The sequence below is a fragment of the Amycolatopsis sp. NPDC006125 genome, assembly GCF_040614195.1.
GTDB classification, from domain to species: Bacteria; Actinomycetota; Actinomycetes; order Mycobacteriales; family Pseudonocardiaceae; genus Amycolatopsis_E; species Amycolatopsis_E tucumanensis.
The window spans coordinates 1-49,223 of the sequence record NZ_JBEXTZ010000068.1 but is presented as its reverse complement, the minus strand read 5'-3'; the positions used below and the strand labels follow the sequence as shown (position 1 = coordinate 49,223).

The following is a 49,223-nucleotide window of genomic DNA, read 5'->3' as shown; positions in this document are numbered from 1 at the left end:
AGGTGAATAGGTATTCAGTTATCCTGCTGACGTGATCAACCGGCTCATCGCCCTCGCTGGCACCGCCGCCTCCCAGCGCGGGCGATGGCGCCACCTCTCCGCGCGGGCCGGTGAGGGCCGCATGAGCTCGTGGCAGTCCCGGCTGCTGGCGCAGGCCACGTCCCGCACCATCCGGCCCCTGATCGCCCGCGCGCCGATCACCCCGCTCACCCTCCGGGGCGCGCGCTGGGCCATCGACCGCGCGGTCGCGGGCACCGGCCGCCTCCCGGCCGGCACCACCTGGCGCCGAATCGAACTTCCCGCGTGCGGCGCCGAGTTCGTGTGCCCCGCCGAACCGGCCGCCGTCACCGTGCTCTACTTCCACGGCGGTGGCTTCATCGCCGGCTCCGCGCGCGCCTGGCGTCCCTTCGTGGCCGGTCTGCGGATGCCCGTCCTGTCCGTCGACTACCGCCTGGCCCCTGAACACCGCATCAGCGACGCGATCGGCGACGGCCTGTCCGCCTACCGCTGGCTGATCGAGCACACCAGCACCCCGGTCGTCTTCGCGGGTGACTCCGCCGGCGGTGGGCTCGCGATCTCCGTCGCGCTGCGCGCCCGCGACGAAGGTCTTCCCGTGCCGGACGGTCTCGCGGTGATCTCGCCGTGGGCCGAACTCGGGCCGGCTCGCCCGGGCCCCGCCGACGCGCTGCTGTCGACCGCCTGCGTCGACCGGGTCGTCCGGCTCTGCGGCACCGGGCCGGAACCGTCGGCGGCGCGGGCCGACCTGCGCGGGCTGCCACCCACGCTCGTCGTCGCCGGGGAGCGGGACCTGCTCGCCGCCGACAGCCACCTCGTCGCGCGGCGGTTGCGTGACGCCGGCGTGCGCTGCGAACTCCGCGTCTGGCCGGGACAGGGCCACGCGTTCCCGCTCGCCCGCGCCCTCCCCGAGTCCGCCGCCGCACTGGCAGCGATCACCAGTTTCCTCACTACCCGGAGCAGATCCCCATGCCCCACACCGCCGTCGAGTACGCCGTCCGCGACAAGGTCGCGACCATCACCCTGAACCGGCCCGCCGCGCGCAACGGCTACACCGTCACTATGGCGGGGGCAGCAGGATCGTGGCGCCCACGCCGACGGCCGCGCCCTGGACGGCGGCGATGACCGGCTTGTTCATTGCGCAAATCGCGATCATGCACCGGCTCAGGGGCTCCACGAAGGACTCGTCGACTACCGGCTCGCCACCGCCGACGCGCGGTTCGGGTTCGTCTTCACCCGCCGCGGCATCGTCCCGGAGGGCGCCTCGACCTGGTTCCTGCCGAGGCTGGTGGGCATGGCGAATTCGCGACCGGCTCGCCGGCCGCGCGCACGAGCTTGCGCGGGAACTGGCCGCCACGGTCGCCCCGGTGTCGGTCGCGCTCACCCGGCTCATCGCGGAGATCCTCACCAGCCCGGACGCCGACTTCCCCGGGCGCGTCAGCACCGACCTGCCGGACCACCTGACCTGGCCCTGAAGTTAGGGTTGCCCGGTGAGTGCGACCCTCCAGGCCAAGGACCTGACCGCGGGCCACGGGCACCGCACCCTCTTCTCCGGTCTCGACCTGGTGGTGGCGCCCGGTGACGTCGTCGGGCTGGTCGGCGTCAACGGCGCGGGCAAGTCCACGCTGCTGCGGATCCTCGCCGGGGTCGACAAGCCCGAGGCGGGCGAGGTCCGGCTCACCCCGCCCGCGGCGACCGTCGGGTACCTGCCGCAGGAACCGGAACGCAGGCCGGGCGAGTCGGTGCGCGAGTTCCTGGCTCGGCGCACCTCGGTCGCGGCGGCGCAGGCGGAGCTGGACGCGGCCACCGAGGCGCTGACCGCGGGCGCCGACGGAGCCGACGACCGCTACGCCGTCGCCCTCGACCGGTGGCTGGCGCTGGGCGGCGCGGACCTCGACCACCGCGCCGAGGAGGTCGCGGTCGAGCTGGGCCTGTCGGTGGACCTCGACCAGCCCATGACGTCGCTGTCCGGCGGGCAGGCCGCCCGCGCCGGGCTCGCGTCGCTGCTGCTCAGCCGCTACGACGTGTTCCTGCTCGACGAGCCGACCAACGACCTCGACCTGGACGGCCTGGCGCGGCTCGAGCGGTTCGTCACCGGGCTGCGCGCGGCGACCGTGCTGGTCAGCCACGACCGGGAGTTCCTCGCCCGCACCGTCGACCAGGTGCTGGAGCTGGACCTGCCGCAGCAGCAGGTGCGGCTCTACGGCGGCGGGTACGAGTCGTACCTGGAGGAGCGCGCCGTGGCGCGGCGGCACGCGCGCGAGAACTACGAGGAGTACGCGGCGACGCGCGCTTCGCTGGAGGAGCGGGCGCGCACGCAGCGCGCCTGGATGGAGAAGGGCGTCCGCAACGCCCGCCGCAAGGCCGCGGACAACGACAAGGCCGGCCGCAAGTTCCGCGCGGAGGCCACCGAGAAGCAGGCCGCGAAGGCCCGCCAGACCGACCGGATGATCGAACGGCTGGAGGCCGTCGAGGAGCCGCGCAAGGAGTGGGAGCTGCGGATGGAGATCGCCGCGGCTCCGCGGGCCGGCGCGGTCGTGGCGACGCTGCGGGGAGCCGTGGTGCGGCGGGACGCGTTCACCCTCGGGCCGGTGGACCTGCAGATCGACTGGGCCGACCGGGTGGCGATCACCGGTGCGAACGGGGCAGGCAAGTCGACGCTGCTGGCCGCGCTGCTCGGGCGGGTCCCGCTCGACGCCGGGTCGGCGTCGCTGGGGTCCGGGGTGGAGGTCGGCGAGGTCGACCAGGCGCGCCGGCTGTTCCTCGGCGACCTGCCGCTGGCCGAGGCGTTCGCGCGGGAGGTCCCGTCCCTCGCCGACGCCGACGTCCGGACGCTGCTCGCGAAGTTCGGCCTGGCGGCGGCGCACGTGCTCCGCCCCGCGGCGACGCTGTCCCCGGGCGAGCGCACCCGCGCGGCGCTCGCGCTGCTGCAGGCGCGCGGGGTGAACCTGCTGGTACTGGACGAGCCGACCAACCACCTCGACCTGCCCGCCATCGAGCAGCTGGAGTCCGCTTTGGACAGCTACCGGGGCACGCTGCTGCTGGTGACCCACGACCGGCGCATGCTGGAGGCGGTCCACGTGACCCGGCGGCTGGAGGTCGTGGACGGCAAGGTCACCGAGCTCTGAGCCGTGACTTTCTCCGCGCCCGCGACGAGGTGACGCGCCCGGGCAGGGGGCGCACGCTGCGGCGATATCGGTTCACGTATCGCCGCACGGGTGGCGTGGTCTTGGACAGGCGTACCACTTCGGTGCTGGGGTGGCGCCATGAGAACGAAGAAGTGGCTGCTGACCTGCGGCGTGGTCGCGGTGATCGCGATCGTCACGGCAGCGATCGTGGTTCTGCGTGGCCGCCCGGGCGGCGCACCCGCCGGGGACGGTGTCGCGGCGGCGGTCGGGCAGTACCTGCGCGCGTGGTCGGCAGGCGACGACCGGCAGGCCGGTGCGCTGACCGACGATCCCCGTGGCGCCGGCACGGTGCTCGCCGCGTCCCGGTCGGGTCTCGGGGCCTCCGCGGTGACGGCGACGCTCCAGGACGTCAGCGGCGATACCGCGCGCGTCCGTGTCGAGTGGACACTGAGTCAGGGCCGGGTGTGGACCTACGACACCGCGCTGACCGTCGTCCCGGGTGACGGCGCGCCACGCGTGCACTTCACCCCGGCGGCGATCCACCCCGAGCTCGGCGAGGGCGACCGGATGGTCACGCGCTCCGCGGCCACCGGGGTCGCCCTCGTGGACCGGGACGGCGCGCCGTGCTGAGGTGGGGCACGAGCGGCCCGGAGGCCGTCGAACCGTCGCTCGCGCCGTCGATCCTGCCCGGGCTCGGGCGACTGCTCGCGATCGACAGCACTGCCTGGACCGTGTCGCGGGTCGACCGGCAGGGCCGGGAAGAAGTGCTCCACCGCGCCGGGCAGCCGCCCGCAGCGCCGATGAGAACCACGCTGAGCCGCACCGTTCAGCGGGCGGCGCAGGCGGCGGTGGACGGTGCGCCGGGGCCCGCGATGCTGGTCGTGATCCAGCCGTCCACCGGGGACATCCTGGCCGTGGCGCAGAACGCGCAGGTCACCGACGGCAACCCGCTGACCGGCCTGTACGCCCCGGGATCCACGTTCAAGATCGCCACCGTGACCGCGGCGCTGGAACGGGGACTCGCGCGCGCGGACGAGCAACTGCCGTGCCCGGCGACTGTCCGGATCGGGCAGCGGACCATTCCCAACGAGGACCTGTTCGCCTTTCCCTCGCTGCCGTTGCACTCGGCGTTCGCGCACTCGTGCAACACGACCTTCGCGCAACTGGCTTCGCGACTGCCCGCGGACGGGCTGGCCGAGGCGGCCGGACGGCTGGGCCTGAACGCCGACTTCACCATCCCGGGCATCACCACCGAGGCGGGCAAGGTGGTTCCCGCGACCGGCTCGGCCGATCAGGTCGAGTCGGCGATCGGCCAGGGCTCGGTGCAGGCCAGCCCGTTCGGGCTGGCGTTGATGGCGGCGACCGTCGCGGCGGGCGAACCCGTGACGCCGCAACTGGTTCGCGACCGCCCCACGACGGTCAACGAGGGTTACACCGCGCCGTCCCGGAACGTGATCGCCGAGCTGCGGACGATGATGCGGGAGGTCGTCACCGGCGGCACCGCGACCGGCCTGCGGGCGAGCGGAACCGTGCACGGCAAGACGGGCACGGCGCAGTACGGCGACGGCAGCCAGGCGAACGGCTGGTTCGTGGGCTACCGGGGGGACGTCGCGTTCTCGGCGCTGACCCTCGCGACCAACTCGTCGAAGCCCGCCGTCGCGCTGTCCGCGGCCTTCCTGAACCGGCTGCCCTGACCGCCGTGCGGCCCGAAAGATCCGCTTCGCGCCCCGTTCACCCTGGCGACCGGCCCCATCCACCGGCGGTGGCTAGACAGTGTCGGTGCCGGAGAAGGGAAACCGATGAAACGACTGCTGTTGCTGATCTTCGCCGTGGTCGTGGCGGGCGGTGCGCTGCCTGCGACGGCGGCGCCGCGGGTGCAGCCGCTCGAACACGCCCACGCCCACAACGACTACGAGCACGACCGCCCGCTGGCGGATGCTCTCGACCACGGCTTCACCTCGGTCGAGGCCGACGTGTGGCTGGTGGACGACGAACTGCGGGTGGCGCACGACCTCGTCGACGCGCGGCCCGGGCGCACCCTGACCAGCCTGTACCTGAAGCCGCTCGCCCAGCGGGTGCACGCGGGCGGCGGCCGGGTCTACCCGCGGTGGCGCGGGTCGTTCCAGCTGCTGATCGACATCAAGAGCGACGGCCCGTCGACGTACCAGGCCGTGGACGCGGCGCTGCGCGAGTTCCGGTTCATGCTCACGCGGTGGACCAACGGGCACGAGCGCAGCGGCGCGGTCGAGGTGGTCATCAGCGGCAACCGGCCGCGCGCGGACATGCTGGCGCAGCGCAGCAGGCTGGCGGGCTACGACGGACGGCTGGCCGACCTGGGCACCGGCACGCCGGCCGGTTTCATGCCGCTGGTGAGTGACAACTGGAGCAACGCCTTCACGTGGCAGGGCGTGGGCCCGATGCCGGCGGCCGAGCGGGCGAAGCTGCAGGGGATCGTCGCGCAGGCGCACGAGGCCGGCTACCGGATCCGCTTCTGGGCGACGCCCGACACGCCGGGCGCCGCGCGGGAGGCGGTGTGGCGGGAGCTGCTGGCGGCCGGGGTGGACCACATCAACACGGACGACCTGACCGGGCTGCGGGAGTTCCTGCTGGCCAACGACCCGGCCGAGCGCCGGGCGGCTTGAGCCGTTTCACCACGGAAGGTGGTGGCTGGGCGCGGGCGGCGGCTTGGTTCCGGGGGACGGGCCGCCGCCGGTGCTGGTTTGAATAACCCACCCGGCCTCGGCGGGCCGGACGGTTGAACCCGAGGCGGCTGGGCTTCGGCCCGCCGCCAGCGGCGGGGTCGCACGGCCCGGCCGCGGGATTTCCTGCGGGCCAACGACCCGGCCGAGCGCCGGGCGGCTTGATCCGGTTGGTGAGGGCGGTGCGAGCCGCCCTCACCAACCGTCCGGAACTCGCTGTCCGTCAACCAGTCCTACGCAGCCGGATCGAACGGAATCCCCGCCGGCTTGGCCTTCGCCAGGTTGCTCGCGAACGCGCTGTCCTTGATCGCGAAGCTCGCGGATCCGAAGTCCGCACCCATCAACCGGTCGCGGATGCCCGCCGGGTAGTTGTCCCAGCTCACCAGGTCCGGGTACTGCCACGTGCCGTAGTGGTTTTCCGGCGTCTCGGTCATCCCCGCGAGGCGGAAGCAGTGCGTGCTCGCGCCGTCCTTGTGGTAGACGACCTTCGCGTGCGTGCCCTCCCAGCCGACCTGCGCACGAGGGTAGGTGGAGTACTCGCCGTGCGCGGACACCGACACGTACTCCGCCTGGCCGCCCTGCACCCAGACCACCACGTGCTCGATGTCGTGCCGGTGCCCGCAGCAGTCGATGCCCGGCACCGCCTGGTCCTTCTCGAAGTACAGGTCGTAGACGTAGGCGCACCAGCCGTTGTTGCACTTCGACCGCGAGTACGAGTTCGTGTTGTCCAAATCGGACTGGTCGTGGCAGTTGCCGTTCAGGGCGCCGGAGTTGTTGAGCCCCGGGTTGAGCGTGCCGTCCGGGCCGATGGCGGGCGTCGGGTAGCAGCCGTCGCCGTCGTAGTCGAACGCGGGCTGCCACTTGCCGTCCTCGGCGGCGTAGCTCGCGGGAAGCGCTTTCGGCGGCTCGGCCCACGCGGCGGCGGGCAGCAGGACGGTGAACAGGGTCGCGATCACGGTGACGACAGCGGCTCTTCTCGCGCGCATGACTGACCTTTCCCTCGGCGATCTCGTGGGAAAGTACCGGGATCGATCCACAGCCGGTGGTCCCGCGCGTGAACAAGTGCTTACGGACCGCTCCCGAGTTGCGCTACTCTCCAGTAGGTAGCCGCTTCCAACGGAGGAAGACCATGCGTGCTCGCGCGTTCCTGCTCGGTGCCCTCATGCTCGCCGCCGCGCCCACGGCCGCCACCGCCGAGCCGGCCCTGCAGGAGGTCCTGCTCGTCGGCAACAACTGGGAGGGCACGGCCGACGTCCTCGCCTCGACCGGGGACTTCCACCGCATCGGCCGGATCGACGTCGTCCCGGACAAGGACGAGCGGCTGCGCGAGATTTACCTCAACCCGGTCCGGCTCGCGTTCTTCCTGGGCATCCGCGAGACCGTGGGCGAGGGGCACGACCAGTTCGTCGACGACATGTACTCCACCCCCGACGGCTCCGCGATCGTGGTGTCCCGCCCCAGTTTCGCCGACGTGGTCTCGATCGACACCGGCACCGGCGCGATCAACTGGCGCTTCCCGGTCTCCGGTTTCCGCGCCGACCACATGGCCGTCTCGCCGGACGGGCTGCGGGTCGCGGTGTCGGCGTCCACCAGCAACCGGGTGCACGTGCTGGACATCCGCACCGGCGCGGAACTGGGCTCGTTCGCCACCGGCGACAAGCCGCACGAAAACGTTTTCTCCGCCGACGGCCGCTACCTGTGGAACATGTCCATCGGGGAGGTCAACAACGACCTCGACGCGCCGTTCCTGGACCCGCTGAAGGGCGATCGCCGCATCACCGTGGTCGACGCCACCACGTTCCGGCAGGTGCGGATCATCGACATGCGGCCGCGGCTGGACGCCTTCGGGGCCGACAACTCCGACGCCGTGCGCCCGGTCGCGTTCAGCCCGGACGAGTCGGTGCTCTACTTCCAGGTGTCGTTCTTCAACGGCTTCTTCGAGTACGACGTGCCCGGCGACCGGATCAGCCGCGTGAAGACGCTGCCGAAGAACCCGGCGACCAGCGACGACCGCACCACGTTCGTCAACGACTCGCGCCACCACGGCCTGTCGATGAACCCCGCGGGCACGAAGCTGTGCGTGGCGGGCACGATGGACGACTACGCGACGGTGGTCGACCGCGCCACCCTGCGGGAGGGCCCGCTGGTGACGGCGAGCAAGCCGTACTGGGCCACGGTCAGCGGCGACGGCGCCGCGTGCGTCATCTCCGAGAGCGGGACCGACCAGGTGACCGCGATCGACTTCGCGACCGGGCAGAAGATCACGTCCGTGCCGGTGGGCGACCACCCGCAGCGGGTGCGGCTGGCTCACCTCCCGGCTGGCTGGACCGGGGTCTGACCGGTCAGGTCTTCTTGCGGCGCGCGGTGGCCGAGCGCGGCGGAGCGGCGCGCATCCGCTCGCGCACCCCGCTCAGGATGCCGCTCAGGGTGGTGAGGTCCCGCCGGGACAGCCCCTCGAACAGCATCGTGCGCACCACGTCGACGTGGCCGGGCAGGACGCGGTTCACCATGTCCCGGCCGGCGTCGGTGATCGTCACCGTCACGCTGCGCTCGTCGTCCTCGGACTGGCGGCGCGTGACCAGCCCGGCCTTGTCCAGCAGCCCGGCCTGGTAGGTCAGGCCGCTGCGGCTGTAGACGACCCCGTCGGCCAGGTCGGTCATCCGCTGGCTGCCGCCGGGGGAGTTCGCGAGCCGGGCGAGGATCTGGAACTGCACCCAGCTCAGCGGCCCGCTCGCGCGCAGCTGCTGCTCCACCGCGTGCTGCAGGAGGCTGCTGACCTCCATCAGCGCGAAGTACGCGTCCAGCTGCTCCGAGTCGAGTGCGTCGTGGCTCACGCCCGGAATTCTACTTGCTTCGACTTCGAAGCGAGCTATGGTCGGGATGTGCTTCGAATTCGGAGCAAATGTCGAATCGAGGAGTGATCATGAGAGCAGTGCGGTACAGCGAGTACGGCGGCCCGGACGTCCTGCGCCACGAGGAGGCCGAGCGGCCCCAGCCAGGGCCGGGCCAGGTGCTGGTGCGGGTCGCGGGCACCAGCTTCAACGGTGTGGACGCCCTGGTCCGCGCCGGTGTGCTGCAGGAGGTCTTCCCGGTGCGCCTGCCCCACATCCCGGGCGTGGACGTGGCCGGGACCGTCGAGGAGACCGGCGACGGCGTGACCGGCTTCCGGCCCGGCGACGCGGTGATCGGGTTCCTGCCGATCGTCGACGGCGGCGCGGCGGCCGAGTACGTGCTGGCCCCAGCCGAGGTGCTGGCGGCCGCGCCGGAGTCCGTTCCGCTGGCCGACGCCGCGGCGCTTCCGGTGGTGGGCCTCACCGCGTGGCAGGGGCTGTTCGAGCTCGGCCAGGTGCGGCCGGGACAGCGCGTGCTGGTGCACGGCGCGGGCGGCGCCGTCGGCGGTTACGCGGTGCAGCTGGCGGCCCAGGCCGGGGCGACGGTCATCGCCACCGCCCGCGACGAGCACGCCGATCGGCTACGGTCCAACGGCGCGGCGCAGGTCGTCGGCCGCGAGGCGTTCGGCGAGGTGCGGGAGCCGGTCGACGTGGTGCTGAACCTGGCGCCGGAGACCCCGCCCGAGCTGACCGCGCTGGTGCGCGCGGGCGGGATCGTGGTGACCAGCGCGACGCCGCCGGAACCCGACGAGGCCCGCGGCGTGCGCGCCGAGCGTGTGTTCGTCCGCAGCGACGCCGCGCAGCTCCGGCACCTCGCGGAGGAGGTCGACGCCGGGCGGCTGCGCATCCACGTCGCCGACCGCCGCCCGCTCGCCGAACTGCCCGCGGTCCACGAGGCGGCCGGCGCCGGGAAGCTCGCCGGCAAGACGGTGCTCGTGCCCTGACCGGCGGTCAGGCGGTGGGCACCGGGTCGGCGGGCTCCTCCCGGGGAGCCCCCTTGCGGTTCCTGGTCCGGCGCCGGACCAGGAACACGACCACCACCAGTCCACACAGGACGATCACCAGCGGCACCCACGGCACTGCCCACCCGTTCCCGGTGGCCGCCACGGCGGGCAGCACCGCCGTCGAACCGGCCGCGTCGGTCAGCAGCGGGGTGAGCGTGACGCTCCCGGCCAACCACACCGCGGGCACCACCCCGTGCACCGGAACCGAGACCGGCCACTTCTCCCCGGGCAGCAGGGACGGCGTGTCGGCGACCGGATCCGCCGCGCGGGACCAGCTGCCGAACGGCCCCGACACCGAGGCCGACTGCCGCACCGCGACGATCGCGTTCCCGGTGTTGTGCACCGTGTACGTCAGCACCGCGTCGCCACCCGAGTAGTCCACGCGGACGTCCTCGGCCGAGACACCGGGCGCCAGCGCGCCCCCGACGCGCAGCCGGATCCGGATGCCCACCCGCCGCTCCACACCGTCCTGGACCAGCGACGTCACGATGCCGCCCATCCGGTCGCCCGGCGTCGCTCCGGCGGGCACCGCCAGCGTGAACGACACCTCGCTCGATTGTCCCGGTTGGACGGTCACGTTGCCGGTCGCCGGGGACACCCACGCGCCGACACCCGTCGACGCGGTGTCCCGGGTGAGGAGGTCCAGCTTGCCCTGCGCGGTGGTGAACGCGTCGGCGGCGTAGACGGCCAGTTCGAGCGGCGCACTGCCGTTGTTGGTGACGACCAGGCCGTCCGTGAGCTGTTCGCCCGGGTCCAGGGTGTAGTTGTAGTTCACCCGGTCCGAGCCGAACTCGCCGTCGGCCGTCGCCACCGACCAGGGCACGTCGTCCTGCGCGGCGGCGGGCACCGCGCCCGTCAGCACGGCGAACAACGCGGCCGCCGCCGCGGCGGCCGCTCGAAGAGTCAGCATGGGACAGTCCTAACCGGAGAGGGCGGGCGCCCCGGGGGGACGCCCGCCCGGTGGAAAACTCAGCTCAGCGCGGTGACGGTGGCCTTGCCGTCCCTCGGCTCCTGGCCGACCCAGTCGGGACGGCCGGGCTTACCGCCGTGGCCGTGACCCCGGTCGCCGGTGGTGTGGATGACCACCTTGTCGACGAGCGAGCCGACCGGCCGCGCGGGCGTCGCGCCGCTGTCCGGCCCGCACCACGACACCCGGCCCAGCTCCACCGCGGCGTTCGGCGCCGCACAGGTGCCGCTGCGCACGTTCTCGACCACGAGCTTGTCGTCGCGCACCTGGACCTTCACGTAGGTGCGGACGTGCTCCTGGTTCTCCACCGAGTTGGCCCAGTGGTGGTCCGGGTTCAGCGGGTCCGGACCGTAGTTCGGGTCCTTGCTGGTGTCCGGCGCGGTCAGGTCGTAGTACTTCGAGCCGGACGCCGAGTTCGCCGTCACGTAGATGACGCCGCCCGGGCCCTGGACCACCTGCGTGGCGCCGGGCTGCTCGGCCGGGTTCGCCTTCTGCCCGTTCTTGATCTCGTAGCTGCGCGAGTAGCTGTGGTCGTGGCCCTGCAGGACCAGGTCGACCCCGAGGTTGGAGAACGCGGTGGGGAAGTCCTTGCGGCGCTGCTGGTTGTCCGTGTCGTTGGCGTGGTCGGCGGGCGAGTAGATCGAGTGGTGGTAGACGAGCACGATGTGCTTGGCGTCCTTGCCGTGCTCGTGGATCACGTCGGTGACGTAGTCGATGTGCGCCTCGTCCGAACCGGCGGCGTAGGCGTTGCTGTTCAGGTCGACGAACAGCACGTCCTTGTAGATGTACCAGTAGTCGCCGCCGGAGCGCGCCGCGGCGTCACCGTTGTAGAACGGCGCGGAGCGGTCCGTGTTCGGGGTCCAGAAGTGCTGCTCGTAGGCCTTGCCGCCGACGTCGTGGTTGCCGATCGTGGCCGCCCACGGGTACTGGCGCAGCCTGTCGGAGGCGAGGAACGCGTCCCACTGCGTCTCGTTGTTCGCCGACTCGACCTGGTCGCCGCCGGAGACCAGCAGCTCGGCGTCCGGGTTCGCGGTCAGCGCCACGTTCAGCGTGTCCGCCCAGCCCGCGCCGTCGCGGGCGGTGTCGCCGGACGAGCCGATCTGCGGGTCGCCGAAGAACAGGAAGTCGAAGTCGCCCTTGAACTTCTGCGTGCGGAACGTGTAGACGGGCGACCAGCCGCCCTCGGTGCCCACGCGGTAGGCGTACTCGGTGTTCTGCTTCAGGCCGTTGATGGTGGCGTGCCCGTTGTAGCCGCCGTTGACCGTGTTCACGGCGACGGTGGCGGGGAACGTGGTGGCGTTCCGGGGGAATTGCCCGTTGCGCACCTTCGACGCCGGGGCGACCTGCACGACCTGGGCGGTGTTCGCCGAGGTGTACCAGCTCACCACGCGCTGCGACTCGGTGGCGCCGACGCCCAGGACGATCCCGGCCGGCTTGGCGGTTTCGGCGGCGCCGGCCGTGGTGACCAGACTGCTGCCGAACACCACCGTGACGCCGAGGACCGCCGCGGCGGCGCCGCGGGCCACACGACGCCGATCGCCCGATCTGGAGTTTTTCATCAGTTCCGTCCGTTTCGGATTCGACGGGGTTGGGAAGATCGACTGGAGCGTCGTCCGCGTCCGTGTGCCCTAGGTGAACGGAACCGGTCGCACCGGTGTCCGGTCCTCGAAGAACGTGAGGTCACAGACCGGAAATCCGCTCGCCGAACCACAAAAGCCCCATCACCGTCACGCCCGCGGCGATCGCGCCGGTGGCCCAGCGGCCGACGACCGGCGAGCGGCGGCGCAGCAGCGCCAGCAACGGGAAGGCGATCGCGATGATCGCCAGCTGCACCACCTCGATGCCGACGTTGAACACCAGCAGTGACCACAGCAGCGACCACGACCACGCCTGCTCGATGCCCAGCGCGCCGGCGAAACCGAGTCCGTGCACGAGTCCGAAGCAGAACGTCACCCCGAGGCGCGCCCACCCGGTGCGGTCCAGCGCGAAGCGGCCGGACGCCTCCAGATCGATCGCGTCCGCGCCGCGCCGCCACCACCGCCACAGCGGCCAGGCGGCGACGATCGCGATCGACAACGCGATCACCGGTTCGACGAACGCGTCCGGCACCCGGACTGCCCCGAGCGCGGCGAGGATGAAGGTGATCGAGTGGGCGAGCGTGAACGTGGTGGCCGCCAGCACGATCTCGCGCGGGCGGCGGGAACCGGCGATCAGCGCCAGCAGGAACAGGATGTGGTCGATCCCGGTGAGCAGGTGCTCGGCGCCCAGCCGGAAGAACTCCCAGAACCGCTGCGCTCCGGACTGTTCGGTGGAGAACGACGGGTGCGCCGCGTCCAGCGCGGCGCTGCCCGAGGTCAGGTCCAGGTCGTAGGTCACGATGGTCTTGGTGTCGCGGACGTAGCCTTCGGCGTCGGGGAACAGTCCACTGCGGACCTCGTGCACCGTCGACACCGGACACCGGACATCCAGGACGAGACGGGCGTACGGGACGCCTTCCCGTTCCTCCATGGTGAATCCGCCGTCCTGCACCGGGGTGCAGGCGCTGCCCTGCGCGGTCACGGCGAAGCGCTCCGCCACGTACTTCAGGACAGTGCCGGCGTGCGCGTCCAGCGCGGCGGCCTGCGCGACGGGATCACGGGCCTCGAACGCCGCGGTGCCCTGGCGGAACAGCGGATCGTCGTCCTCGTAGTCGGCGGCGGAGATGACCAGCAGGTCGTACTCCAGTCCCAGTTCGACGCGGACGTGCCCGGGGCCGGGCGAGGTGAGTCCGGCGTAGACGGTCGAGGTGAACCCGTGCGAGGCGGCCGGCGCGGCGGTCAGGACGAGAGCCACGGCCGCGGCGGCGACAGCGAAAGCGGCGCGTCTGAGGGGGCGGGACATGCCCGCACACTGCTCGCCGGAGGTGAACGGCCGACGGCTGCCGGGCGAACAGGCGGCGGACGGATCCCGACGACAGCCGCCGCGCCGCCGGTGATCGGGTAGGAATGGGACATCCCCTGTCCCCGTGGAGGAAGATTCCCGTGCGCGTTCCCGCTGCCGGTGTGCTCGCCGCGATCGCCGTGCTGCTGACCGGGTGCGGCCCGTCCGGCGACTGGTCCGGACCACACGCGGCGCCCGGTCCGGTCGGGACGCTCGCGCCCGGCTTCGTGACCGCGCCGCCCACCCCGGAGGCGACGATCACCCCGAGCCCCGGCTCCTGGGACGGCGTGCGCCCGGCGCCCGGTTACCGCGTCGTCCTGCTCACCGCGGGGGACGACGCGCCGACGAAGACGCTCACCGACGCCGTGATCGCGTGGGCGGAGGCGGAAGAGGTCAGCTTGAAGACGGTCACGGCCGCCGGGCCGGACGACTACGTCCCGGGCATCAGCCGGGCGATGGACCTGAAGCCGGACCTGATCATCGCGGCGGGCAACGCGCTGGTCGACCCGCTCGCGCTGGTCACCGCCAGCCACCTGGACCAGCAGTTCCTCGTGCTCGGCGCGGAACTGGCCGAGCCGACGGAGAACGTGACGGCGGCGAACTGGCCCGGCGCCTCCTTCCGCGGCGAAGGCCTGGACATGTCCTCCTCCTTCGACGCGGCGTCGTTCACGCCCGCCCGGGCCGCCGCCGCGGTCCGGGCGGGCGTGGCGAGCGTCCTCAACCACCTGACGGGCATCGTCGTCCGGCTCCCGTAGGTCACCGCCGCAGCTCGGCCACCTTGTCCAGCCAGCCCAGCTTGTGCGGGTTGTTGATCCCGTAGATGCGGGTGATCCGGCCGTCCTCGACGACGAGGCTCAGCGCGGCGGCGGCGCCCGCCACGTCGAGCCGGACGCCCGGCATGCCGTTGACCCAGGTCGCGCTCGCGGTGAAGCCGGTGAGCTCGGCGGCGCGCGCGAGCAGCGTCGCGACCCGCTCGGCGCCGACGACCGGCTTGCGCGCGGCGGGCACCACGCCGCCGCCGTCGGAGATCACGACCACGTCCGGGGCGAGCACGTCGACCAGGCCCTGCACGTCGCCGTTGGACACGGCGGCGAGGAAGCGCTCCACGGCCGCCTCCTGCTGCGCCCGGTCGACCTGCATGCGCGGCCGCCGCGCGGCGACGTGCTCGCGGGCGCGGTGCGCGATCTGCCGGACCGCGGCGGTGCTCTTGCCGAGCGCCTCGGCGATCTCGCCGTAGGGCACGTCGAACACGTCGTGCAGCACGAACACCGCACGCTCCGCCGGCCCCAGCGTCTCCAGGACGGTGAGCATCGCGATCGACACGTTCTCCGCGAGCTCCACGTCCTCGGCCACGTCGGGGGTGGTGAGCAGCGGTTCGGGCAGCCACTCGCCGATGTAGTCCTCGCGCCGCCGGTACACCGAGCGGAGCCGGTTCAGCGCCTGCCGCGTCACCACGCGGACCAGGTAGGCCCGCGGGTCCCGCACCTCCGCCTGGTCCACGTCGGCCCAGCGCAGCCAGGTCTCCTGCACGACGTCCTCGGCGTCGGCGGCCGAGCCGAGCATCTCGTAGGCCACGGTGAACAGCAGGCTGCGGTGGGTGACGAACGGGTCGGTCAACGTTCCTCCTCTGGTCGTTGCCCATCCAGACACCGGCGGCCGCCCGGATGTGACATCACCGCTCCCGCCGGCCGTCGGCGATGGCCCTCAGCGCGGACTTGAAGACGCGGTAGGTGTCGTCGCCCAGCTCGCGGCGGTGCCGGTCCTCGATGACGGCGAGGATGGCGTGCGCCTTGGCAATCTCGTCCAGCCCGGTCTCGTCCAGCCCCGTCTCGCTCGGCCCGGTCTCGCTCAGCATGACGAGCTTCGCGCGGCGTCGCCGGTCAGCACGGCCAGCACCGTGCCGTCCCGGGTTCACCTGGGGTGGCCCTGCTCGCCGAGGCGGTGGAACAGCTCCTCCCGCAGCCTGCGGCTCAGTCGTCCGATCAGCTTCCGCATGTCCGGCTCCCGTTCGGTCATCGCACACCCTGTTGGTAATGAATCTTGACTGAGCACCGTCGCCTACAGCATCACTCGCACGCTCGACGCCCGGTCAGCAAGGTCTGGGACGCCTGGACGGTGCCGGAGAACTACGGCAAGTGGGCCGGCGCCGAGGAGGTCGACCTGGACGTGCGGCCCGGCGGGGCGTGGAGATCGGTCATGGTCATCCCCGGCGGCACCCGCGTCCCGCTGACCGGGTTCTACGCCGAGGTCGAACTGGGCAAGCGGCTGGTCATCGGGATGGACGTGCCCGGCCGCGACGAGCAGTCGCTCATGGTCGTGGAGTTCGCCGCGGACGGCGACCGCACCGAGATCACCCTCTCCCAGACCTTCGGCCGGGCCGAGGACCGCGACCAGGCCGAGCAGGGCAGCACATCATGCTGCTGGACGGCCTGACCGCCTACCTGGCGAATGCCTGAAGCAGGACCCGCCGGCTCGGGGCGCCCCGCGTCCTCAGTCCCGGGACGCCCCATCCGCTCGGTGGTCTTCCTCGCGACGCTCGCCGTGGACGGCGGCAGGTCCCGCTCTAACGGTGGGCCCGCTCGCCGCGACCTAGGAGCATGGACGACGCCGACCTGTGGCGGGCCGTCGACACCCAGCGCGTGGCGATCGCGGACCTGCTGGACGACCTGACCGACGACGAATGGGCCCACCCGTCGCTGTGCGAGGGGTGGACGGTGCGGGACGTTGCGGCGCACCTGGCCAGCCAGTACCGGATCCGGTTGCGGGACGCGCTCGCCGGGGCGATCCGGGCGCGCGGCAACATCGACCGCGCGATCCACGACGCCGCCTGCGCCTACCGCAAGCCCGCGCCGGAGCTGGTGGCGGAGATCCGGGACCTGGCCGGGTTCCGCCGCATCCCGCCCGGCATCGGCCTGGAGGAGGTGCTGATCGACATCCTCGTCCACGGCCTGGACATCGCATTGCCGCTGGGCCGGTCACTCGCCGTGCCGCCGGACGCCGCCGCGCACGTCGCGCAGCGGCTGTGGGACAAGCCGCGCATGTTCCACGCGCGCCGGCACTTCGGCGGGCGCCACTACCGGGCCACCGACACCGGCTGGTCGGCGGGCGACGGCCCCGAGGTGAGCGGCCCGGCGTGGGCGATCATGCTGCTGTTCGCCGGGCGCCCTGCCGCGCGGGCGCACCTCACCGGCCTGCGGTAGTCAGCCGGTGACGTCGAGCGCGGCGCGGACGATGCTGTCGCTGTCCAGGCCGTGGTGCCGGTAGACGTCTTCGAGCGAGCCGGACTGGCCGAAGCCCGTCACGCCGAGCGCCGTCGTCCGGACGCGGTTGATCGTGGCGAGGAACGCCAGCGTGTGCGGATGTCCATCCAGGACGGTCACCAGGGGAGCGGCGCGGTCGGCGGGGAAGGCGGCGTCCAGGATCCAGGTGTCGGCCCGTTCGTGGCCCTGCCGGGCCCGGACCGCGCGGTGGAGCAGGTCGGGGCTGGTCACGCACACGACGTCGGCCGGGACGCCGATCTGGTCGAGCCGGGCCGCGGCGTCGAGCGCTTCGGGCACGAGCGCGCCCATCACGGCGATGGTGACGGCCGCGCCCTCCGCGCGGCGCAGCGGATACGCGCCGGCGACGACCTGGCGGCGTCGGCGTTCGCGTGCGGCCGGGTCCGACGGCACGTCGGCGAGGGTCTGGTCGACCGGGCGGGTGGACAGCCGCAGGTAGGCCGAGCTGCCGCCCGGCTTGCCGAGCTGGGCCATCGCCGCGAGCAGCGTCCACTCGGCGTCGATCGCGAACGCGGGTTCGTAGGAGAGGCAGCCGGGCTGTTCCAGTCCGATCGACGGGGTCTTGATGGACTGGTGCGCGCCGCCCTCGGGGGCGAGGGTCACGCCGGACGGGGTGCCGATGAGGATGGACTGGCCGCCGGCGTAGATGCCGTAGGACCACGGTTCGAGCGCGCGCTCGACGAACGGGTCGTAGAGCACGCCGATGGGCAGCAGCGGCTGGCCCCAGCGGCTCCAGGTGGCGCCGAGTTCGCCGAGCAGGCCGACGAGGTTGGTCTCGGCGATGCCCAGTTCGATGTGCTGGCCGGTCGGCCGTTCCCGCCAGTGCAGGATGGTTTCGCTGTCGTCGGCGAACCAGTCCGGTCGTTCCTGGACGGACCAGACGCCGACCTTGTTGACCCAGCCGCCGAGATTGGTGGTGGAGCTGACGTCGGGGCTGACCGTGACGACGCGGCGCGCGGTGTCCGGGGCTTCGCGGGTGAGGTCGAGCAGGGCGCGGCCCAGCGCGGCCTGGGTGGTCGCGGTGCCGGTGGGGGTGCGGCCGAAGTCCGACGGCACCGGCGGCGGAGCCGCGGCCGGGATTTCCGGGCGGCGCAAGCGTTTCGCGGTGGCCCGGCAGAGCTCCTGTTCGGGGCTGCCGTCGGCGAAGGGGCGCCAGGGGTCGTCGAGGTCGGTGCCCAGCCGCTCGGCCAGTTCCCGCATCTGGGCGTCGGTGAGCAGGGCGGAGTGGTTCTGCGGGTGGCCCTTGGTGGCCAGGCCGTGACCCTTGATCGTGTAGGCGAAGACGACCGTCGGGCGGGTGTCGTCGATCGCGGCGAAGGCCTGGTCGAGTGCGGTGAGGTCGTGGCCGCCGAGGTTGGCGATCGCGTCGGTGAGGGTGGTGTCGTCGAGGTCGTCGAGCAGGGCCGCGATGGCGGGGCTGTCACCGGGCAGCCGGCGGCGCAGTTCGGCGGCGTCGCAGCGCAGCAGGCGCTGGTACTCCGGGTTGGGCATAGCGTCGATGCGCTGCCGCAGTTCCGCGCCGCCGGGGCGGGTGAACAGTTCTTCCAGCAGGCGGCCGTACTTGAGGACGATGACCTGCCAGCCCGCGGCGGCGAACATGCCCTGCAGCTTGTCGGCGGCGATGTTCGGCACGACGCGGTCGAGGGACTGGCGGTTGAGGTCGACGATCCAGACGATCTCGCCGAGCTCGGCCACGCCCGGGTCGAGGACGGCCTCCCACACCGCGCCTTCGTCGAGTTCGGCGTCGCCGACGAGCGAGTACTGGCGGCCGGTGCCCGCGCCGCCGAACTTGGTGTCGACGTAGCGCCGGGAGACGGCGCCCCAGATCGGGGCGGTGGCGCCGATGCCGACCGAGCCGGTCGAGTAGTCGGCCGGGTCGGGGTCCTTGGTGCGGCTGGGGTAGCTCTGCAGCCCGCCGAACTCGCGCAGCCGCGGCAGGTAGGACGCGTCCAGCTCGCCGAGCAGGTGGTTGATCGCGTGCAGCACCGGCGAGGCGTGCGGCTTGACCGAGACGCGGTCCGCCGGGCGGAGGTGGTTGAACCACAGTGCGGTCATGATGGAGACCATCGACGCCGACGACGCCTGGTGGCCGCCGACCTTGAGCCCCGACGGGTTCGGGCGCACGCGGTTGGCGTGGTGGATGATCGCGCTGGACAGCCACAGCACCCGGTCCTCGACCGCGCGCAGCACGTCGGTGGCGGGTGTGGTCGTGGTGGGGGTGCTCATCGGGCCGTCCTCGATCCGGGTGCAGGTTGCTCACAGTGAACCAACCTGCTGAACTGTTGCTCAACACCCCGGCTGGAAATTGAGCAATCTGCCCAGCGCCGGAGCTGGTGTGCGAGGGAGAGGCGAGCACAATGCCCCAGGACGGCTTCGTCGACGCGGTGGACGCCCGGATCCTGCTGGAACTGGCCGAGCACCCGCGCGCGACCACGCTCGCGATCGCCGACCGGGCCGGGATCTCCCGCAACACCGCTCAAACCCGGATAGCGCGCCTGGAGGCCGGCTCGCTGGACTCGTTCGAACGGCGGATCTCACCGGCCGCGCTCGGGTACCCGCTGACCGCGTTCATCACGGCGCAGGTGACGCAACGGCTGCTGGACGAGGTGGCCGCCGCGCTCGCCGGGGTGCCCGAGGTGCTGGAGGTGCAGGGAATCTCCGGGCCGGTCGACCTGATGGTGCACGTGGTGGCGCGCGACGCCGACGACCTGTACCGGATCGCCGGGCTGATCCTCGCCATCCCCGGCGTGGAGCGCACCAACACGGCCTTGGTGATGCGCCAGCTGGTCGACTACCGGATCAAGCCGCTGCTCCACCAGGCGGCGGGGCCCGGCTAGCGGCCCGGGCGGCCGCGCTCGCGGCGGATGCGCAGAAGCACGCCCAGCACGAAGCCGAACACCGCGCTGCCGGCGACGGGCAGGAACCACGGGGCGCTCGGGTGGATGCGGAACCCGACCACGACGCAGACGACCAGGACCACCGCGCCTGCCGCGGCGGCCGTGTAGGAGCGTCGTCGAGTCACGTGCCCTCCCGGGCCTGGGCCAGCCGCGGCGGCAGGGTGCGAGGGGGTGTGTCACTCCGGTTCGGCGGGAACCGCGGTGGGGGCCGTCTCCGAGCGGTGCCCGGCGACGTCACGCCAGCTCGGCGGAAACCACCGCGGGCAGGTCGCGCAGGCGGGCCAGCAGGTGGTCGATCTCCTCGCCTGGCAGCAGGACCGCGCAGACCATGCTGCTCTCCCGGACGCCCTCGCGGATGTCGACCGACAGTTCGTGCACCGGGCGGCCCTGCTGGGACAGGGCGCCGATCAGAGTGGGGACCTGCGTGGCGCCGCCGGTGAAGTAGGTGGCGATGCGGCGCCGGACGAGCATCGCCGAACGCGGGGCCGGGGTGTGGAACGTGCTGACGGACATGGCGGATCTCCAGGAAGATCGAGAAACCGGACGGATCCGGGCCAGGTCCCGAAAAAGCGATCGCCGACACTGCGCGCCGGCGACCTGGGTTCAGCCGGCGCGCCGGGCTACGAGTCGCTGGGACGTCAGGCGCTGCACGGCGCAAGATTAACACGACACCGGCCCGATCGCCGACACCCCGGCCCGGGGTGCCGACGACGGGTGCTACCGGGTCACCCGGAACCGCAGGTGTGTCGCGGCCGGTGTGACGAGCACGTCGGTGCGTTCCAGCTCGACCGCCGACGGCAGGGTGTCGAAGAGCCGCGTGCCGCCGCCGATCAGGAGCGGGACCACGTGCACGTGGATCTCGTCCACCAGCCCGAGCGGGAGCGCCTGCTGGAGCACGGTCGCGCCGTGCAGTCCGACGAACTTATCCCCGGCGGCCTCCTGCGCCGAACCGATCGCGGCAGCCACCCCGTCGCTGAACGTGTACCCCGACGGGTACCGCTCGGGCGGCTCGCGGTGGGTGACGACGAAGCACGGGACGCCGGGCAGCGGGCCGCCCTCGCCCCAGATGTCGACGCACTTGTCGAACGACTTTCGGCCCATCACCACCGCGCCGGTGACGTCGATCGCCTGTCGCAGCAACGCCCTGTCGTCGTCGGTGGCCGCGTCGAACAGCCAGTCGTGCAGCGTGCCGGCGCCGTCGCCGAACGGGTTGTCGCGGCTGTCGTTCGGCCCGGTGACGTAACCGTCGAGCGAAACCGACATGTCGGAGATGACGAGTGCCATGGAACTGCCCCTTCCGTGGATGTTGTCACTCCTGCGTCGGACGAGCGTGCTCGGATTCGACAACCCGGTACCGCAGGTGGGTCGCGTCGTGGCCGTCGAGCCGGCGGGTCAGCCGTAGTTCGGCGGCGTGGCCATCGAACAGGCGGCGGCCCGCGCCGAGCAGGACCGGGACCAGGTGGATCTCCAGTTCGTCGAGCTCACCGGCGGCCAGCAGCGCCTGGGCCGCGCCCGCGCCGTGCACCAGGATCGCCTCCTCGCCCGCCGCGGCGCGGGCGTCGGCCACGCAGGCCGCCACCTCGGTGTAGTAGCGGGCGCTCCCGGGCGGCTCATCGTCGGGGTGGTGGGTCAGCACGTGGATCGGCACGCCGTCGTGGTGGTCGCCCTGCCAGCGGCCCGCCAGCTCGAACGTGCGCCGCCCGGTGATCACCGCCCTGGTGGCCATCGCTTCGGCGAACACCTGGCCGTCCGGGCCGGGCGACTCACGCCGGTCCAGCCAGTTGAACAACCGCCCGCCGCCGCGGCCCAGTTCTTGTCCGGGGCGATCGTCGGGGCCCGCGATGTAGCCGTCCAGCGACATCGCCATGTACAGCCGGGTCAGTGCCATCGGACCGTCCTTCCGCTCGGGTGTCTCACCACCACGTCGGACGGCGGCGCCGGTTTTCGACAGCCCGCTACGCCTCGTTGCCGGGGGAGAGGTCGCGCACCGACTGGAACCCGAGCTGCGGGCCGAGCCCGGTCGCGGTGGTGCCCTCGACCGGGCGCAGCAGCAGCCCGACGTGGTCGCCGGTGTCGTGCCGGGACAGGATCTCGCCCGCGAACCAGCCGGCGCAGTCGTCGAGCACGGGGACGCCGCCCGGGCCCGGGTGCCAGGCGCAGCGCGTGAACTTGTCGGTGTCGAAGCCGGTGTGGCTGCCGAACAGCTCGGCCAGCCCGGACGCCGACGTGTCGAGCCGGTGCACGACCACCGTCGACGCCCCGGCGGCGACCTCGAAGGTGTGGTTCTTCTTCGACAGCCACACCATGAACCGCGGCGGATCGATGCTGCACTGCGCGGCGAACCCGGCCAGGCACCCCGCGCGCCGCCGCCCGTCGGTGGTCGTCACGACGAACATCGGGTAGTCCAGCGCGCCGACGACCGTTTCGAACCCCTCAGCTGCCACGGCTCAGTTCTACCCGAGCCGTGGCAGCCGAGGGGCGCCGCGCACCCGCCACCCGGAACCTCAGCGGCCGAGGAACTCCAGCAGCGCGGTGTTGACCTCGTCCGGGTGGGTCCAGGCGATGTTGTGCGGCCCGCCAGGCACGGTGACGAACTCGAGGTCCTTGACGAGACCCGGCAGCCGCGCCGCGGTGGCCTCGTACGGCAGGATCCGGTCGGCGTCGCCGTGGATGAGCAGCACCGGGACGTCGATCTTGGGCAGGTCGTCGCGGAAGTCGGTCAGCCAGGTGTCGACGCAGGCGTAGGCGGCGTGCGCCGAGGCGGCGACCGCCACGTTGAAGCTGTTCTGCCACGCCTGCTCGCTGATGCGGGTGCCGGCGTAGGTGTCGACGTTGTAGAAGTTGTCGAGGAAGTCCTTGAAGTAGGCGGGCCGGTCCTTGACGACCGCCGCCTTGATGTCCTCGAACACCGACTTGTCGACACCCTCGGGGTTGTCGTCGGTCTTGAGCAGGTACGGCGGGATCGCGCCCATGAGCACGGCCTTGCGCACCCGGTCCGAGCCGTAGGTCCCGAGGTAACGGGTGACCTCGCCGGTGCCCATCGAGAAGCCGACCAGCACCACGTCGTCGAGCTCCAGGTGGTCCAGCAGCGCCTTCAGGTCGGCGGCGAAGGTGTCGTAGTCGTAGCCGACGGTGGGCTGGCTGGACTGGCCGAAACCACGGCGGTCGTAGGTGATGACCCGGTACCCGGCGGCCAGCAGCACCCGCTCCTGCTTCTCCCACGAGTGCCCGTTGAGCGGGTAGCCGTGGATCAGCACCACGGGCGTGCCGGTGCCGTGGTCCTCGTAGTGGATCTCGATGTCCTCGGAGTTCTCACGGCCGACGGTGATCTTCGACATGGTGTTTTCCTTCCTGTGTCAGGGTTTTCAGGCCACCGGGGGCACGTACGGGAACCCGGCGGTGGGCTTGCTGGTGACCGATTCGCGGCCGATGCCGAGGCGGATCGGGGTGTTGGCGGCCGTGGAGAACATGACGTCCGGCGCGTTGTCGGTCAGCGCGCGGCCGTTCCACTCCGCGAAGCCGAACGACGCCGGCGTGCCCACCGTGTAGGGCAGGACGTTCGGGAAGAACCGGTGCGCCAGCTTCTCCCCGTAGGCCTGCGGGTCCTCGGCCGTGCCGTACGCCGCGACGACCCCGGCGATCTCCTTGCCGACCAGGTCGCCGTAGGTGGCGTAGTCGTCCGCTGGCACGCCGGCGTTGAGCCGGTCGCCCAGGTCCTCGTTGTACTGCGTGAACAGCGGGTGGATCATCGGCAGCCCGACGCGGTTGATCGAGCGCCAGCCGCCGGCGTCGGTGGCCAGAGTGGACACCGCCCACACCCCGACGCGGCCCGCGCCCAGCTCGGCGTCCGGCACCTCCAGCACGATCGAGTACACCGTGTGCCCGGCGAACAGGTTGGTCGCCCGCGCCTCGGTCCAGTCGCCGAGGTCGACCGTCGTGCCGTCCTGGAACGCGTGGCCCACCGCGTGCAGCACGTCCGGCTCGATCCAGAACGGGTCGCCCGCCTTGCCGGTCCACACGCGCAGCCCGCCCGCGCCGGTGACCGTCTCGCCGGTCACCCCTTCCGCCACGACCTCGCCCGGCGCGAACGGGTCGGTGGCCGCGGCGCCGGTGATCCGCCGCAGCACCCAGGTCTGGCTGCCCTGCTCGTCCCGCTCGCCGAACACGAACCGGTACGTCAGGTCCTCCACGACGTCACCGTTCGTGTCGACCTTGAACTCGTACATCCCCTCCGGGTGGTAACCGGGCACGGGGATGTCGCCGGCGATCGAGTGGCACACGTTGATGACGAACACGGTGCCGGTTTCGCCCCGGAACACGTACAGGTCGGTGATGTCGAGGCGGACGTCCTGACGGGCGATCGGCGAATCGAGGTGGTGCGACATGGTTTCTCTCCTTTGTGGACTTGCGGGTTGACGGTGGTGGTCAGGCGCGCGGCGACCAGCGCTGCTCGATGCGGCCGTACCGCCAGATCAGGGCCGCCACCAGCCAGGTGACGGCGAACAGGCCCGCGACGGCGAACCCGAGTGTGTTGAGGTCGAGGCCGGCGTTCCACGACCAGAACCCGCCCGACCAGCCGAACTGCCCGGACAGCACGGACAGCAGTTCGGCGGCGCCGATCAGCACGGCCACCGCGACGGACAGCCCGGTGACCGTGAGGTTGTAGTAGATCCGGCGCACCGGGCTGGCGAACGCCCAGCCGTAGGCGAGGTTCATGAACGACCCGTCGATCGTGTCGAACAGGGTCATGCCGGCGGCGAACAGGACCGGCAGGCACAGGATGGCGTACCAGGGCAGCCCGGCGACGGTGGCGCTGCCCGCGAGGACGAGCAGCGCGACCTCGGTCGCGGTGTCGAACCCGAGCCCGAACAGCACCCCCAGCGGGTACATGTGCCACGGCTTCCCGATGGCCCGGGTGAACCGCCCCAGCAGCCGGTTCAGCAGCCCGCGGTGCGCCAGCTCGTGCTCCAGCGCCGCCTCGTCGAACTCGCCGGACCGCAGTCCGCGCAGCACCTTCAGGATGCCGGCCAGGATCACCGCGTTCACCGCGGCGATCAGGACCAGGAACGAGCCCGACACCGACGTCCCGATCAGCGACGTGTAGCGGTGCAGCGCGGAGCCGTCGTCCCGCAGCGGCCCGGCGATCGTCCGCACGCCCAGCGACAGCAGCAGCGCGAGCCCGAACACGACCGTGGAATGGCCCAGCGCGAAGAAGAACCCGACCGACAGCGGGCGGCGGCCCTCCTGCATCAGCTTGCGGGTCGTGTTGTCGATCGCCGAGATGTGGTCGGCGTCGAAGGCGTGCCGCATGCCCAGCGTGTAGGCCGTGACGCCGACCCCGAGCCCGAGTGCGGGCGCCCCGGCGTGACCGTGCGCGACCAGGAGCAGGGTGCCCCAGCCCAGCACGTGCAGCGCGGCGATCACGGCGGCCATCCCGCCGGCGCGGCCCCACTCCCGCCGCGACAACGGTTGCCGGGAAACCCGGGTCAGCGTGGTCGTCATGCTCTTCCCTCCGGCCGATCCACTTCGGACTCGATGACTCCGAGCCTGCTCGCCCGCGGCCGCCGGAGCCATGACGCCGCCTCCACAACGCGGTGTGGGGTTTTCCCCACACCGCACCGGTGCCGGCCCGATCCGGTTCTCGGGAGCACGCCATGGCGCGCCCCGGCCGCCGCGGTGACGCTGAGGAGGAGACGGGCACGACGCCCGCGCGAACCGGAGGTAGTCATGACCCAAACCACCGAGAAGACCCGGCGGATCCCCGCCGCGGGAGCCGTCGGCTTCACCGCCTCGCCGGCGCTGGCCCGCGACCTCCAGCTGGTGCTGGCCGACCTCGTCGAACTGCACCTGCAGGCCAAACAGGCGCACTGGAACGTGGTCGGCCCCGGCTTCCGCAGCCTGCACCTGGAGCTGGACGACATCACCGCGGCGGCGCGGGAAGCGAGCGATCTGGTGGCCGAACGGCTGCGCGCCCTGCACGGCGTGCCGGACGGCCGGTCCGGCACGGTGGCCGCCACCACGACGCTGGCGGCCTTCCCCGGGGGCGAGCGGTCCACCGCGGAGGTGATCGAGGCGATCACGAACCGGCTGCACGGCGTCGCGTCGACGATCCGCGTGGTGCGGGGTTCGGTCGACGCCGAGGACCCGGTCACCACCGACCTGCTGCACAGCGTCGTGGAAACGCTGGAAAAGCACGCGTGGATGCTCGGCGCGGCGGGGCGGGAACCGCGGCGCTGACCGGAATCCGTTATATGCTCGGCAAGTGAGGACGGACATCACGGTCGTCGTGGGCGAGGACCAGGCGCTGGTGCGCGAAGGCATCGTGCGGATGCTCGAACGCGCGGGCTGCACGGTCCTCGCCGCGGTCGGCACGGCCACCGAGCTCGTGCACGAAGCCCGGCGGCACAAGCCGGACGTGGTGATCACCGACATCCGCATGCCGCCGCAGTTCGACGAGGCCGGCCTGCGCGCCGCGATCGAGATCCGCGCGAGCGAACCGGGCATCGGCGTGATCGTGTTGTCGCAGTTCCTCGACGACACCTACGCCATCGACCTGGTCGGTGATCGCGCCGAGGGCGTCGGCTACCTGCTCAAGGAGAAGGTGGCCAGCCCCGAGCTGCTCGTCGACGCGGTCCGCCGGGTCGCCGACGGCGGCTCGGCCCTCGACCCGGACGTGATCGCCCGCCTGGTGGGCCGCAAACGGGTCGACAGCCCGCTGGACGGCCTCACCCAGCGCGAGCGCGAGGTGCTCGCGCTGATGGCCGAAGGCCACTCGAACTCCGGGATCGCCGCCAAACTCGTCGTCACCGTGCCCGCGGTCGAGCGGCACGTCACCGGGATCTTCAGCAAACTGGGCCTGACCGACGCCGCCTCCGGGCACCGCCGCGTGCTCGCCGTGCTCAGGTACCTGGGGCAGTGAACAGCGCGGCCAGGTCGGTTCCGACCAGCTGGTCCTTGGGCACGAACGCCCGCACCCCGGCGCCGGTGAGGGTCTGCTCCGGATAGCCGTGGTGGTCGGTGGAGGTCAGGACCACCGCGGGCGGCTCGGGCTCCCGGTGGATCTCCCGCGCGAGGGTGAGGCCGTCGGTGTCGGGCAGGTTCACGTCCAGCAGCACGCCGCCGGGGCGGTGCGCGCGGATCGCGGCCATGGCCTCGCTGCCGTCGGCGGCGGCGTCGACCACCTCGAACCCGCGCACGGCCAGCAGACGGCCGGCGACGCGGCGGAAGGCCGCGTCGTCGTCGACCACCAGCACCGTGAATCCCATACCGCAAGCCTCGTCCGCCACGGCTTCACACGCAATGGGGAAAACCCCACGATCATGGAACCGGGATCCGGGCACCGGGCAGTACGCTGCCGGTCCAGCACGTGCCGTGACGCTGATCTCCAGCGCCTCGGCGACGAAGAATCAGGTGTGGGCCTCGACCGCCGCGGGCAGACCGCGCCCGGCCAGCACGGCGGGGCGCAGGTCCGCGACCAGGTCGCGGAGTTCGGCGATCGCCGTGCGCGCCTGTTCCACGGCCTCGTCGATGAGTTCCGCTTGACCCGGCGGCTCGCACTCGCTGGTCAGCTCCAGTGCGATAAGGACGTTGACCAGCCGGGCCTGCACGCGCTCGCGCAGCTCACCGGCCAGCCGCAGGCGAAAGTCGGCGATCCGGCGCTGTCCCGCGCGATCCGGCACCCGTGGTCGTGCTGCTCCACTGTGGACTGCGGTCGTCTCCGTCAGCTGCATGTCCCAAGCCTCCGCCGTGGCGGGGCGGCCGGGTAGCGGGCGAGTCCTATCAGCTCATAACCGCTGCTTATGTCCCGCGGGTGAGCGGGATGGTGGCCCGCAGCGAGGTGCCGCTCCCCGGCGGCGAGGACAGGGCGAAGTCGCCGTCCAGCGCCGTGACGCGGTCGGCGAGCCCGATCAGGCCGCTGCCCGTGCCGTCGAGGTTCGCGCCGCCCGCGCCGTCGTCGCTGACGTCGAGGATCAGCGTCGCTCCGTCGCAGCGCAGGTCGACCGTGATCCCGGTGGCGCCGGCGTGCTTGACCGCGTTGGTGATCGCCTCGGACACCACGAAGTAGGCGTTGACCTCGATCGTCGGCGGCAGCCGCCGGGGGAGGTTGCCGGTGATCACCACCGGCAACGGGGTGCGCGCCGCGAGCGCCTCGACCGCGGGCAGCAGCCCGCGCGAGGTCAGGATCGCGGGGTGGATGCCGGCGACGAGGTCCCGCAGGTCGTCGATGGCGGCCTGCGCCTGGCCGACCGCTTCGTCGACCAGTTCGCCGACGCCGGGCGGCAGCTCCTCCCGCGCCAGCTGGAGTCCGATGAGGAGGGCCACGAGCCGTTGCTGCACGCCGTCGTGCAGGTCGCGCGCCATCTGGCGGCGCACCTCGGTCGTGGTCTCCACGATCCGCCGCTGCGCCGCCCTGGACTCCACCGCCCGCACCTGCGCCGCGTCGCGTTCCCGGATCATCCGCTCGGTCGCGTGCCGCTCGGTGAGGTCGGTGAAGGCGTAGACCAGGCCGGGCCCGTCGTCCAGCCGCAGCGGCGCCGACCACCACGCGATCGGGAACATCGACCCGTCCCGCCGCACGAACCAGTCGTTGTCGCCGTGCGCGGTCTCGCCGGTCAGCCGGGGCCGCAGCATCGGGCACTCCGCCGCCGGGTACGGCTCGCCCGTCACGCGCTTGTAGTGCACGGTTTCGTGGCTCGGCCGGCCGCGCAGCTCCGACACGTCGTCGTAGCCGAGCGCGTCCAGCGCGGCCTGGTTGGCGAACATGATCAGGCCCTCGGCGTCCACCACCCAGACCGGTTGCGGCACGCTGTCGAGGATCAGCGGCAGCAGCGCGTCAACCGACCTCATGGCCACGCCCGCGTGCCCGGTCGCCGTCGGCGGTCTCGGTGGTCCGCAGCGAGCCCAGCAGCGCGAGCCGCTCCTCGGTCGCGCTGCCCGGCTGCGCCTGGAAGACCTTGAGCTGCTGGCCGGGCGCGCTGTTCACGGTGAACGAGTGGTAGCTCAGGTCCAGCTCGCCCACCTGCGGGTGCCGGATCCGCATCGGCTCGTGCTTCTTCTCGCGCACGTCGTGCCGGGACCACAGCCGCACGAACTCCGGGCTCTTCACCGTCAGCTCGCCGACCAGGTCGGTCAGCCGCTGGTCGTCCGGGTCCTCACCGGCGGCCACTCGCAGCGCCGCGACACCCTTGGCGGCCACCGAGTCCCAGTCGCGGTAGAACTCGCGCGCCGCCGGGTCGAGGAAGCAGAAGCGGCCGAGGTTCGGCTCCGGCCCGGCCGGCGCGTACAGCGCCTGGCCGAGCGGGTTCGCGGCGAGCACGTCCAGCAACGGGCCCACGACCATGGCCGGGGAGTGCGTCCAGGTGTCCATCAGCCGCCGCAGATCCGGGTCCACCTGGCGGAAGCGGCGCCGCCGCGGCCGGGGCCGCGCGAGCCGGTACAGGTGCTCCACCGCCTCCTGGTCCAGGCCCAGCACCGCGGCCAGCGACTGTAGGACGTGGTCGGACGGGTTGCGCTCGCGGCCCTGTTCGAGCCGGGCCAGGTAGTCCGTGCTGATCCCGGCCAGCGTCGCCACCTCCTCGCGGCGCAGGCCACCGCGGCGGCGACCCGAGTCGGCGAGACCGAGATCGGCCGGGGTGACCACGTTGCGGCGAGCCCTGATGAACTGGCCGAGCCGGTTGTCGTCCTCCACGGATCGAGGGTAAGCGCACCGGGCCCGCGGGCGGTAGGAGTGGCACTCCTACCCAGCGCGTCGATTACCCTCCCGCTCTCGTGCTGAAGAAGGCCTCGTTCGCGGTGTCGCGCCTCATCGAGTTCGCGTTGCTCGCCCTCGGCGTGCTCGTGTTCGTGTTCGACGACCCGGTGTTCGTGATGTGGTGGGACCTGCTGGCGGCCGTGTACCTGGGCGTCCGGATCCGGCGCGTGGCGCGCAAGTCCGCGGGCCCGGACTGGCGGCGCAGCCTGCTCGGCGGGCGTGGCGGTCTGTTCTTCACGGTGTTCACCAGCGTGGTCGGCATCACCTGCGGCCTGACCATCGTGCTGGGCACCGGCGACGACCTGATCGCCAGGGTGTTCGGCGTGCCCGCCGTGCTGCTCGCCTGGGCGATCCTCCACTTCGGATACGCCGAACGGTACGCGCACGCCTACTACCGGGCGCTGCCGGAACGGCAGTTCGCCTTCCCGGACACCGAGACACCCGTGTTCGCCGACTTCGCGTACTTCGCGTTCACCGTGGGCACCACGTTCGCGGTGTCCGACGTCGAAACCCGTACGACGGCGGCGCGGTCGCGGGTACTCTCGCACGGGGTGCTGAGTTTCCTCTACAACACCGCGACGCTCGGAGTCGCGATCGGCGTGATCACCGGGAGTTGACGTGTTCGGTGCACTGGCCTTCGACCTGGATTCGGTCGCCACCCTGCGGTTGTGCAGCTGGCGGGACAACGGCTGGCGCGCCCTGCTGATCCGGTCCTACGCCAACGACCCGGTCGCCGAGGAGGTCCTGCTGCCTGCCACCGCCGAGCAGACCCTCGTGCTGATCACCTCGGGCACCAAGACCATCGAGTCGAGGGCGGGCGCGCGCTGGCACAGCGCCGAATACGGGCCGGGCCGGATCGGGATGACGGCGCCGCACCAGGAGGCGCACCTGCGCTGGCGCGGCGCGGCCACGACGAGCATCAACGTCTACCTGCCGGCCGGACTGCTCGAACGGACCGCCGCCGAACTCTTCGGACGTGGCGCGTCGCGGGTGAGCCGGCCGGACGCACTCGCCGCCGACGATCCGGTGCTCGCGGCCGTGCTCACCGGGCTCGGCGACGCCGCGCTCGCCGGGGCGGACGAGCTGTACGCGGAGACGGCGGCCGCGTTCATCGCCGCGCACCTGCTCACCCGGCACGCCTCGGCCCCGGAACCGGCTCCGGTGCGCGCCGAGGACATCCGGGTGCGGCAGGCCGTCTCGTTCATCCAGGACAACCACCACCTGCCGCTGACGCTCGCCGAGATGGCGGCCGCGGTGGAGTTGAGCCCGTTCCACTTCCTGCGGGTCTTCAAGGCCGCGACCGGTACCACCCCGTACCGGTTCTTGAACACGGTCCGGATCGACCGCGCACGGCGGTACCTCGGGCGGACCGACCTGCCCGTCAGCGACATCGCGCACCTGTGCGGGTTCACCTCGCCGTCCCGGCTGGCGACCGCGTTCCGCCGGGAGACCGGGGTGTCGCCGACGGCGTTCCGGGAGCAGCAGCAATAACCGGCTCATCACACAGCAAGCAGGGGAAGGCGCACGCCCGCCGCGGAACCTAGCGTGGCCGGTATGGCCACTAACGACCCGACGGTGGAGCTGTCCTGCGTCCTCAACGGACAGTCCGTCCGCCTCCAGGTGGATCCCCGTGAATCGCTCCTCGACGTGCTGCGCGAGCGGCTCGTCCGCACCGGCACGAAGAAGGGCTGCGACCAGGGCCACTGCGGCGCGTGCACGGTGCACGTCGACGGCCGCCGGGTGGTGTCCTGCCTGACCCCGGCCGTCCAGGTCGCGGGGCAGGAGGTGACGACCATCGAGGGCGTCGCCGGCCCGGACGGCGGGCTGCACCCGCTGCAGCAGGCCTTCATCGACCACGACGCCCTGCAGTGCGGCTACTGCACGCCCGGCCAGATCATGTCCGGCCTGGCCTGCATCGCCGAGGGCCACGCCGGCGACGACGACCAGATCCGCGAGTACCTCAGCGGCAACATCTGCCGCTGCGGCGCCTACGCCGGCATCGTCGCCGCGGTCCGCGAGGCCGCCGCGCGGAACGGGGCGTGACGTCGTGCGAGCCTTCAGCTACCTCGTGCCGGACAGCGTGGACGCCGCCGTCGACGCGCTGCGGTCGGCGCAGCCGGGCACGAAGATCCTCGCCGGCGGCACCACCCTCTACGACCTGATGAAGCTGGGCATCGAGGCGCCGCCCGCGGTCGTCGACGTGCACCGCCTGCCCGGTTTCGACGCCGTCGGCACCGGACCGGACGAGCTGTCCTTCGGCGCGGGCGCCCGGATGGCCGACGTCGCCGACCACCCCGTGATCCGCGCGGACTACCCGGCGCTGTCGGAGTCGCTGTGGCGCGCGGCGTCGCAGCAGCTGCGCAACATGGCCACGGTGGGTGGCAACCTGTTGCAGCGCACCCGCTGCGCCTACTTCCGCGGCGGCCCCGAGTTCCCGTGCAACAAGCGGAACCCGGGCAGCGGCTGCGCCGCCATCGGCGGCCACGACCGCGCGCACGCCTTGCTCGGCGGTTCGGAGTCGTGCATCGCGACCTACCCCGGCGACTGGGCGATCGCGCTGCTCGCGTTCGACGCCGTCGTGGACGTGCTCGGCCCGGGTGGCGAGCGCCAGGTGCCGCTCGCCGACCTGCACCTCGAACCGGGCGACGACCCCACCCGCGAGCACACGCTCGCCGCGGACGAGCTGATCGTGCGCATCCGCGTGCCGGTGAGCGCGGCCGGCCGCGGGTCGACCTACCACAAGATCCGGGACCGGGAGTCCTACGCGTTCGCGCTCGCCTCGGCCGCCGTCGCGGTGACCCTCGACGAAGACGTGGTGGGGGAGTGCCGCATCGCCCTGGGCGGCGTCGCCACGCGGCCGTGGCGAGCGGCCGAGGCCGAGTCGTTCCTGTCCGGCCGGGCGCTGACACCCGAGAACGCCCGCCGCGCCGGGGAGATCGCCTTCGAGGGCGCCCGCCCCGGCACCTACAACGGGTTCCGAGTAGAACTGGGCATCCGCACGGTCGCTGACGCGGTGCGCATTGCCGGAGAGCGAGCCAGCAGATGACCGCCATCGACAACCGCCGGGTCGACGCCCGCGACAAGGTGACCGGCCGGACCGCCTACGGCGCCGACCGCGTGCCCGAGGGCGTGGCGTACGCGATGTTCGCGACCGCCCGGATCGGCAAGGGCCGGATCGTCTCGATCGAGACCTCCGCTGCCGAAGCCGTTCCGGGCGTGCGCCTGGTGGTGACCCGGTTCGAACCCGGTGAGCTGGGCGAAGGCAGCTTCGTCATGGGCGGCGGGCACGGGTTCCAGAGCTTCCAGCCGCTGCTCGGTGACCGGGTGGCCTACCGCGGCCAGCCGATCGCGCTGGTGGTCGCGGACACGCTCGTCGCGGCCACCGAGGCCGCCGAACTGGTGACGGGCGAGTACGAGGTGGAGCCGTTCGCGGTCGGGCTCGACGCCGACGGCGCGAACACCGTCGTCCAGGAGGAGGCCATTCCGCTGCCGTTCCTGGCCGACGTCAAGGTGGGCGACGCGGACGCCGCCTTCGCCGCCAGCCCGGTGCGGGTGGAGGGCACCTACGAGCACGCACCGCAGCACCAGGTACCGATGGAGCTGATCAGCAGCGTCGTGGAATGGCACGGCGACCGCGTGATCGTGCACGAGGGCACCCAGAACGCGGGCGCGCTGCGCCACGGCCTGGCCCGGCAGCTGGGCATCGACGCGGCGAACGTCGAGATCCGCTCGCCCTACGTCGGCGGCGGGTTCGGGCAGAAGAACTCGCTGCAGCCGCACCTGGGACCGCTGGCCGTCGTCGCGCGCCGCCTCGGCCGCCCGGTCAAGCTGGTGCTGCCGCGGCCGCAGACGTTCCACGCGGCCAGCTTCCGGCCCGCGTCCCGGCACACCGTGCGGCTGGGCGCCGACACCTCCGGCAAGTTGCTGGCCGCGGTGCACGAGGTCGACCAGCAGACCTCGCGGCACGACCTGTTCCCGTGCACGGCCACGGAGGTCACCTCGCGGCTGTACGGCGTGCCGGCCTTTCGCGGCAGGCAGCGGCTGGTGCAGACCGACGTGCAGACCCCCGGGTACATGCGCGCGCCGTTCGAGAGCCCCGCGACGTTCGCGTTCGAGTCCGCCGTGGACGAGCTCGCCTACGCCACCGGGCAGGACCCGGTGGCGCTGCGGCTGGCCAACGACACGGCGGTCGACCCGGTGAGCGGGCACCCGTTCTCCAGCCGCTACCTAGCCGAATGCCTGCGGCGGGGCGCGCAGCGGTTCGGCTGGGCGGACCGGAACCCGGAGCCCGGGTCGATGGTCGCCCCGGACGGGTCGTCGATCGGCTGGGGCGTGGCGGCGGGGGCCTACCCGTGCAACGTCGCGCCCGCGGTCGCGCACCTGTCGGCGAGCGCGGACGGGCGGGTGACGGTGAGCGTCGACGGGCACGAGATGGGGCAGGGCATCCGGTCGGCGATCGCGCTGACCGTGGCGCGCGACCTCGGGGTGCCCGCGGCCGACGTGGTGGTGCTGGTCGGGGACACCCGGGTGGCGCCCCAGCACCTGACCGCTGGTTCGTGGGGCACCGCGACGGCGCTACCCGCCGTCCAGAGTGGACTGGCGGAGCTGCGCAAGCACCTGGACGTCCCGGCGTCCGGGGACGTGGACGTCGCGGCGGCGGTCGCGGCGACCGGGCGGGACGCGGTGGCGGTCGAGGTGACCTCGCAGGCGCCGGAGATGCTGGAGCGGTCCCGGGCCGGGCTGGTCGCGATCGCGGGCCCGGAGTTCGGGGAGTTCAGCTCGTTCAGCTGGATCGCGCACTTCGTCGAGGTGCGGGTCGAGGCGGGGACGCGGCGGATCCGCGTGCCGCGGGTGGTCAGCGTCGCCGACTGCGGCCGGGTGGCGAGCCCGGTCACGGCGGCCAGCCAGGTGCGGGGCGCCGTGGTGTGGGGCATCGGCGCGGCGCTGCGGGAGGAGAGCGAGGTGGACGACCGCTTCGGCGGCTTCCTCAACACCACGCTGGAGGAGTACCCGGTGCCGGTGAACGCCGACGTGCACGACATCGACGTGTCCTTCATCGACGAGCCGGACCCGCTGTTCAACTCGGCCGGGGTGAAGGGGCTGGGCGAGGTCGCGATGGTCGGGGTGGCCGCGGCCATCGCGAACGCGGTGCACCACGCGACGGGCCGCCGTCCCCGGCGGCTGCCCATCCGGCTCGAGCACGTCCTCTGACGTGGCCGTGGTGTCCCGGCCGGCGGTGAGCGCCCCGGACGCGCTGAGCCCGGCCGCGCTGGCCGACGCGAGACGGGCCCAGCCCCGGCGCGGGCTGGCCGGGCTGCTGTTCGTGCTGCCGGTCGCCGGGTTCCTGGCGGCCGGCGCGGGCGGCCCGGCGCAATCGGCCGCGCTGCTCGGACCCGCCGTGGCCTTCGCACTGCCGCTGGTGGCGATGATCGCCTTCTGGTGGGACGACTGGCCCGGCAGTCTTGCGCGTCCGGGGTGGTCCGGGCTCTACGACACGCTGCTGGTCGTGGCGGGCGGGCTGGTGCTGAGCCTGCTCGGGCGGGCGGTCGCGGGCGCGGCGAACCCGTTGCCGCTGGCCGGCGGGATCTTCACCGTCATGCTGCAGCTGACGCTGGTCTGCGAACGGTGGCCGCTCGCCGGGGCCGGGCGGATCCGCTCCGGCCTCGCCGCGCTGGCCGGGTGCTGGGCGGCAGGGGCGGTGGCGTACCTGCTGCTCGTCCGGTCCGGCGCCGTGCCGGGGGAGGCGTACGGGGCGTGGTTCACCGCGCTCGGCGCGTGGCAGATGGTCTTCTACGTCGCCCTGCGCGGGTGGCCGTTCGCCCGCATCCGGCGGCGCGCCGTGCGGCTGGTGACCGCGAACGCGGCCGTGGTGGCGTGCGGTTCGGCGAGCTGCCTGATCGCCGAACCTGGCCGCGTCACGGCGATCGCCGCGGCGGTGGTCGCGTCGGTCCTGCTGGTCTCGATGCAGTTCGAGGCGTGGCCCGCGGTGCGGCTCGGTCCACTGCCCGGGCGGAGCCTGGCGCTGACGATCGTGGCCGTGCTGGCGGTGTCGCTGTCGTGGCTGCTCCCGCCGCTCGCCCGCGTGGCCGGCGTCCCGGAGTCCGAAGTGGACGGCTGGGTCACGCACGCGCTGCTGAACGCGCTGAGCCTGGCCGTCATCCTGCACGTCGCGGTGTGGCGCCGCTGGCCCGGCCGCGCGTGATCCGGATCACCGGGTGTCACGGCTTTCAGATGAGCGGTGTCTTCAGGGCGAACTGTTGTGGACGGAAGGGAAATCCCATGAACGTCGCCCTGTGGATCGCCGCCGGGGTGCTCGCCGCGGTCGCCCTCACCGGGGGCTTCACCAAGTCGTTCCTGCCGGTGGAAAAGCTGGCCGCGGCGCACGGCGGGGAGTGGACGGGGGACGCCGCGCCCGCGTTCGTGCGGACGCTCGGCGTGCTGGAGGTCCTGGCCGCGATCGGGCTGGTGCTACCCGCGGTGACCGGGATCGCGCCGGTGCTGGTGCCGGTGACCGCGGTGTGCTGGGCCGGGCTGATGATCGGCGCGATGATCACGCACCTCCGCTACGAAGGCGGCGCGCGGTTCGCCGGCCTGAACCTGATCTACCTCGTGGTCGCGGTGTTCATCGCGTGGGGCCGCTTCGGGATCGCGCCGTTCGCGGGGTGAGCGGGCCGTCTTTCGCGTACCGTGCGGGCCGGGTTTCGAGGACAGGAGGATGGGATGCCAGCGAGCGTCATCGACCGCCGCGACGGCCGACCGGACGGCGAGAACTGGACCGAGGACTTCGAAGAACTCCCCGGCGGGGCGGGGATCTCCATCATCCTGGAATCGACGTCGGAAGCCGGTGCGGGCCCGCGCCTGCACCGGCACCCGTACGCGGAGACGTTCGTGATCCGCCGCGGCAGCGCGGTGTTCACCATCGGGGCCGACGAGGTCGCCGCCAGGGCCGGTCAGGTGCTCGTCGTCCCGGCCGGGACGCCGCACAAGTTCACCACCGGGCCCGGCGGCTACGAGGCCGTGCACATCCACGCCGCTCCGCGTTTCGTCACCGAGTGGCTGGAGTAGGGGGCACGGTCAGCACGAGCTTGCCGAACTGGTCGCCCGACGCGAGTTCGGCCAGCGCGCGTGGGCCGTCCTCCAGTGGGAACGTTCGGTGGACGACCGGCCGGATCCGGTGCTCGCCGCGTTCACCACCGGCCGTGGTCACGCGGTCAGCCTTGGCTTGCCGAAGGTCGCCTGCCGGGAGTTCGGTCAGTGTGCGTGGGCCGTCGTCCGGTGGGAAGGTGCGGTGGATCACCGGCCGGATCCGGTGCTCGCCGCGTTCACCACCGGCCATGGTCACGCGGTCAGCCTTAGCTTGCCGAAGGTCGCCTGCCGGCAGTTCGGCCAGCGCGCGTGGGCCGTCCTCCAGTGGGAACGTGCGGTGGACGACCGGCCGGATCCGGTGCTCGGCCGCGTTCACCACCGGCCGTGGTCACGGGGTCAGTACGAGCTTGCCGAACTGGTCGCCCGACGCGAGTTCGGCCAGCGCGCGTGGGCCGTCCTCCAGTGGGAACGTGCGGTGGACGACCGGCCGGATCCGGTGCTCGGTCACCAGGTCGAGCATCCGCCCGAACTCCCGCGCGCTGCCCATCGACGTGCCCAGCAGGCTGATCTGCCGGAAGAACATCTCGCGTAGCGACAGGGTGACGTCCGCGCCCGTCGTCGCGCCGAGCGACACCAGCCGCCCGCCCGGGCGCAGCACCGACAGGCACCGGCCGAACGTGGCCGAGCCGACGCTGTCGATGACGAGGTCCACCGGCTTCCCCAGCGCGCCGCGCCAGTCCTCGGCGCTGCCGATCGCCCGGTCGGCCCCCAGTTCGAGCGCCCGGCGGCACTTCTCCGGGCTGCGCGAGGTCACGCTGACGGTGGCGCCGGCCGCCTTGGCCATGGCCAGCGCGAAGGTCGCCACCCCGCTGCCGATCCCGGGCAGCAGCACGTGCTCGCCCGCGCGCAGCCCGCCGCGCGTGAACAGCGCCCGGTACGCCGTCAGTGCCGCGAGCGGAAGGGCCGCCGCTTCGGTCCAGCCGAGGTGCGCCGGTTTGGGGGCCACGTTCTTCGCCGGCACCACGACGTACTCGGCGAACGTGCCGTCGGTGGGCACGCCGAGAATGGCGGGGACCTCCGGCACGTCGCCGGGCTCGTCCCAGTCCAGCGAGGGGTTGACGACGACCTCGGTCCCGGGAGCCACCTCCGCGCCCGGCCCGGCCGCGGCGACCACTCCGGCGCCGTCGGAACCCAGCACGACCGGAGCGTCATCGGCCCCGCGCCCGTCGACGAGGAACAGGTCGCGGTGGTTGAGACCGGCCGCGCGGACAGCGACCACGACCTCGCCCGGTCCCGGCCGCGGCGCGGGCACCTCCGCCACCCGCACACCCGTGAGTCCCGTCGCGTTCCCGTGCACCACTGCGGTCATCGTTGTCACGTCCGCGAAGCTAACAGCGGTCCGGCGCGCGCCTCCAACGATCGCGAACCGGGTCACAGCACGGGTTTTTCAGATCGTGAACCGCCGTCACTCGAGCTCGGCGTCGAGGGTGATGGTGGTGCCCGTCAGCGCGGCCGAGACCGGGCAGGTTTCCTTGGCGTCCTCGGCGATCTTGCGGAAGTCGTCCGGGCTCGCGCCCGGCACCGTCGCGCGGACCGCGAGCGCGATGCCCTTGATCTCGTACCCGCCACCGGACTTCGGGCCGAACGACACCGTCGCGGTGGTCCGGATCTTCTCCGGCGGGGTGCCCGCGCGCCCGAGCAGACCGGACAGCTGCATGCAGTAGCACGAGGAGTGCGCGGCCGCGATCAGCTCCTCGGGACTGGTCTTGCCGCCGGCTTCCTCGGCACGTGCCGGCCACGAGACCGCGAACGTGGTCAGCTCCGACGTGTCGAGACTGGTCTCCCCGGACCCGCTCGGCAGGTCGCCGGTCCAGGTGGTGGTGGCTTGACGATCGGTCATGGCGGACCTCCTCCGGTCGTGCGCTGCGCACGGGCGGGGCCGCGGCGCGGCCAGGGCGGTCACGGGTGGCCGGCGTGGGCGGCTGGAGCGCGCGCCGTGCACACCTGACCTGTCTCCGGCCCGGTCAGCAGACGCTCCAGATTGTCCTCGAACCCGTCCGCCATGCGCCAGTCCGCCGCGAGCGTGAACAACGTCCGGCCGTCCTCGCCGCCCAGGGTGCACGCGAACCCGGCCCGGTCCAGTGGGACGGTGGCGAGCACCTCGCCGCCCTCGGCGACCCGCAGGCAGGCCGGTCCCCGCTCGGTCCAGCCCGGCGTCCACACGGCCCCCTCGGCGTCGAGGACGATGCCGTCACCGGGCAGCGGGGCCCACACTCGCCGCCCGGTCAGGGTGCCGTCGGGGCGGATGTCGAACGCGGTGAGCCTGCCTGCGAACGACTCCGAGACGATCAGCGTCCCCTCGTCCGGCGTCACCGCCATGCCGTTGGGGAACGCCAGCCCGTCCGCGACCCGCCGCACCGAGCCGTCCGCCCTGATCAGGGCGACGAACCCGGGCGCTTCTCCCGCGCCCGGGTGAAAGTCCGTGCCGCCGTTGACGTAGATGTCGCCCCGGCCGGTGACGACGATCTCGTTGAGGCCGGCGCCCAGGCCGGTCAGGTCGGCGTGGTCGGTCAGCGACCCGTCCGCCTCTTGACGCAGCAGGCGGCCCTCCGGCCCGGCGACCACCAGCAACCGCCCGTCCGGCAGCCAGTCGATCGAGAACGGCAACGTCGTCGGCGCGGTGGCCATCACCTCGGCGTTGCCGTCCAAGTCGACGGCCAGCACCTGCCGCGTCCCCCAGTTCGCCAGCCAGAGCCGGTGCTCGTGCCAGCGCGCCGACTCGCCGATCTTCAACCCGGTCAGCAGAACGTCGCTCATCGTGTCCGCTCCTCACGGTCGAGGGAACCCGTTCACCGGCTACACGAACGGCGGCAGGCCGGATCGACACCTCACCACCACGCGTTGCGCGTGGCCGGGTCCTTCACCGCCCCGTCGGCCTTGGTCTGGGCGGTGTGCTCGGCGCCGGTGAGGTCGGCGCCGGAGAAGTCGGAACGGCCCAGGTCCGCGTACTCGAAATCCGCGCCGGTGAAGGTCGATCCGGAGAAATCCGCGCTGCCCAGCTTGGCGCTGTCGAACCGGGCGCCGGTGAAGTCGGCGTTCGTGGCGAAGACGAAACCGGCCGTGAGATCGGCGCGGTACAGCGACGCGCCGACGAGCGTGGCATCGGACAGCGCGGTCAGCCCGAGACGCGCCCCGCTCAGGTTGGCCCCGCTGAGGTCGGAGCCGATCAGCGACATCCCGCTCAGGTCGCCGTCCACCGCCCGTACCTCGCGCAGGCACAGCTCGCGCAGGTCGATCACCGCCGGCCCGGGATCCCGGGTGACGTCGCGGCGGGTCAGCACCGCGAAGGCGGCCGCCACGTCCGCCGGTGTCGGCGGGCACGGCTCGCCCCGGACGCGCGGGCTGGTGGAGCGCAGGAACGCGGACAGGACCTCGACCGTGGTCGCCTGGTCCCGCGGCGAGTCGACCGCGATCCGCTCCAGCGCGTAGATCCCGCCGAGCCGCCGGTGCAGGTTCGCGGCGCCCTCGGCACCCAGCTGGTCGACGGCGCGGGTGTAGCGGTCGGTGATCTGCCCCTGCCGGGCCACCTCGATCTGGTCGCGGGTGGCCTGCAGCGAGATCGCGGTGAACACCAGCGCGCCGACCGCGGTCACCGTGGTGACCATCCCGCCGATGCGGGACCAGCGCTCCGCCGCGCCGGCACCGGCGGTCGTGGGGCGCTGCCGGCTCCGCGACCACAGCACCCCGGCGGCCACCAGCGCCACGACGGCCGCCACCAGCGGCCACCACGCGGTGAGGAACGGCCACCACGACGTCGCCGCCGGAGCCAGCTGCCAGCCGAGGGCGGCGGCCGCCAGCACGACCAGAGCCAGCGCCGTGCGGCGGGCGCGGTGCCGGGTCCGGAGGTCGCGCTCCCGGCCCCGCAGCGCGTCACGCGCGAGATCTTCGTCCACGTGCCGTAGTCGCCACGCCACGGCCCGGCGTAACCGGCCGGGTCGTCAGACCTTCACCGACGGGCGGCCCGGCGACAGCGCGCCCGCGGCGATCGCGGCCACCGCGGCCGTCACGGCGAACACCAGGAACCCGCCGCGGAACCCGGCGAGCGTCTCCGCGACCAGGCTCGCCGCCGCGACGCTCGACACCACCGCGGCCCCCAGCGAAGCCCCGAACTCGTGGAACGTGCTCACGATCCCCGACGCGATCCCGGCCTCGTGCGGCGCGACCTGCCCCAGAGCCGTCGCCGACGCCACCACGAAGAGCACCCCGGTGCCGGCGCCCGCGACCGCGATGCTGATCGCCACCACCACGGCGTTCATGACGAGCGCGGGCACCACCAGGCCGATCGCGGCGACCAGCAGCCCGGCCACCGCGAGCGGGCGCGCGCCGAACCGCCCGATGACCCGCCCGGTGAGGTTGGCCGCGGCCATCGTCAGCAGCGCCACCGGCAGGAACAGCAACCCGGTCACCAGCGCGTTGAACCCGCGCTCCTGCTGGAAGTAGAACGTCCCGAGGAAGAACACCGCGACCGTCGGCGCCGTCGCCATCAGGATGAGGAACGTGCCCGTCGCCACCGGGCGGCGGACCAGCAGCCGCACGTCCATCAGCGGCGCCTTCGTCCGGCGCTGCCACGCCACGAACGCCACGTACCCGACCGCGGCCGCCAGCACCAGCCACCCGGTCGTCGCGGTCAGCCAGCCCTGGTCCCCGGCGTTGATCAGGGCGTACACCAGCGCCACGGACGAGGCGGTGACGAGCAGCGCGCCCAGCACGTCCAGCCGCGCGCCCGGGACCACCGGCGCGATGCGCGGCAGCATCCGCGCCAGCGCGGCGACGATGACGAGCCCGATCGGCACGTTGATCCAGAACACCCACGGCCAGCCCGGCCCCGCGGTGAGCAGCCCGCCCAGCAGCACGCCGAGGGCCGCGCCACCGCCGCCCAGCGCCGACCACACACCCAGCGCCTTGTTCCGCTCGTCGCCCTCGAAGAGCCCCACGACCAGCGACAACGCCGACGGCGACAACAGCGCCGCGCCGACGCCCTGCGCGATCCGGCCGCCCAGCAGCACGGCGGACGACCCGGCCAGCCCGGTCACCAGCGAAGCCAGCGTGAAGACCACCAGCCCGGCGAGCGCGATCCGCTTGGCGCCGGCGAGGTCGGCGAGCCTGCCGCCGAGCAGCAGCAGCCCGCCGAAGGTGAGCGTGTACGCGCTGACCACCCAGGTCATCGCCTCGCGGCTCATGCCGAGGTCGGTCTCGATGTGCGGCAGCGCGATCGCCACCACCGTGACGTCGAGGATCAGCATCAGCTGGGCGACCCCGAGGAAGCCGAGGATGCGCCACCGCAGCGGGTGCGCACCGGGTCTTGCGAACGAATCCGACATGATCATCTCCGGATAACTCGTACGACGAAGTACGACTTACAACCGACATGCTAACTCGTACATTCCCGTACGAGATAGACTTCGGTGGTGAGCACTTCCGCACGACCGCGCCGGCGCGCCGACGCCGAGCGCAGCATCGCCCGCATCGTCACCGCCGCCAGGGAGGTGCTCAGCCGGGATCCGGACGCGAGCATCGACGACATCGTGAAGGCCGCCGGGGTGGGCCGGATGACGTTGTACGGGCACTTCCCCAATCGCGCGGCGCTGGTCGAGGCCGCGCTCGCCGACGCCATCCAGGCCGGCGAGGAGGTCCTGTCCGCGGTCGACCTCGACGGCGACGCGCGGGACGCCCTGGCGCGGCTGATCGCGCCCAGCTGGTCGCTCGTGGCCGAGTCGACGAAGCTGCTGCAGGCCGCCGAAGGGCTCCTGCCGGCGGCGCGCATCCGCGAACTGCACGGCGACGCGGCCAACCGGGTGGAGGACCTCGTCCGGCGGGGCCGGCGGCAGGGCGTGTTCCGGACGGACCTGCCGGTCACGTGGCTGGTCAACGTCGTGCACTACGTCCTCAACGGGGCCGCCGAGGAGAACCGCGCCGGACGGTTGAGCGCGGCCGAAGCGCCCGCTGTGGTGAGCGCGACGGTCCGGTCGTTGCTGGCGCCACCGGACTTGCATTGACGTTCGCGTCAACCCGCAGAATCGCGCCCGTGTTCACGGAAGCAGAACTGGATTACCTGAAGTCCCAGCCCCTCGGCAGGCTCGCCACGGTGTCGCCGGGCGGGCAGGTGCAGAACAACCCGGTGAACTTCTTCGTCGTCGATGGCGTGATCGTCATCGGCGGGCACGCGCTGGGCGCGTCGAAGAAGTTCCGCAACGTCCAGCGGGGCAGCACGGTGTCGTTCGTGGTGGACGACCTGGCGGCGGTGGACCCGTGGGTGCCGCGGGGCATCGAGATCCGTGGCAGCGCGGTGGCGCTGACCGATCAGGAGCCGCCGGTGCCGTACTTCTCGCGGGAGATCATCCGGATCAGCCCGGCGCGGATCATCTCGTGGGGGCTGGACGGTCCCCGGGCGAGCCGATCGGTGGGGTGATCAACGGCCGCTAGGCTCGACCGCCACCGGCGAAGGGAGACCAGTGCCGATCGAGCACGAAGCCAAGGTCCTCGACATCGACCCCGCGCGCGTCGCGGCCCGCATCCTGCGTGCGGGCGGGGAGCGGATCGGAGGGACGCGGCTGATGGGGCGTTACGTCTACGACGTGACGCCGGGGGACCGGTCGAAGTGGATCCGGTTGCGCGACACCGGCGCCGAGACGACATTGTGCGTGAAGGAAATCCGCAGCGACGCCATCGACGGCACGCACGAGGCCGAGGTGACGGTCGGCGACTTCGCGGGCGCTCAGGAGTTGCTCGGCCTCCTCGGCTTCACGCCGAAGTCCTACCAGGAGAACCGCCGCACGAGCTTCACCTTGGACGGGGCGCGGCTGGAGATCGACGAGTGGCCGCTCATCCCGCCCTACCTGGAGATCGAAGCCGCCACGGTGGCCGACGTCGTGCGGGTCGCGGGCTTCCTCGGCTTCCCGGAGGACCGGTTGACGGGCGAGAACACGATCAAGGTGTACGCGCGCTACGGGATCGACCTGGCATCGATCCCGCGGCTCCGCTTCTGAGGAGGAGTTGACGCGGGCCGGCTCCGGGCGGCCGGCGTGGTTCGGTTGGTGGCAGGTGCTTGCCGGGGCGGCTGAGCACGGCTGGCTGGGGAGGGTGGTCGGGTAGGGGGTGCGGCGGGCTCGGGTAGGTGGGTTGGGTGGCGGGTGCGGTTGGCTAGGGAAGGCGGGTTGCTTGGCGGCGCGACCGGCTCGCGGAGGCGGGTTGTTTGGCGTGGGCGGCCCGGGAGGCGGCGTGGGCGATAGGTGCGGCTGGCTGGGGAAGGCGGCTTGTGGGGGCGGGCCGCAAGCGCTTGCCTCTCCCATCCGGTACTGCCACCGCCCCACCGCGCCCTCCGGGAGGGAGCCCCACCGCGCCCTCCGGGAGGGAGCCCCACCGCGCCCTCCGGGAGGGAGCCGCACCGGCACGCCACCCAGCCCTCCACCAGCCAGCCACGCAGCTGGCTCCGGGGCCGTCGCCCTCCAACGACGCGGCGGCCGTACGCCCCAGTGTCCGCGGCCGTCGCCCCACCGCGCCACGGCCGCGACCGGCTTCCGCGCCCGTTGCGTCGTGGGGCGGCGCCAGGTGCTCACGCGGGCTGGCCTTCCGTGATCAGGTCGTCCAGCGCCAGGCCGGCGCCGAGGGCGTGCTCCGCCGCGTAGGGTTCCTCGCCGAGGGCTGTTCGGGCCTTGGCCTCGATGCGGTCGACGTCGCCGCGTTCGGCTTGGGGGAGTGGAGTTCCCACGGAGCGGCGGGCGTGGTCCGCCGCGCCCAGCAGGCGCGCGGCCAGCGTGTGGGCTCCGGTCAGGGCGTGGGCTCCGGCGAGGCCTTCCAGCGCCAGCGCGACTGCCCGCGGGTCCGAACCGCGCCGGGCGATGGTCAGTGCTCGGCGGTGCCAGGTGAACGCGCCGTCGGCGTCGCCGCGGAGTTCGGCCACGAAGCCCAGTTCGGCGCACACCAGGGTGTTGCCCGGCTCGTTCTCGACCAGCCCGTGCCAGTCCAGCAGCACCCGCAACTGCCGCTCCGCCTCGTCCAGCGCGCCCTCCCGGCGGGCGCCCAGCGCGAGTCCCGTCCGCGCGTACATCTCGCCCGGCGTGAAACCGCTTTCCACCGCCACCCGCTCCGCCCGCTCGTGCAGACGCCGCGCCTCGGCGAAATCCCCCGCGAGCAACGCGGTCCGGCCCAGCCACGACAGCTGGTAGGACACCTCCGGCCACAACCCCAGCTGCTCGGCCCGCCGCAGGCTCTCGGTGTGCAACCGCTCGGCGTCGGCGTAGCGGCCCTCGAACTCGGCCAGCGTGCCCAGCGCGAACGACGCCTGCACCTGGCCCCACCGGTCACCCACCTCGGCGAAGATCGCGGCGCTCTCCTCCGCGGCCGCGTGGGCACCAACCAGCTCGCCGCGCGCGATCAGCTGACTGGCCGACTCGGCGAGCCCCGCCGCCGTGCCCCACCGGTCGCCCAGCGACGCGAACCCGTCGAGCGCCGCATTGGTCAGCTTCGACGCGCCGGTCAGATCCGCGACCGTCCCCAGCACGTACCCCAGGAACCACAGCGCCCGCGACCGCACCGCCACGTCGGGGATCGTCGCGGCCTCCTCGGCCACCGCCGGGTCGAAGCGCCCGCCGGCCAGCACGCCGAGCCCCGCCAGCCAGGCCCGCGCCGCGGCCCGCCGGCCGGGTGCCACCTCGCCGGGTACGGCCAGCGCCGTCCGCAACGATCGGAGCGCCTCGCCCAGCCGTCCGCGCAGGAACCAGTACCACGCCAGGCTCGTCACCAACCGCAGCGCCTCGTCCGCGGCCCCCTGGCGGACCAGGGTGTCGAGCGCCGCCCGCAGGTTCGCCGACTCCGCGTCCAGCGTCTCCAGCCAGTGGCACTGACCGGTGCGGCGCAGCAACGGGTCCGCGCGTTCCGCGAGCGCCGTGTAGTGCCGCGCGTGCCGTGACCGGACCGGCTCGGCCTCGCCCGCTTCGGCCAGCCGCTCGAGGCTGTACGCGCGCACCGACTCCAGCAGCCGGTACCGCGGGCCCAGCTCGCCGTGCTCGCACACCACCAGCGACCGGTCGACCAGCCGCCCCAGCACGTCGAGCACCTCGCCCGGCTCGCCCCCGCACACCTCCTCGGCCGCCTCCAGCCCGCACCCCTCGGCGTGCACCGCGAGCCGCCGCAACACCTCACGCTCCGAAGTGGACAGCAGCTCCCAGCTCCAGTCGATCATCGCGCGCAGCGTCCGCTGGCGCGCCGGCGCGTCCCGGGCGCCGGTGGCCAGCAACCGGAACCGGTCGCCCAGCCGCGCCAGCAGCTCGCGCACGCCGAGCGCCCGCACCCGCGTGGCGGCGAGTTCCAGCGCCAGCGGCAACCCGTCGAGCGTGCGGCAGATCCCGGCGACCGCGTGCACGTTCCCTTCGGTGAGCGCGAACCCCGGCGCCGCGGCCGCGGCCCGCGCGACGAACAGCCGCACCGCGCTGAACTCCCGCACCGACGGCAGCACCTCCGCGGCCGGCCGCTCCCGGTCGGCGTGACCGGCGGCGGGGATGCCCAGCGGCGGCACCGTCCACAGTGTCTCGCCGGTGAGCCCGAGCGGTTCCCGGCTCGTGGCGAGGATCCGCAGCCCCGGCGCCGCGGCGAGCAGCCGGGCCGCCAGCGCGGCGACCGGTTCGACCAGGTGCTCGCAGTTGTCCAGGACCAGCAGCAACCGCCGGTCCCGCACCGCGTCCGCCAGCCGCGCCGTCAGATCGTCCGCGTCGTCCCGCACCCCGAGCACCGCCGCGACCGCCTCGGCCGGGCCCGCCGGACCGTGCTCGCCCAGCCCGGCGAGCTCCACCAGCCACACCCCGTCCGGCGCCGCGAGCCCGCCGGCGACCTCCAGCGCGAGCCGCGTCTTGCCGACCCCGCCGGGGCCGGTCAACGTGACCAGCCGCGCGTGCTCCAGCGCCTGCCGGACCTCGCGCACCGCCGCCTCCCGGCCGACCAGATCCGTCAGCGGCACCGGCAGGTTCGACCGCGGACCCGGCTCCGGAGCCGGATCCAGAGCCGGGTCCTGGCGCAGGATCGCCTGCTGCAACCGCACCAGCTCCGGCCCCGGCTCCAGGCCGAGCTCATCGGCCAGCCGCTCCCGCAACGCCGTGTAGGAGGCGAGCGCCTCGCTCTGCCGCCCCGATCGGTACAGCGCCCGCATGTGCAACGCGCGCAACCGTTCCCGCAACGGGTGCTCCGCCACGAGATCGCCCAGCTCGCCCGCCAGCTCCGCGTGCTCGCCGAGCGCCAGCCGGGCCTGCGCCAGCTCCTCGACCGCCGCGAGCCGCTCCTCCTCCAGCCGCTGTGCGTACCCGGCGGCGAACGGCTCCTCCGCGAAGTCCGCCAGCGCCTGCCCCCGCCACAGCGCCAGCGCTTCCCGCAGCAGCGCGGCCGTCCGCGCCGGATCCCGCCCTGCCTTCGCGCGCCCCACCAGCGCCCGGAACCGCCCGGCGTCCACCGCGTCCTCCGGCACCCGCAACGCGTAACCCGGCGGCTGCCGCACCACGAGCGCGCGAGCGCCCGGCTCGGCCGCCTCGAGCGCGCGGCGCAGCTGCGAGATCTTCGTCTGCAACGTGTTGGCCGGGTTGCCCGGCAGCCGCTCGCCCCACAGGTCGTCGGCCAGGCGCGACACCGGGACCGGCCTGCCCTCGTGCACCAGCAGGTCGGCCAGCAGCGCGCGCACCTTCGCCTCCGGCACCGCCACCGCGGCGCCGTCGGCCGCCTGCACGGCGAGCGGACCCAGCACTGAAAACCTCACGCCACCGACAGTAGCGACGGGCACCGACAGAAAACCGTGCGTGAACCGTGCGAGCGCTCCGGCACCTTCACGACATGACCACTGACAAGCCATCCATCACGGTGCTCGGCCTCGGCGCCATGGGCACCGCGCTCGCCGGAGCGCTGCTGTCGGCGGGCCACCCGGTGACCGTGTGGAACCGGACCGCGGCGAAGGCCGACGCCCTCGTGGCCCGCGGCGCCGCACGGGCCGCCAGCCCCGCCGAGGCCGTCGCCGCGAGCCCGGTCGTCGTCGCCTGCCTGCTCGACTACGACTCCGTCCGCGACGTGCTCGGCGCCGGGCACCTGCAGGGCCGCACCCTCGTCAACCTCACCAACGGCACCCCCGGGCAGGCTCGCGAGTTCGCCGAATGGGCCGCCTGCCAGGGCGCCGACTACCTCGACGGCGGCATCATGGCCGTGCCGCCGATGATCGGCACCCCGGCAGCGTTCGTGCTCTACAGCGGATCCCGCGCGGCGTTCGACCGCGCCCGCCCAGCCCTGGACGTCTTCGGCGAGAGCGTCTACCTCGGCGAGGACGTCGGCCGCGCCGCGCTGACCGACATCGCGCTGCTCACCGGCATGTACGGGATGTTCGCGGGCGTCCTGCAGTCCCTCGCGCTCGCCACTTCGGACGGCGCGCCCGCGACCGACTTCGCGCCGCTGCTCACCCGCTGGCTGCAGGCCATGGGCGGCTGGGCGGAGGCCGCCGCGAAGCAGTTCGACAGCCGCGACTACGCCACCGGCGTCGTCTCCAACCTCGGCATGCAGGCCGCCGGCTTCGACAACCTCCACCGCACCGCCGACGAGCAGGGCGTCAGCTCCGAACTGCTCGCCCCGCTCGGCAGGCTCATGCGGCAGCGGGCCGCCGGCGGGCACGGCCACGAGGACCTCACCGGAATCATCGACGACCTCAGGAAGGACGACGCATGACCAACGCGACCCTGATCGGCCTGGGCCCCATGGGACAGGCCATGGTGCGGGTGCTGCTCGACCACGGCACCGCAGTCACCGTCTGGAACCGCACGAAGAGCCGCGCCGACGACGTCGTCGCCCGCGGCGCCGTCCTCGCGGCCAGCCCCGCCGAGGCGGTGCGGGCCGCCGAGCTGGTGATCCTCAGCCTCACCGACTACCAGGCGATGTACGACGTGCTCGGCGACGCCGGGGAGGCGCTCGCCGGGCGCGTCGTGGTCAACCTCAGCTCGGACACCCCGCAGCGCACCCGCGAAGCCGCGGCCTGGCTCGCCGAGCGCGGCGCGACGCTGGTGGCCGGCGGGATCATGGTCCCGGCGCCGCTCGTCGGAGCCGAGGCCTCGTACGTGTTCTACAGCGGGCCACAGGACGTCTTCACCAAGCACGAGCCGGTGCTGCGGCACCTCGGCAGGCCCGAGTACCTGGGAGAGGACCACGGCCTGGCGCAGCTGTTCTACCAGGCGGAGCTGACGGTCTTCCTCACCTCGCTGTCGGCCTACCTGCAGGCCTTCGCGCTGCTGGCGGCCGAAGGCGCCGAGCCGGAGCGGCTCGTGCCCTTCGCCCGGGAGGTCTCGGGCCTGGCGGCGGCGTACCTGGACGAGACGGTGAGCCAGATCGGAGCGCGCGCCTATCCCGGCGACCTGAGCACGGCCACGATGATGGGCGCGACCGCGGAGCACATCCTGCAGGCGTGCCGGGACGCGGGTATCCCGTTCCGAGTGCCTGCGCCTCGGCGACCCGGAAGGACGCTCCCGCGCTCGTGGTCATGTCGGGGAACGTGCCCGACGCTCCCGCACCAGA

General features: G+C 73.0%; 53 protein-coding genes and 1 pseudogene. 27 read left to right on the top strand and 27 right to left on the bottom strand.

Features of this window, described 5'->3' with window-relative positions:
• Positions 1-31: 31 nt before the first annotated feature.
• The 6 genes and pseudogenes from ABZ193_RS29265 to ABZ193_RS29240 all read left to right on the top strand — a co-directional run bounded on the left by ABZ193_RS29265 (position 32) and on the right by ABZ193_RS29240 (position 5,785).
• Positions 32-1,042 carry an alpha/beta hydrolase gene (locus ABZ193_RS29265; protein ID WP_354712242.1) on the top strand — a complete coding sequence of 337 codons (1,011 nt, stop codon included), beginning with the start codon at positions 32-34 and terminating at the stop codon, positions 1,040-1,042.
• A 162-nt stretch (positions 1,043-1,204) separates the two neighbouring features.
• Positions 1,205-1,490 (top strand): annotated as a pseudogene (locus ABZ193_RS29260) (enoyl-CoA hydratase); the annotation flags it as partial.
• Positions 1,491-1,505: 15 nt separating this feature from the next.
• Positions 1,506-3,143 (top strand): ABC-F family ATP-binding cassette domain-containing protein, encoded by a 1,638-nt coding sequence (locus ABZ193_RS29255; protein ID WP_020420864.1) that lies wholly within the window; start codon positions 1,506-1,508, stop codon positions 3,141-3,143.
• 138 nt (positions 3,144-3,281) lie between these two features.
• Positions 3,282-3,773: an NTF2-like N-terminal transpeptidase domain-containing protein gene (locus ABZ193_RS29250; protein WP_354712241.1), complete on the top strand. Its 492-nt coding sequence runs from the start codon at positions 3,282-3,284 to the stop codon at positions 3,771-3,773.
• Complete coding sequence (locus ABZ193_RS29245) at positions 3,767-4,837, top strand: penicillin-binding transpeptidase domain-containing protein (protein WP_354712240.1); 1,071 nt, start codon at positions 3,767-3,769, stop codon at positions 4,835-4,837. The genes ABZ193_RS29250 and ABZ193_RS29245 overlap by 7 nt, the downstream gene beginning before the upstream one ends.
• A 105-nt stretch (positions 4,838-4,942) precedes the next feature.
• Positions 4,943-5,785: a phosphatidylinositol-specific phospholipase C/glycerophosphodiester phosphodiesterase family protein gene (locus ABZ193_RS29240; protein ID WP_354712239.1), complete on the top strand. Its 843-nt coding sequence runs from the start codon at positions 4,943-4,945 to the stop codon at positions 5,783-5,785.
• A gap of 290 nt (positions 5,786-6,075) precedes the next feature.
• Here ABZ193_RS29240 and ABZ193_RS29235 read toward each other — a convergent pair whose 3' ends face one another.
• Entirely contained in the window at positions 6,076-6,828 is a 753-nt protein-coding gene (locus tag ABZ193_RS29235; RefSeq protein WP_027936266.1) for an NPP1 family protein, read from the bottom strand.
• Between the two features lie 143 nt (positions 6,829-6,971).
• On the opposite strand from ABZ193_RS29235, the gene ABZ193_RS29230 reads away from it, so the two are divergent.
• Complete coding sequence (locus ABZ193_RS29230) at positions 6,972-8,180, top strand: YncE family protein (RefSeq protein WP_354712238.1); 1,209 nt, start codon at positions 6,972-6,974, stop codon at positions 8,178-8,180.
• 4 nt (positions 8,181-8,184) lie between these two features.
• Here the strand turns inward: ABZ193_RS29230 and ABZ193_RS29225 are convergent, their stop codons facing one another.
• Positions 8,185-8,676: a MarR family transcriptional regulator gene (locus tag ABZ193_RS29225; protein ID WP_020420869.1), complete on the bottom strand. Its 492-nt coding sequence runs from the start codon at positions 8,674-8,676 to the stop codon at positions 8,185-8,187.
• A gap of 89 nt (positions 8,677-8,765) precedes the next feature.
• Between ABZ193_RS29225 and ABZ193_RS29220 the strand changes: the two genes are divergently transcribed.
• Entirely contained in the window at positions 8,766-9,677 is a 912-nt protein-coding gene (locus ABZ193_RS29220) for an NADP-dependent oxidoreductase (RefSeq protein ID WP_237335395.1), read from the top strand.
• Positions 9,678-9,684: 7 nt separating this feature from the next.
• On the opposite strand, the gene ABZ193_RS29215 is transcribed toward ABZ193_RS29220, so the two are convergent.
• The 3 genes from ABZ193_RS29215 to ABZ193_RS29205 all read right to left on the bottom strand — a co-directional run bounded on the left by ABZ193_RS29215 (position 9,685) and on the right by ABZ193_RS29205 (position 13,584).
• Positions 9,685-10,647 carry a DUF916 domain-containing protein gene (locus ABZ193_RS29215; protein ID WP_354712237.1) on the bottom strand — a complete coding sequence of 321 codons (963 nt, stop codon included), beginning with the start codon at positions 10,645-10,647 and terminating at the stop codon, positions 9,685-9,687.
• Between the two features lie 59 nt (positions 10,648-10,706).
• A complete protein-coding gene (locus tag ABZ193_RS29210; protein WP_354712236.1) occupies positions 10,707-12,263 on the bottom strand; it encodes a metallophosphoesterase family protein in 1,557 nt (518 codons plus the stop codon).
• A gap of 121 nt (positions 12,264-12,384) precedes the next feature.
• Positions 12,385-13,584 (bottom strand): HupE/UreJ family protein, encoded by a 1,200-nt coding sequence (locus ABZ193_RS29205; protein ID WP_354712235.1) that lies wholly within the window; start codon positions 13,582-13,584, stop codon positions 12,385-12,387.
• A 140-nt stretch (positions 13,585-13,724) separates the two neighbouring features.
• Between ABZ193_RS29205 and ABZ193_RS29200 the strand changes: the two genes are divergently transcribed.
• Complete coding sequence (locus ABZ193_RS29200; protein ID WP_354712234.1) at positions 13,725-14,378, top strand: hypothetical protein; 654 nt, start codon at positions 13,725-13,727, stop codon at positions 14,376-14,378.
• Between the two features lies 1 nt (position 14,379).
• Here the strand turns inward: ABZ193_RS29200 and ABZ193_RS29195 are convergent, their stop codons facing one another.
• The gene (locus tag ABZ193_RS29195; RefSeq protein WP_020420875.1) at positions 14,380-15,240 is read right to left on the bottom strand and encodes an RNA polymerase sigma-70 factor; all 861 of its coding nucleotides are present in this window, start codon (positions 15,238-15,240) and stop codon (positions 14,380-14,382) included.
• Positions 15,241-15,295: 55 nt separating this feature from the next.
• Positions 15,296-15,478 carry a hypothetical protein gene (locus ABZ193_RS29190; protein ID WP_237335398.1) on the bottom strand — a complete coding sequence of 61 codons (183 nt, stop codon included), beginning with the start codon at positions 15,476-15,478 and terminating at the stop codon, positions 15,296-15,298.
• Positions 15,479-15,663: 185 nt separating this feature from the next.
• Here ABZ193_RS29190 and ABZ193_RS29185 point away from each other — a divergent pair, with 185 nt between their 5' ends.
• Positions 15,664-16,056 (top strand): SRPBCC family protein, encoded by a 393-nt coding sequence (locus ABZ193_RS29185; RefSeq protein WP_354712233.1) that lies wholly within the window; start codon positions 15,664-15,666, stop codon positions 16,054-16,056.
• Positions 16,057-16,220: 164 nt separating this feature from the next.
• The gene (locus ABZ193_RS29180) at positions 16,221-16,823 is read left to right on the top strand and encodes a maleylpyruvate isomerase family mycothiol-dependent enzyme (RefSeq protein WP_020420877.1); all 603 of its coding nucleotides are present in this window, start codon (positions 16,221-16,223) and stop codon (positions 16,821-16,823) included.
• On the opposite strand, the gene ABZ193_RS29175 is transcribed toward ABZ193_RS29180, so the two are convergent.
• Positions 16,824-19,127, bottom strand: coding sequence for a pyruvate dehydrogenase (locus tag ABZ193_RS29175; protein WP_354712232.1), 2,304 nt, complete (start codon positions 19,125-19,127; stop codon positions 16,824-16,826). It abuts the gene before it with no gap.
• Between the two features lie 131 nt (positions 19,128-19,258).
• On the opposite strand from ABZ193_RS29175, the gene ABZ193_RS29170 reads away from it, so the two are divergent.
• A complete protein-coding gene (locus ABZ193_RS29170) occupies positions 19,259-19,738 on the top strand; it encodes an Lrp/AsnC family transcriptional regulator (RefSeq protein WP_027931136.1) in 480 nt (159 codons plus the stop codon).
• On the opposite strand, the gene ABZ193_RS29165 is transcribed toward ABZ193_RS29170, so the two are convergent.
• From ABZ193_RS29165 to ABZ193_RS29130, 8 genes are all read right to left on the bottom strand, one after another.
• Complete coding sequence (locus ABZ193_RS29165) at positions 19,735-19,923, bottom strand: hypothetical protein (RefSeq protein WP_354712231.1); 189 nt, start codon at positions 19,921-19,923, stop codon at positions 19,735-19,737. The two genes, ABZ193_RS29170 and ABZ193_RS29165, sit on opposite strands and share 4 nt — an antisense overlap.
• A gap of 109 nt (positions 19,924-20,032) precedes the next feature.
• On the bottom strand, positions 20,033-20,311 hold the full coding sequence (locus ABZ193_RS29160; RefSeq protein WP_354712230.1) for a hypothetical protein: 279 nt from the start codon (positions 20,309-20,311) through the stop codon (positions 20,033-20,035).
• Between the two features lie 204 nt (positions 20,312-20,515).
• A complete protein-coding gene (locus tag ABZ193_RS29155) occupies positions 20,516-21,082 on the bottom strand; it encodes a dihydrofolate reductase family protein (RefSeq protein WP_237335403.1) in 567 nt (188 codons plus the stop codon).
• A 25-nt stretch (positions 21,083-21,107) separates the two neighbouring features.
• The gene (locus tag ABZ193_RS29150) at positions 21,108-21,686 is read right to left on the bottom strand and encodes a dihydrofolate reductase family protein (protein ID WP_237335404.1); all 579 of its coding nucleotides are present in this window, start codon (positions 21,684-21,686) and stop codon (positions 21,108-21,110) included.
• 67 nt (positions 21,687-21,753) lie between these two features.
• Complete coding sequence (locus ABZ193_RS29145) at positions 21,754-22,242, bottom strand: flavin reductase family protein (protein WP_354712229.1); 489 nt, start codon at positions 22,240-22,242, stop codon at positions 21,754-21,756.
• 60 nt (positions 22,243-22,302) lie between these two features.
• Entirely contained in the window at positions 22,303-23,136 is an 834-nt protein-coding gene (locus tag ABZ193_RS29140; RefSeq protein ID WP_020420885.1) for an alpha/beta hydrolase, read from the bottom strand.
• Positions 23,137-23,163: 27 nt separating this feature from the next.
• Positions 23,164-24,183, bottom strand: a complete 1,020-nt coding sequence (locus tag ABZ193_RS29135; RefSeq protein ID WP_354712228.1) for a DUF4331 family protein — start codon at positions 24,181-24,183, stop codon at positions 23,164-23,166.
• Positions 24,184-24,223: 40 nt separating this feature from the next.
• Positions 24,224-25,300: a HoxN/HupN/NixA family nickel/cobalt transporter gene (locus ABZ193_RS29130; RefSeq protein ID WP_237335408.1), complete on the bottom strand. Its 1,077-nt coding sequence runs from the start codon at positions 25,298-25,300 to the stop codon at positions 24,224-24,226.
• Positions 25,301-25,525: 225 nt separating this feature from the next.
• Here ABZ193_RS29130 and ABZ193_RS29125 point away from each other — a divergent pair, with 225 nt between their 5' ends.
• A complete protein-coding gene (locus ABZ193_RS29125; RefSeq protein ID WP_020420888.1) occupies positions 25,526-26,035 on the top strand; it encodes a DNA starvation/stationary phase protection protein in 510 nt (169 codons plus the stop codon).
• A 25-nt stretch (positions 26,036-26,060) separates the two neighbouring features.
• Positions 26,061-26,717 (top strand): response regulator transcription factor, encoded by a 657-nt coding sequence (locus tag ABZ193_RS29120; RefSeq protein WP_020420889.1) that lies wholly within the window; start codon positions 26,061-26,063, stop codon positions 26,715-26,717.
• Here the strand turns inward: ABZ193_RS29120 and ABZ193_RS29115 are convergent.
• The 4 genes from ABZ193_RS29115 to ABZ193_RS29100 all read right to left on the bottom strand — a co-directional run bounded on the left by ABZ193_RS29115 (position 26,698) and on the right by ABZ193_RS29100 (position 29,486).
• Complete coding sequence (locus ABZ193_RS29115) at positions 26,698-27,063, bottom strand: response regulator transcription factor (protein WP_237335409.1); 366 nt, start codon at positions 27,061-27,063, stop codon at positions 26,698-26,700. The two genes, ABZ193_RS29120 and ABZ193_RS29115, sit on opposite strands and share 20 nt — an antisense overlap.
• A 141-nt stretch (positions 27,064-27,204) precedes the next feature.
• Positions 27,205-27,528 (bottom strand): histidine kinase, encoded by a 324-nt coding sequence (locus tag ABZ193_RS29110; protein ID WP_354712227.1) that lies wholly within the window; start codon positions 27,526-27,528, stop codon positions 27,205-27,207.
• A gap of 67 nt (positions 27,529-27,595) precedes the next feature.
• Positions 27,596-28,645 carry a PAS domain-containing sensor histidine kinase gene (locus ABZ193_RS29105; RefSeq protein WP_354712226.1) on the bottom strand — a complete coding sequence of 350 codons (1,050 nt, stop codon included), beginning with the start codon at positions 28,643-28,645 and terminating at the stop codon, positions 27,596-27,598.
• Positions 28,632-29,486 (bottom strand): helix-turn-helix transcriptional regulator, encoded by an 855-nt coding sequence (locus ABZ193_RS29100; protein WP_020420893.1) that lies wholly within the window; start codon positions 29,484-29,486, stop codon positions 28,632-28,634. The genes ABZ193_RS29105 and ABZ193_RS29100 overlap by 14 nt, the downstream gene beginning before the upstream one ends.
• Positions 29,487-29,566: 80 nt before the next feature.
• On the opposite strand from ABZ193_RS29100, the gene ABZ193_RS29095 reads away from it, so the two are divergent.
• The 8 genes from ABZ193_RS29095 (at position 29,567) to ABZ193_RS29060 (ending at position 36,614) form a co-directional block, all read left to right on the top strand.
• Positions 29,567-30,166, top strand: coding sequence for a DUF1345 domain-containing protein (locus ABZ193_RS29095; protein ID WP_020420894.1), 600 nt, complete (start codon positions 29,567-29,569; stop codon positions 30,164-30,166).
• Position 30,167: 1 nt separating this feature from the next.
• Entirely contained in the window at positions 30,168-31,040 is an 873-nt protein-coding gene (locus tag ABZ193_RS29090) for an AraC family transcriptional regulator (protein ID WP_354712225.1), read from the top strand.
• 63 nt (positions 31,041-31,103) lie between these two features.
• A complete protein-coding gene (locus tag ABZ193_RS29085) occupies positions 31,104-31,592 on the top strand; it encodes a (2Fe-2S)-binding protein (RefSeq protein ID WP_020420896.1) in 489 nt (162 codons plus the stop codon).
• A 4-nt stretch (positions 31,593-31,596) separates the two neighbouring features.
• The gene (locus tag ABZ193_RS29080; RefSeq protein WP_354712224.1) at positions 31,597-32,595 is read left to right on the top strand and encodes a xanthine dehydrogenase family protein subunit M; all 999 of its coding nucleotides are present in this window, start codon (positions 31,597-31,599) and stop codon (positions 32,593-32,595) included.
• A complete protein-coding gene (locus ABZ193_RS29075) occupies positions 32,592-34,760 on the top strand; it encodes a xanthine dehydrogenase family protein molybdopterin-binding subunit (RefSeq protein WP_354712223.1) in 2,169 nt (722 codons plus the stop codon). The genes ABZ193_RS29080 and ABZ193_RS29075 overlap by 4 nt, the downstream gene beginning before the upstream one ends.
• A gap of 1 nt (position 34,761) precedes the next feature.
• Complete coding sequence (locus ABZ193_RS29070) at positions 34,762-35,751, top strand: hypothetical protein (RefSeq protein WP_354712222.1); 990 nt, start codon at positions 34,762-34,764, stop codon at positions 35,749-35,751.
• Between the two features lie 77 nt (positions 35,752-35,828).
• Entirely contained in the window at positions 35,829-36,215 is a 387-nt protein-coding gene (locus tag ABZ193_RS29065; RefSeq protein ID WP_354712221.1) for a DoxX family protein, read from the top strand.
• 54 nt (positions 36,216-36,269) lie between these two features.
• Positions 36,270-36,614, top strand: coding sequence for a cupin domain-containing protein (locus tag ABZ193_RS29060; RefSeq protein ID WP_354712220.1), 345 nt, complete (start codon positions 36,270-36,272; stop codon positions 36,612-36,614).
• On the opposite strand, the gene ABZ193_RS29055 is transcribed toward ABZ193_RS29060, so the two are convergent.
• From ABZ193_RS29055 to ABZ193_RS29030, 6 genes are all read right to left on the bottom strand, one after another.
• Positions 36,595-37,014, bottom strand: coding sequence for a zinc-binding dehydrogenase (locus ABZ193_RS29055; RefSeq protein WP_354712219.1), 420 nt, complete (start codon positions 37,012-37,014; stop codon positions 36,595-36,597). The genes ABZ193_RS29060 and ABZ193_RS29055 overlap by 20 nt on opposite strands.
• Before the next feature lie 9 nt (positions 37,015-37,023).
• On the bottom strand, positions 37,024-38,004 hold the full coding sequence (locus ABZ193_RS29050) for a zinc-binding dehydrogenase (protein ID WP_354712218.1): 981 nt from the start codon (positions 38,002-38,004) through the stop codon (positions 37,024-37,026).
• A gap of 96 nt (positions 38,005-38,100) precedes the next feature.
• Positions 38,101-38,535, bottom strand: a complete 435-nt coding sequence (locus tag ABZ193_RS29045; RefSeq protein WP_354712217.1) for an OsmC family peroxiredoxin — start codon at positions 38,533-38,535, stop codon at positions 38,101-38,103.
• 59 nt (positions 38,536-38,594) lie between these two features.
• Positions 38,595-39,452 (bottom strand): SMP-30/gluconolactonase/LRE family protein, encoded by an 858-nt coding sequence (locus ABZ193_RS29040; RefSeq protein WP_020420905.1) that lies wholly within the window; start codon positions 39,450-39,452, stop codon positions 38,595-38,597.
• A gap of 71 nt (positions 39,453-39,523) precedes the next feature.
• Entirely contained in the window at positions 39,524-40,588 is a 1,065-nt protein-coding gene (locus tag ABZ193_RS29035; protein WP_354712216.1) for a pentapeptide repeat-containing protein, read from the bottom strand.
• 45 nt (positions 40,589-40,633) lie between these two features.
• Entirely contained in the window at positions 40,634-42,016 is a 1,383-nt protein-coding gene (locus ABZ193_RS29030; protein ID WP_354712215.1) for an MFS transporter, read from the bottom strand.
• 87 nt (positions 42,017-42,103) lie between these two features.
• Between ABZ193_RS29030 and ABZ193_RS29025 the strand changes: the two genes are divergently transcribed.
• Genes ABZ193_RS29025 through ABZ193_RS29015 form a run of 3 tightly spaced genes read left to right on the top strand, consistent with a single transcriptional unit; the run spans position 42,104 to position 43,681 of the window.
• Complete coding sequence (locus tag ABZ193_RS29025; RefSeq protein ID WP_354712214.1) at positions 42,104-42,691, top strand: TetR/AcrR family transcriptional regulator; 588 nt, start codon at positions 42,104-42,106, stop codon at positions 42,689-42,691.
• 29 nt (positions 42,692-42,720) lie between these two features.
• Positions 42,721-43,104: a PPOX class F420-dependent oxidoreductase gene (locus ABZ193_RS29020; protein WP_354712213.1), complete on the top strand. Its 384-nt coding sequence runs from the start codon at positions 42,721-42,723 to the stop codon at positions 43,102-43,104.
• Positions 43,105-43,147: 43 nt separating this feature from the next.
• Complete coding sequence (locus ABZ193_RS29015) at positions 43,148-43,681, top strand: CYTH domain-containing protein (protein ID WP_354712212.1); 534 nt, start codon at positions 43,148-43,150, stop codon at positions 43,679-43,681.
• Positions 43,682-44,247: 566 nt separating this feature from the next.
• Here the strand turns inward: ABZ193_RS29015 and ABZ193_RS29010 are convergent.
• Positions 44,248-47,433 carry a BTAD domain-containing putative transcriptional regulator gene (locus ABZ193_RS29010; RefSeq protein WP_354712211.1) on the bottom strand — a complete coding sequence of 1,062 codons (3,186 nt, stop codon included), beginning with the start codon at positions 47,431-47,433 and terminating at the stop codon, positions 44,248-44,250.
• 74 nt (positions 47,434-47,507) lie between these two features.
• Here ABZ193_RS29010 and ABZ193_RS29005 point away from each other — a divergent pair, with 74 nt between their 5' ends.
• Both ABZ193_RS29005 and ABZ193_RS29000 read left to right on the top strand, forming a co-directional pair.
• Positions 47,508-48,383 carry an NAD(P)-binding domain-containing protein gene (locus tag ABZ193_RS29005; RefSeq protein WP_020420911.1) on the top strand — a complete coding sequence of 292 codons (876 nt, stop codon included), beginning with the start codon at positions 47,508-47,510 and terminating at the stop codon, positions 48,381-48,383.
• Positions 48,380-49,223 (top strand): NAD(P)-binding domain-containing protein (locus tag ABZ193_RS29000; protein ID WP_354712210.1); only part of this gene is annotated, 844 nt, incomplete at its 3' end. The genes ABZ193_RS29005 and ABZ193_RS29000, both read left to right, overlap by 4 nt.

What these genes read in the sequence shown, in the direction of transcription:
- ABZ193_RS29235 (WP_027936266.1), bottom strand. Translation starts at nt 6,828, where the DNA reads ATGCGCGCGAGAAGAGCCGCTGTCGTCACCGTGATCGCGACCCTGTTC.
- ABZ193_RS29075 (WP_354712223.1), top strand. Translation starts at nt 32,592, where the DNA reads ATGACCGCCATCGACAACCGCCGGGTCGACGCCCGCGACAAGGTGACC.
- ABZ193_RS29140 (WP_020420885.1), bottom strand. Translation starts at nt 23,136, where the DNA reads ATGTCGAAGATCACCGTCGGCCGTGAGAACTCCGAGGACATCGAGATC.
- ABZ193_RS29180 (WP_020420877.1), top strand. Translation starts at nt 16,221, where the DNA reads ATGGACGACGCCGACCTGTGGCGGGCCGTCGACACCCAGCGCGTGGCG.
- ABZ193_RS29230 (WP_354712238.1), top strand. Translation starts at nt 6,972, where the DNA reads ATGCGTGCTCGCGCGTTCCTGCTCGGTGCCCTCATGCTCGCCGCCGCG.
- ABZ193_RS29220 (WP_237335395.1), top strand. Translation starts at nt 8,766, where the DNA reads ATGAGAGCAGTGCGGTACAGCGAGTACGGCGGCCCGGACGTCCTGCGC.
- ABZ193_RS29050 (WP_354712218.1), bottom strand. Translation starts at nt 38,004, where the DNA reads ATGACCGCAGTGGTGCACGGGAACGCGACGGGACTCACGGGTGTGCGG.
- ABZ193_RS29135 (WP_354712228.1), bottom strand. Translation starts at nt 24,183, where the DNA reads ATGTCGCACCACCTCGATTCGCCGATCGCCCGTCAGGACGTCCGCCTC.
- ABZ193_RS29125 (WP_020420888.1), top strand. Translation starts at nt 25,526, where the DNA reads ATGACCCAAACCACCGAGAAGACCCGGCGGATCCCCGCCGCGGGAGCC.
- ABZ193_RS29155 (WP_237335403.1), bottom strand. Translation starts at nt 21,082, where the DNA reads ATGGCACTCGTCATCTCCGACATGTCGGTTTCGCTCGACGGTTACGTC.
- ABZ193_RS29060 (WP_354712220.1), top strand. Translation starts at nt 36,270, where the DNA reads ATGCCAGCGAGCGTCATCGACCGCCGCGACGGCCGACCGGACGGCGAG.
- ABZ193_RS29150 (WP_237335404.1), bottom strand. Translation starts at nt 21,686, where the DNA reads ATGGCACTGACCCGGCTGTACATGGCGATGTCGCTGGACGGCTACATC.
- ABZ193_RS29215 (WP_354712237.1), bottom strand. Translation starts at nt 10,647, where the DNA reads ATGCTGACTCTTCGAGCGGCCGCCGCGGCGGCGGCCGCGTTGTTCGCC.
- ABZ193_RS29085 (WP_020420896.1), top strand. Translation starts at nt 31,104, where the DNA reads ATGGCCACTAACGACCCGACGGTGGAGCTGTCCTGCGTCCTCAACGGA.
- ABZ193_RS29175 (WP_354712232.1), bottom strand. Translation starts at nt 19,127, where the DNA reads ATGAGCACCCCCACCACGACCACACCCGCCACCGACGTGCTGCGCGCG.
- ABZ193_RS29040 (WP_020420905.1), bottom strand. Translation starts at nt 39,452, where the DNA reads ATGAGCGACGTTCTGCTGACCGGGTTGAAGATCGGCGAGTCGGCGCGC.
- ABZ193_RS29160 (WP_354712230.1), bottom strand. Translation starts at nt 20,311, where the DNA reads ATGTCCGTCAGCACGTTCCACACCCCGGCCCCGCGTTCGGCGATGCTC.
- ABZ193_RS29210 (WP_354712236.1), bottom strand. Translation starts at nt 12,263, where the DNA reads ATGAAAAACTCCAGATCGGGCGATCGGCGTCGTGTGGCCCGCGGCGCC.
- ABZ193_RS29005 (WP_020420911.1), top strand. Translation starts at nt 47,508, where the DNA reads ATGACCACTGACAAGCCATCCATCACGGTGCTCGGCCTCGGCGCCATG.
- ABZ193_RS29105 (WP_354712226.1), bottom strand. Translation starts at nt 28,645, where the DNA reads ATGAGGTCGGTTGACGCGCTGCTGCCGCTGATCCTCGACAGCGTGCCG.
- ABZ193_RS29110 (WP_354712227.1), bottom strand. Translation starts at nt 27,528, where the DNA reads ATGCAGCTGACGGAGACGACCGCAGTCCACAGTGGAGCAGCACGACCA.
- ABZ193_RS29045 (WP_354712217.1), bottom strand. Translation starts at nt 38,535, where the DNA reads ATGACCGATCGTCAAGCCACCACCACCTGGACCGGCGACCTGCCGAGC.
- ABZ193_RS29205 (WP_354712235.1), bottom strand. Translation starts at nt 13,584, where the DNA reads ATGTCCCGCCCCCTCAGACGCGCCGCTTTCGCTGTCGCCGCCGCGGCC.
- ABZ193_RS29250 (WP_354712241.1), top strand. Translation starts at nt 3,282, where the DNA reads ATGAGAACGAAGAAGTGGCTGCTGACCTGCGGCGTGGTCGCGGTGATC.
- ABZ193_RS29115 (WP_237335409.1), bottom strand. Translation starts at nt 27,063, where the DNA reads ATGGGATTCACGGTGCTGGTGGTCGACGACGACGCGGCCTTCCGCCGC.
- ABZ193_RS29030 (WP_354712215.1), bottom strand. Translation starts at nt 42,016, where the DNA reads ATGTCGGATTCGTTCGCAAGACCCGGTGCGCACCCGCTGCGGTGGCGC.
- ABZ193_RS29170 (WP_027931136.1), top strand. Translation starts at nt 19,259, where the DNA reads ATGCCCCAGGACGGCTTCGTCGACGCGGTGGACGCCCGGATCCTGCTG.
- ABZ193_RS29190 (WP_237335398.1), bottom strand. Translation starts at nt 15,478, where the DNA reads ATGCTGAGCGAGACCGGGCCGAGCGAGACGGGGCTGGACGAGACCGGG.
- ABZ193_RS29065 (WP_354712221.1), top strand. Translation starts at nt 35,829, where the DNA reads ATGAACGTCGCCCTGTGGATCGCCGCCGGGGTGCTCGCCGCGGTCGCC.
- ABZ193_RS29130 (WP_237335408.1), bottom strand. Translation starts at nt 25,300, where the DNA reads ATGACGACCACGCTGACCCGGGTTTCCCGGCAACCGTTGTCGCGGCGG.
- ABZ193_RS29240 (WP_354712239.1), top strand. Translation starts at nt 4,943, where the DNA reads ATGAAACGACTGCTGTTGCTGATCTTCGCCGTGGTCGTGGCGGGCGGT.